Here is a 57,671-nt window from a genome sequence, read left to right as displayed (position 1 = left end):
GAGGAAGAAGCGCTTCTTCTTGCAAGGTCATAATAAAATCAGACCTTCATCAATTCTGCTTCTTTCGCTGCAAGACGTTTATCAACTTCTGCAACATATTTATCCGTAATTTTTTGAATATCATCTGATGCACGGCGATCATCATCTTCAGAAATTTCTTTTTCTTTCAATAATGCTTTGAGATCACCCAATACATCACGACGAATATTACGAATTGCAACTTTGGCATTTTCAGCTTCAGCACGCGCAACTTTTTGCATATCACGGCGGGTTTCTTCTGTTAACGCAGCCATTGGTACACGGATTGCATCAGCAGTGATAGGATTTAATCCCAAACCTGCTTCACGAATCGCTTTATCAATCGCAGCAACCATCGAACGCTCAAATGGTTGAACCAACAAGGTACGCGAATCTTCAAGCCCGATATTTGCGACTTGATTCAATGGAACATCAGAGCCGTAGTAAGAAACCATCACACCATTTAAAATAGATGGGTGCGCACGACCTGTACGAACTTTGGCAAAGCCCAACTCTAAAGAGTCAAGCGATTTCTGCATACGCTGTTCGCTATCTTGTTTGAGATCGTTAATCATATGATCTTCCTTACTTATTCATTAGGTATTACAAAATATTTAGACATTAGTATAAAGAGCTTTATGACTCACGTACATTAATTCGTGACGTGAGTACCTTCTTTTTCGCCCATTACAACAGAAAGTAATGCACCAGATTTGTTCATATCAAAAACTTGTAGTGGCACATTGTGATCACGACATAAACAAATCGCGGTCAGATCCATCACACCAAGCTTTTCATCAAGCACTTGGTCAAAAGTTAAATTGTCATATTTAACCGCATCATCATATTTGCTTGGATCTTTATTATAAACACCATCTACTTTGGTCGCTTTCAAGATCAGGTTCGCCTCAATCTCAATACCACGTAAACATGCTGCTGTATCTGTGGTAAAGAATGGATTCCCTGTACCCGCAACAAATACACACACTTCACCTTGGCTCAAGTGACGGATCGCATCACGGCTTGAATATGGCTCAACCACTGTACCAATTGACAATGCTGACATTAAACGCGTTTTGATATTACGGCGCACCAACGCGTCACGCATTGCTAAGCCATTCATTACCGTTGCCAACATACCCATTTGGTCACCTGTTACACGACCAACTAGGCCATCTTTCTGTAACTGGCTGCCGCGGTACAAGTTACCACCACCAACAACAATACCCACCTGCACACCCAAACCAACCAAGTGCGCAATTGAAAGTGACATTTGATCTAAAACTTGGGCATCAATACCCATATCTTTATTGCCTGCTAAAGCTTCACCCGAAAGCTTTAGCAAAATTCGTGCATAACGTGGATTTTTAGAAGCTGACATACTTTTACTCCAAACCGACCAATCTCAAATTTCTTAAATTTAATTCAACATCAAGCAGATTTAATCTGAATTAACTTTGCAAATAAATCGTATTCATCTGCATCGGTAATTTCGACTTCAAGCAGATCACCTGCTTTAATCACACTCTTATCAATATCTTCAACAAAAACATTGCCATCAATTTCTGGCGCATCTGCATATGAACGTGCAACTGCAACAGGGAATTCATCTTCCAAGCCATCCACAAGCACTGTCATTTTCTGACCGATACGCTTTTGTAATTTTGCCGCAGAAATCGCTTGCTGAACTTCCATGAAGCGCTCATAGCGATCTTGCTTAATTTCTTCTGGTACATGATCAGGTAAATCATTCGCAGTTGCACCTTCTACAGGCGAATACGTAAAGCAACCCACTCGATCAAGCTGAGCTTCTTTCAGCCATTCCAATAAAATCTGGAAGTCTTCTTCTGTTTCACCAGGGAAACCAACAACAAATGTTGAACGAATCACCAATTCAGGGCATTTTTCACGCCACAATTTAAGGCGCTCTAATGTGTTTTCGCTATGAGCTGGTCGCTTCATCAATTTTAAGATGCGCGGACTGGCGTGCTGAAAAGGAATATCTAAATAAGGCAGGATTTTACCTTGAGCCATCAAATCAATGGCAGCATCTACATGCGGGTATGGATAAACATAATGCAAACGCACCCAAATCCCAAGCTGACCAAGCGCTTCGCACATGTCATAGAATTTGGTTTTAACTGGCTGACCGTTCCAGAAATCTAACTTGTACTTGGTATCCACACCATATGCTGAGGTATCCTGAGAAATCACCAAGACCTCTTTTACACCCGCACGTTTAAGCGCAGCTGCTTCATCCAACACCTTACCTACAGGGCGAGACACGAGATCTCCGCGCATACTTGGGATAATGCAGAATGTACAGCGGTGATTACAGCCTTCTGAAATTTTTAAATAGGCATAATGCTTCGGCGTTAAACGAACACCTTGCTCTGGAACTAAATCAATAAATGGGTTGTGTTTTGGTGGTGCAGGCACATATTCATGTACTGCTTCCATCACATCTTGATAAGCTGCCGCCCCTGTTACTTTAAGCACATTGGGGTGCATTTGGCGAATTTTGTCTTCATCTTTACCTAAGCAACCGGTAACGATCACTCGTCCGTTTTCGCTCATGGCTTCGCCAATGGCATCTAAAGACTCTTGCACTGCAGATTCAATAAAACCACAGGTGTTAACAACAACCAAATCTGCACCGTCATAATCTGATGCAACCTGATAACCTTCAGTCTTTAACTGAGTTAAAATTCGTTCAGAATCTACCAATGCCTTAGGACAACCTAAAGATACAAAACCGACTTTGGGGGTCTTCATGAATCTGCGCTCCACTTGAATCGGCGTATTGTATGACTTTTCTTTGTCTACGCATAGCAGCAAAGCCATCTCTTTGTGTAATGCACCAAAATACGACCAAAATTTTAAACAAAATCTAACAACGCACCAATTTGAAGCATAATAAAATATTGAAATAAGCAGATGTATGTGAAAAATACCGTATAAATCGATTCTTTCAGATTTAAGTGATTGAAATTTAGTTAATACAAAGTTGGCTTGTATTTTGCATAAAGTACATTTTAGAAGTTAATGGCTCTTCATTAAAATTTATATTTATTGCGCCATTTTAAAACAGGACGATTCACAAATGGATCAACAGAACACTATCGACTATCGACTCTTAGTAGATAATCTGACAACTGCCATTTTATTGGTCGATAGTAAGCTTAATATTTTTTATTTAAATTCTGCTTGTGAAGCATTATTTGATATCAGCTTGTTACGCGCATCAGGTCAGCCGGTATTAAATTTGCTGCATGCACATGATGATACCTTCAATACGCAAGAAGCTTTATTAAATACCTTAGAAAGTGGTCAACACTATACGCGTCGTGAAGCAGTGATCAATGTGAATTTTAAACCCATTCATGTCGACTACACCGCTTCACAGCTCAATGCTGGTAAAAGTTATCACCCTTTACTCTTAATCGAACTTAATCCAATTGATCGGATGTTGAAAATCTCTAAGGAAGAAAACCTCGTTCAGCAACACCAAGTAGCCAGACAATTGGTCCGTGGTGTGGCACATGAAATTAAAAATCCTTTGGCGGGTATTCGTGGTGCAACTCAATTACTGGCACGCAGTTTAGGTGATGATAGCTATCGTGAGTTTACTGACATCATTATTAGCGAAGTTGATCGACTCACCAATTTGGCAGATACCATGCTTGGTTCTCGTCAGTTGCCAAGTTATGAACTCAGCAATGTGCATGAGCCCTTAGAGCGTGTTCGGTCACTTATTGCAAACCAAACCAAGAAAAAAATCAAGATTACCCGTGATTATGACTTGTCTTTACCCGATGTCATGGCTGATCGCGACCAACTGATTCAGGTCATGCTCAACATTAGTGTCAATGCAGTACAAGCCATGACCGAAAATAAAGAATTCTTTACCGATTCAGAGCCTGAACTGGTTTTAAGAACCCGAATACAACGCCTTGTTACGATTAACGGTGTATTAAATCGTTCAGCTGTCCGTATCGATATCGAAGACAATGGTCCTGGCGTTCCAGAAAGCATTCTCGAATCAGTTTTCTATCCCCTCGTTACAGGTCGTGCCAAAGGCACAGGACTGGGTCTCAGTATTGCTCAAAATATTATGCATCAACATAACGGAATGATTGAGTGTCAATCAGTTCCAGGAAAAACCGTATTTAGCCTATATCTACCTTGGGAGTTAAACCATGTCACGAAATAAAATTTGGGTAATTGATGACGATCGTGCCATGCGTTGGGTACTTGAAAAAACCTTCAAAGAAGAAGGTTTTGATGTCACCAACTTTGAAGAAGCACAAACTGCATTGGAACGCCTACATGACGATGCACCCGATGTGATTTTAACCGACATCCGCATGCCAGGGATTGATGGTCTAACCTTCTTATCTAAGGTGAAGAACACACATCCTGACCTGCCTGTGATTATCATGACCGCGCACTCCGATTTAGAGTCTGCTGTATCAAGCTATCAAACAGGTGCTTTTGAATATTTACCTAAACCCTTTGATATTGATGAAGCCTTGGCACTAGTCAATCGTGCCATCTTGCATATCAATAAATTGCAACAACAAGAAGCAACCAAAACAGCCTCACCACTACAATCAACCGAAATTATCGGCGAATCCCCTGCAATGCAGGAAGTTTTCCGAGCAATCGGTCGTTTATCACAATCCCATATTACAGTATTGATTAATGGTGAATCAGGTACAGGTAAAGAGTTGGTTGCTCACGCCTTACACAAACACTCACCACGTCGTGCCAAGCCATTTATTGCATTGAATATGGCAGCCATTCCAAAAGACTTAATCGAAACTGAGTTATTTGGACATGAAAAAGGTGCATTTACAGGAGCAAACACTCAACATCAAGGCCGTTTTGAACAAGCCAATGGCGGTACTTTGTTTCTTGACGAAATTGGTGACATGCCATTTGAAACACAAACACGCTTACTTCGTGTTTTAGCAGATGGTGAATTCTACCGCGTCGGCGGACATATCCCAGTCAAGGTCGATGTACGTATCGTCGCTGCAACCCACCAAGATTTGGAAAAGCTGGTCAATGAAGGACGTTTCCGTGAAGACTTGTATCATCGTCTGAACGTGATTCGTATTCACATTCCAAAGCTGTCACATCGTAGCGAAGATATTCCAATGCTGGCGCAGCATTTCTTGGCTCGTGCAGGCAAGGAATTGGGTGTCAGCCCTAAAATCTTGCGTACCGAAACCACAGACTATATGCAACAACTGCCTTGGCCTGGTAATGTTCGTCAACTAGAAAATACCTGCCGCTGGTTAACAGTCATGATCACGGGGCGTGAAGTTTATCCAGAAGACTTACCGGCTGAACTTAAGCAAGCGTCTGTACATAAAACTAATGACGCACAAGCTGCATCAAATACCAGTCCTGCTTTGGTTGAACGTATTGCTGTACACCATTGGGATGAATTATTGGGTCAATGGGCAATTCAAAAGTTGAAAAATGGCGAAATGAAGATATTGGATATTGCTACACCCATGTTTGAACGCACTTTGATTAATGCTGCTTTACAACAAACCCGCGGTCGTAAACGCCATGCTGCCGAACTTTTAGGTTGGGGACGCAACACGCTCACCCGCAAGCTCAAAGAACTCGGTATGGACTCGACCGATGACGAGGAAGACGAAGAAGTTCGCTCTGCTTAATGAGCAGTCATAAAAAAGCGAATCCAAGTGATTCGCTTTTTTACTAAAATTGAGATGTTTTGAAACACACATCAATGTGATTGCCATACAAGAGATATGGTTTTTGTTATACTAAGGAGAACCCCATTACTCCAAAGTAGATAATGACTGATATTTGCTATCCAAGCTGCGCCAAACCTCAAACTCGTCGTGGAGAAGAACGTCGTTTTGCCCTATTACTGTGCGCAACCGATTTGTTTTTAGAGAAAGGTTATGAAGCCGTGTCTTTGGATGACATCGTCAATCATGCAGGTGGTTCAAAAACATCCATCTATAAATACTTTGGTAATAAAGAAGGACTTTTTACCGCCATTTGTGATTACCGCAGGGAAGTGTTTTTCAAAGGTGTCTGTTTCCCGTATATTCCAGAAAAAAGTAATTTAAGAGACTACCTCACACAAACCCTACACCGCTTTTATCAACATATCATCCAGCCAGAAAACATTGCTTTTATGCGCATGTTTACCGAACAAACGCAGAAAGATGTCCAGCTTGCACATTACTTTTATGATCAATGTGCCCTTAACATTCAAAATACCATTGCCTTTGCATTAGAGCATGCTCACACCAAGGGAGAAATTTTTTGCGCCCAACCTAAGTTCTCCGCCATGATGTATTTCGGAACTTTGAGAGATGTTGAGTGGCGTAATCTAATGGGTTTAGACCTCTCTGAAAATGATGCAGAAATTATTGATTATATTAACTATTCCGTAGATTTATTTTTAAAAGCTCATCAAAAGGTCTAATTCTTTTGCATTTTCCCGAGCGTATAGTATAGTAGTCAATTCTTTTTTATTCACCACTCATCAAACAGCAATTAATTATTGTTTTTATTCAATAATTATTGTGGGAGTAGCTATGGCGCTTCGGCATTTCCTAACTTTACGTGACCTATCCTCATTAGAACTGCAACGCATTTTAGATCGTGCACAAGAACTTAAACGCATGCAACATAGCAATACGCTATACCAACCTTTTGCGGGTAAAGTTTTGGGAATGATTTTTGAGAAGTCGAGTACACGTACACGTATTTCTTTTGAAGCAGGTATTTGCCAGTTTGGTGGTAGTGCAATTTTTCTTTCACCACGCGATACGCAGCTAGGTCGTGGTGAACCGATTGAAGATTCTGCACGTGTGATTTCGAGCATGCTAGATATCGTCATGATCCGTACTTTCGGTCATGATATTGTAGAGCGTTTTGCATCTTACTCTACCGTTCCAGTGATTAATGGTTTGACTGATGATCACCATCCCTGCCAATTGCTTGCAGACTTGCAAACCTTCCAAGAGCATCGTGGCAGCATCGAAGGTAAAACAGTAGCTTGGATTGGTGATGGCAATAATATGTGTAATTCATATATTGAAGCCGCACACATGATGGGTTTTAAACTGAAAATCGCATCACCTGAAGGCTATGAACCTCAAGCAAGATTCTTAGCTGAATTTGCCGACTGCGTAGAAGTTTTTAATAAAGCTGAAGATGCAGCTGTGAATGCCGATCTGATTGTGACCGATGTCTGGGCAAGTATGGGACAAGAAGAAGAACAGAAACTCCGCGAAAAAGCTTTTTCCGATTTCCAAGTCAATGAAAAACTCATGGACTTGGCGCATCCTGATTGCTTATTTATGCACTGCTTACCTGCTCATCGTGGTGAAGAGATTTCAGAACATATGTTGGATCATAAAAATGCGGTCGTGTGGGATGAAGCAGAAAACCGCTTACATGCTCAGAAAGCATTGATGGAATTCTTACTCAACGAGAATCTTAAAAAAGATTGAGTTGAATAAAAACAGCATCATTTGATGCTGTTTTTATTTGTGCGCTTTAAATTGAACACTGAAATAAAAACACTTATAGTAAGACAAGCCCTTTAGAATAAGTTTCTCACGATGTGAGAACTTCACTCAATACACAGCGGACGTTATGACTTCACTTGAACAAGCCTTATCTCAAATACCAAATTTTGCTTTGGTGCATGAGCATCTGTTTAGCTCTGCTCAACCGACTGCTGAGCAATTACAACACATTAAAGAATATGGTTGCAGCACAGTGATTAATCTTGCAACCAGCCAATCTGATCATCATTTGGCCAAGCAAGACCAGATCTGTTTAGATTTGGGGCTAAACTATATCCATATCCCAATTGGTTGGGATGTGCCTTGTTCTGAGCAATGCCTGTTTGTTTTAGATCTGATCGATCATCTAGTCCAAAACGAGATCATTTGGCTACACTGCGATGACAATATGCGTGTCAGCAGCTTAATGTACCTCTATCGTCAATTCTATATGAATATTGATCTACCAACAGCCCAAGAGCTATTGCACCAAATTTGGGAACCCAATGAAACATGGACTGGCTTAATTCATAGCATTACTTTACAACTGCAAGGTCGTAAAGCAACGCAAGAACTCGAACAATCATTGATCAACAGCAATCATTTCGCTTGATGTGAGACCAACACAGTTGCGGTCGCCAAAATCCCTTCTTGGCGACCAGTAAAACCAAGCTTTTCAGTGGTTGTGGCTTTAATACTAATTTGAGTTACATCAACATCCAATACATCGGCAATACTTTGACGCATCTCTAAGTTATGTTTTGCCAACTTAGGGCGCTCACAAGCGACGGTAATATCAGCATTATTGAGTTGATAACCACGATCTAAAATCAATTGATAGACATGTTTAAGTAACAGGCGGCTGTCAGCACCTTTGTACTCTGGATCTGTATCTGGAAAATGCTGTCCAATATCACCCAGTGCCAAAGCGCCCAATAACGCATCACTTAAGGCATGTAACACCACATCACCATCTGAATGTGCCTTTAAACCGTGTGTATGCGGGATTCGAATACCAGCTAAGGTAACAAACTCACCTTCTTCAAATGCATGTACATCAATCCCTTGTCCAATACGAATTTGAGCAACCATATGATTTTCCTTTTACAATATACCGAACAAATCTTGTATTCAGGCTTTCTATTTCGCTATAGTACGTTGAGCAAATTAGACTGAAAGTATAAGTGATTATGCTGTTTAACACTGTAAGAAATCAATTAAAGAAAGCTGGTTACATCATCACATTGAGTTGTTTTTGCTCAACATTTGCCTATGCAGAAGCAATTGACTGCAGCAGCAATGATTTAAACGCTAAAAAAATCTGCTCTAAACAATATCAAGAGCAGCGTTTAAAGCTGAATGCCAAGTTTCTAACTGCCTATTTAGTAACAGATGCCCCACTACAGTTATTACATGACACCCAAAGCGTGTGGCTGAATCAGGTACAACAGTGCAAAAGTAAAAACTGCTATCAGCAGCAATTTGATGCGCGTTTGGACGATTTGAATTTTTACACCTCGATGAACCAAACATTGACACAGCATTATCTAAAATATGAACAAGGTAAGTTAGCCTCACAACCCGTTCATCTACAAATTCACCAACTGGATAAAGACAAACTTAAAATTGAAGGGACTGCTTATCGCAATCCGAATAACCGCTTAGAAACCCAAACACTTTCGTTACTGGCCTACAGTACGCCAGAGCAAAGAAATCAAATCATTGATAATGAAAAAAAATGCCAATATCAATTTGACTTCCAGAAAGCATTATTAATTATTAAATCCAAGCAGAAAGACTGTGACAGATTTACAGGGGTTTATCGTTTATACGATTAATCAAGATAAGAAAAAAGCCGATGTTCTAACATCGGCTTTTTGATTTAGTTTGGGTATTTTTGTGCAATTTCTTGGCTAATCAATACTGCTGTAGCAGCTGACAAAGTCCAACCTAAATGCCCATGTCCTGTATTATAAAACACCCGTGGTTGTTTGCCTTGTCGAACGACAGGTAACATATTCGGCATCATTGGTCGTAGGCCTGCCCAAGGTACAACATGCTCGGTGGAGATATCAAAGTTCTGATTAACCCAGTTAATCAACGGTTGAATACGGTCTGCACGAATATCACGATTATATCCATTAAATTCGGCTGTTCCTGCAATACGTAAACGATCTGCACCCAAGCGAGAAGTCACAATTTTTGCGCTTTCATCCAATAAACTTACCCAGGGTGCATTGTTTACACTACGTTCATCTTTAAGCTGCACAGTAATGGAATAGCCTTTTACAGGATACACATTCACATTATCCCCCAACATATCAGCGAGTTGATAGCTTCCTACACCACCACAAACCAAAACCAGATCAGCAATAATTTCAGTGATTCCGTCCGCGCTTGGATTGACATTTTCTGAGCTGTTTTTACAGTGAATGATCGCTTTATCATGGGTAAATTTAATATCCACCACATCCAGACCAAAACAGTATTTCACCCCGTATTGCTGTGTTCTTTCAGCCAATCCAACAGAAAATTTATGGATATCACCTGTCGCATCGCCCGCAGTATAATAGCCACCATAGTAGTCACCTGTTAATGTCGGCTCAATTGCTTTCATTTCTGCGGGTGTAATTGCATTTCGCTCTAACTTACCCTCAACCAAAACATCATTCACTTGCTTAGCAATTTGATAGTCTTCTTTGGTGTGGTACATATGTAAAATGCCACGTTTTTCCAGATCAAAAGCAATACTTTCTTTTTCCGCCACCTCAAACAAACGTTGTCTTGCCAATAGTGCTAAACGTACTGTTTCAATCGTATTGGCTTTATAGTTTTTAATATGGGTCAAAAACTCAACCAACCAACGATACTTATGTAGGCTAAATGAAGGGTTGAGCAATAATGGTGCATCTTTTTTACTCATCCATTTGATGCCTTTCAGCACCGTTGCTTTTTGGTTCCAAACCTCAGCATTACAGGCAGACAATTGCCCACCATTGGCAAAAGATGTTTCCATCGCCGGAAAAAGATGACGGTCAATTACGGTCACCTCATAGCCGAGTTTAATCAATTCATACGCAGACGTTACACCTGTAATCCCCGCACCAATTACAACTACATGTGGCATAGCAAACTCCTAGAAATGCATAACATTTCTTAATGCATAGCCCCATCTGTCATGGTACCTGAGAGTTTCGGCAGATGATTACCAATTAATCATTAAGCCTTCCCCTTCGGTGAGTGTTAATCGTAGAAGAAAAAAGTTGTTGTATATTTCTACAAGTTGAGCACTGCTCTCCAGATTGTATTTCTATTATTACAGTCCTTCTGCCTGAGAGTTTCCGGGGTCGTTGCTCCTTCGGCGAGTTCATTGAAGAACTTCTCTCCCGCAATAATATTTATATCCTTATAAGCAATATATATGCCGCATAAAAATACAGACACTAAATTCTTGTAATTGTTTGTAGACGAAGATTTGTTCTATTTGACTCAGGGTTAATATCATAAAAAAAGCAGGCTAAAAGCCTGCTTTAATGCTTAAAACTTGCATTGCAAAATTTGATCTGAAAAATGTCCTTTCCAAAGCTCACGCAATGTTGGCAAATAGAATTTTTCTCCAATCATCACCAGTTCTGCATCAATCAGCGCATGAATCTCATGCATCAATACATAATCCAATGCAATCATGGACAACTGTGGCTGTTCTTGTGCAATCTGTTTCCGTTTTAGTTGCGCTTTTTTCACCAACTCATTGGCAAAATTTTTGTCTTTATAAGTCGTTATCGCACTTAAACGCAGCTCAATGATACCCCAACCTTCTAATAATTTTTTGAAAATTTCAAAGTCTTTAGACGTTGCTTCCCAAGTCACATTTTCCAAGTTATTGTCTTCGGGCAAAACGGGCAATAATAGATCGGCAGTACTTGGAAAAATTTTCTTTAAATTCAACAGAAACTTAACAGGATTTTCGTTTGGAAGATCAGAAAATTGGATGTTGGTTTTGGTATCTGTTAAATAGATATTGAGCATTAAAAAATCCTGAAATAAGACACTGTTTTGTATATTTAATTCAAATTTCGCAAAAACACGAAACACAAATAAAATTAAAACAGAATGGAATGATCATTTTAACAATTATCACGATTTATTCAATGTCGGTTACTGCAATAGGTTTATTCACAAGCAGACAAAGAGGTTGAAAACCTTCATGACCCTCATTGGCCTATTCATAAATCAAACGTTTTACTTTTGATACATCCTAAGCTTAATCAACATAGTAGGCTTGACGTTAAGCAGATCATTAAAAATCAAGCCTCATCAACGACAAACTCAGCCCCATCAAAATAAGAAAACAGATCAGTTCTCCCACTGATGATGGTTAAAACTGATTAGAGTTCTATCAACCATCTACACCTTTGTGCAATCCATCAAAAAAACCATAACATTTCAGTTATGGTTTTTTTGATTAACATTTTAATACTGGGCCAGTATCAGACATAGAGCCAATTTCCCTTACAATATTAAGAATAAGTGATATCAATCTATGTTTACCACAAGCTTCAGTTAAAACATCATTTAAATAAAGCGCAGGGAAAATTTTACCCCCACAGTTTAATTAGGATTAATAACGTAAAAATACAAAATAAGTGTCGCTAGCAGAACGCTGGCTAAAGTTAGATAAAAACCCACTGTATTGAAGCTCTTTACAAATTTAACAATATTCATACCACCCCCAAATTACGCAGCAATTATCACAAAAAACAAGGGCAATGAGAACTACTTGTCGATAAAATATCATTTTTTGCTGACCGCTTGTTCTATTTTATAGCTTTATAGAATTTCAAGTCATAAATTATTCAAGTGAAATATACTCTAGTTTGAGTTTGGTAACGATATTAGCAATTTACTTAGCAGTACCGACGAGATACTGCTTGATAACGTGCGGAAAATTTTCTCAAGGTTATTTAAATAAAGATAACAGACCCTAATCGAAATAATTAGGCTTTTAATATGGAAATGACATTCTATATGAACTAGTTACTCTGTTCTTCTCATAATCAACTGTTGAATAAGAAATGAAAACCACTAAAAAGTCGTCATATAATTCAATCTCCGAAGAAGCAGGAATATAAGCTGTTTTATCAATTAAGAATGTTCCAATATGATCAGATGTTTTATTGATTAATGCGACGACATCTTCTTCTTTGAGTACTTTAACTGCATCGCGCTCAGGTTTAATTTTTACATCAATTTTTCTCTCTCTATTTTGCCCGTCTTTGACCGATACCCTGATCGTTTCACTCACCTGTTTTTCTATAACATTTTTTAGTTTACTTTGATTTAGACTTTGCTGATTACTCGTACTACAAGCAACGAGACAACCCATCAAGCAACAAAATATAAACATCTTAGACATGGTGTACGACTAACCCTATTATGAAGCACATCATTGTAACGCTTGAACTGAATAAGTTTCAAATTTAGTCATTTACAGCAATCATCAGATGCCCCCATAGAACCAGACATAAAAAAATCCCTCTATTAAAGAAGGATTTTATTCAGCTATCTGGCTTATTTGCTATTTGGAGAAACCATATTTTCGGGCTTCACCACTTCATCAAATTGCGCTTCAGTCACCAGACCAAGTTCAACCGCAACCTGTTTTAAGGTTTTATTTTCCTTATAGGCAGTTTTAGCAACTTTGGCTGAGTTTTCATAACCAATCACGGGATTAAGTGCAGTCACCAGCATTAATGAGTTATGTAAGAAATAATCAATTTTCTCACGATTCGGTTCTATACCTACCGCGCAATGATCATTAAAACTATTGCATGCATCACCCAACAACTGAATCGATTGCAGCAAGTTATAAGCAATCACAGGCATAAAGACATTGAGCTCAAAATTACCTGAAGCACCTGCCACATTAATAGTGGTGTCATTACCTAAGACTTGAGCGACGACCATCGTCATCGCTTCGCTTTGCGTTGGATTCACTTTACCCGGCATGATGCTTGAACCAGGTTCATTCTCTGGAATACGAATTTCACCGAAACCACAGCGAGGGCCACTTGCTAACCAACGAATATCATTAGCAATTTTATTTAAGCTTGCCGCTAGTGTTTTTAATGCACCTGATGCAAAGACAGCTGCATCACGTCCTGCCAAAGCTTCAAATTTATTTGGTGCAGTAACGAATGGTAAGCCAGTAAGTTCGGCCAATTGTTCAGCTGCTTTTACGGCATAATCTGGATGGGCATTCAGACCTGTCCCTACCGCTGTTCCACCCAAAGGTAGTTCATATAAGCCTGCAAGTGCTTGCTGCAAACGTTTCAAGCCATGTTCTAGTTGAGACACATAACCACTAAACTCTTGACCTAAAGTCAAAGGCGTTGCGTCCTGCAAATGTGTACGACCAATTTTAACGATATCATCAAATTCTTCTGACTTACGCTGTAAAGTTGCTTTTAGCTGCTCTACCGCAGGAATGAGTAACTCATTGATTTGAATACTGGCTGCTACATGAATTGCTGTCGGGAATGAGTCATTGGTCGATTGCGCACGGTTAACATGATCATTCGGATGGACTGGTTTCTGCGCCCCCAAAACTTGACCTAATTTCTGATTAGCAATATTGGCAATCACTTCATTACAGTTCATGTTACTTTGTGTGCCCGAACCCGTTTGCCAAACCACCAATGGAAATTGAGAATCCCATTGCCCTGCAATCACTTCTTCAGCAGCGCCAACAATATACTGACTCAAATCCTCAGGCAGTTGTTTTAACTCAGCATTGGTGATTGCAGCAGCTTTCTTCACAAGCCCCATTGCGCGAATCATGGCACGCGGTAAGCGTTCCTGGCCAATCTTAAAGTTCTGTAAACTTCGTTGCGTTTGCGCACCCCATAAGGCCTCATTCGGCACTTCGATTTCGCCCATGGTATCGTGTTCAATTCGCATTTGCATAAACAACCTCTGCTCTATTTGGTTAAAGTTCTCACGGGCTGAAGCAAAGTGATGCTTTGGCTAGTTGCCGTTATCCTAATCAAAGCAGTTATAATTGTAAATAATAATCATTATCTTAATTACCCTTTAAGGTATTTAAATAAAATCGCCATTCATCTTCAATCATCTGGACTAGAGTACGTTTTGGTGACCAGTTTAAGTTCGTTGCTGCTTTTTCTATTGTTGCTCCTAATTTAGCGAGCTCTTGATGCTGAAATACCGCAGGCTGAACATTGACTTGGGTTTGCGTCACTTTTGCAATTTCATCTAATAAGCTTTGAATCGAGGTCAGTTGCGTATGCGCAATATTGAATGACTCTAAACAATTGTTCTGCGACTTCAACCAATTCAATGTCATTAAAATTGCATCACATGCATCTAATACATGTAGAAAACTCCGTTCAACCGTACCATCTGCTGTAACTGCCTGATTTTGCAACTCGATGTACTCTCGTTGCATTGCAGCAACTTGCAAGGCTAAAGGCACAATATTCTTAGGTAATTGCGTAACAAACTCACCCAACACACCATGCTCAAATGCCCCTACGATATTCGATAATCGCAAGTTCACAATGCGCCATTCAGGATCAACTTTATAGGTATCAGCAATAATATCCTCAACAATTTGTTGTGATCGAACATAAGGATTAGGATAGCTGTAGTTAAATTCAGTCAGTTCAGATAATTTTTCATCTGATTGACCATATACCGCCAAACTCGAGAGATTGATTAATTGTCTCACCCCCATCCGCTGCATGGCTCTTAAGAGACTCATAATACTACTGACATTATCATTATAATATTCAAGCGGTTTTAAAGTGGATTCTTCTAAGGACTTAAAGCTGGCAGTATGAATCACCGTATCAATTGAATATTGTTCAAAAACTTTATTTAGTGCTGGGGTATTTCGTACATCCAACTTTGCAAATGGAATATACATGCCTGAAATATATTCGAGACGTTCTAAGGTTTGCAAGGTTGAATTGGCTAAGTTATCAACAATAACGATCTCTTGCCCATGCGCCAACAGACTCAAAGCAATATGAGAACCGATAAAGCCTAAACCACCTGTCACCAAAATCATTGTATACTTACCTTCCTTTAAATCTGTCCATCATCATTTTGCCAACTACGACCATAGTGAATATTCAATGAGTACACTACTGCTAATCACTTCTGCGCCTACATCAATCATGGCTTGGCATGCTTTTGGCTTAGCTCAAGCGCTTCAAAATAAGCATGAAGAATTGCTTGTCTTCTTTTACCAAGATGGTGTTCAGGTTGCGAATGACTTACAGTGGTTTCCTGATGATCAACGCAATCTAAAACATGAATGGCAAAAGCTTGGCATTCGACTCCCTGTCTGTGTCAGCGCCGCCCTTGCTCGGGGAATCACTGATGCGGACAATGCAAAACGTCATTCACTCCAACATCACAACTTAGCCAAAGGCTTTGAACTGGTTGGGCTCGGAGAGCTTGCTGACGCAGTACAAAGCTGTTCTCGTTTAATTCAATTTTAATTAAAGTTCTTTACTAGAGTGTTGCTTTGAAAAGGTAAATTGTGTGAAATCTGTACTCGTCATCCTAACGCAACCTAACTTAACAAGTTTGCAAGTCAATGAAAGCTTGTCCGCTACTATGGTTTTAGCAACCTTTGGTATTTCTGTCAAAGTATTATTAAAGTGTGCAGCAATTAGCTTATTAGACAATAAATTAGAATTCGATCAACTTAAACATGAGTTCAAAATTGCAGCCAACATGGTCGAAAGTTTTGAGTTTTATGATTTAACCCCAATTCTGATTGAATCTAAAAATCAAGAACTTAACATCGTTAAAAATACGGATCAGGAGATCGAATTTATTGATCTTACTCCTGAATTTACCCAGTCTTTTGATCATATATTGTACTGGTAAGGTGTCTCATTATGGAACAAACAACGCTCTTTTTAGTCCAATCTGCGGCAGATCAGGTGTGGTCTGATTTAGTAAAAATGGCACAATCTGATGACTTTATCGTACTAATGGGTGAAGCAGCCATTAAAGTGAACAGCTCAATAATAACTGCCTATCCAAACATTTATTGTTTAAGTAATGAACACAACCTGATTATTGAAGAATTAAGCGCGCAAATTCTGGCGATTGACTATGCTCAATTTGCTGACCTTAGCTTAAAATTCAAACGTTGTATTTCTTTGAAATAAGTTCTCTTCAATTCCTTTTAATTTTTTTAGGCTATTTTATGCAGTTAGAATTAGACCAAGACGGCCATTTAGTAGATTACAGTATCTGGAATCAACAGGTTGCTCAGGAGTTGGCAAAATCCTTAGATTTACAATTAACTGATTGGCACTTTGAAGTTCTTTATGCAGTTAGGCAGTTTTATCAGCAATTTGGCCATTCACCAGCAACACGTCCATTGATAAAATTTTTAATGAAAACGATTAGTCCTGAGATTGATAATGCTGTGCTACAGCAAAGATTTAATACAGGTTTAGTTGCCCGTCATTTAAGTCGGTTAGCGGGCATACCAAAACCTGCAAATTGCTTATAATTTTTTCCAGTTAAGCAAATTTTTTGGCACAAGCAACACAGGCGATTACCGCAACCGTGACCGCGAACATGGCTGCACTGACTTGTTCATGCAATAAAACCGCAGCAATGACCAAACCAAAAATGGGTTGCAACAACTGTAACTGCCCTACTGTTGCTATCCCGCCTTGTGCCAAACCCTTATACCAAAAGAAAAAACCAATCAACATACTAAACAATGACACATAGACTAGACCCAGTTTTGCCGACATCGAGATTTGTGCAAAACTTGCTGGCATATACAAAAATGAAATGAGCAGCATGATAGGTAAGGTAATAATCAATGCCCAGCAGATCACCTGCCAACCACCCAAATGCTTCGAGAGCTTCCCCCCCTCGGCATAACCAAAGCCACAGAGTATGATTGCCAACAGCATAAAAAGATCACCATAGTTAAATGCCCAACTTCCTGTTTGAATCAGCATATAACCAAAAACTAGTGCAGCACCTAAAACGGCAAACAACCAAAACACTAGATTCGGTCTTTCTCCACCTCTTAACACACCAAAAATGGCGGTTGCCAAAGGTAATAAACCAACGAAAACAATAGTATGTGCAGCACTAACATATTGAAGCGCTAAAGCAGTAAATAATGGAAAGCCAATCACGACCCCTATCGCAACATAAAATAGTGGTAGCCAATCTTTGCGCTCTGGTAATTGCTGGCGTGATAGTAAAATCAAAGCCAAACCAAGCAGCCCTGCAATAGCCGCACGTGCAGCCGTTAAGAAGGTAGGACTGAAATCCATAACTGCAACACGTGTTGCAGGCAATGAACCTGCGAAAATAATCACCCCGATCAGACCATTCATCCAACCACGACTTAAAGTTTTCATTTATTTTCTCCAAAGCTATATGGAGAATTTAAACTGTGATATGGTTTAAGCACCATACACAGTACAGTACAATTCCAAATAACTGTATTGGTTTATTTACCCATACAGTTATGGATGTATTGTTATGAAAAGTACTAAAATTGAATTTGTGATCCAGCATATTCATGAACAAATAAAAGCCCGCTCTTTACTTCCTGGCTCGCGCCTCCCCTCAGTCCGTGCTTTAGCTGGCTTGCTGCATTTATCTGTTTCAACGATTGTTGAGGCCTATGAACGTCTTGCTTCTCAAGGCATTATTGAAGCAAAGACAGGTTCAGGCTTTTTCGTCGCAGGCCCACTTGCACCTCTATCCATCTCGGAAATTCATCCAAAAATTGATCGAAGTATTGATCCACTTTGGATTTCAAGACAAGCCCTCGAAGCCAAACAAGGTGTTTTAAAACCGGGTTGCGGTTGGTTACCTGATGACTGGATGCCCCATGAAAATATCCGTAAAGCCATTCGTAAGGTATCTAAAGCTCCTGCTAGCATTCTGACTGATTATTCAACCCCACTCGGTCTGGCACCTTTACGTGAATTGCTCTCACGCAGAATCTTGAGCAAAGGTATCGAAGCACGTCCCAGCCAAATCCTATTAACTGATTCTGGCACGCAGGCAATTGATTTAATTTGTCGTTATTTCCTTAAACCGAATGATGTGGTGCTGGTTGATGATCCTTGTTATTTCAACTTTCATGCGCTGCTTAAAGTACACCAAATCCAAATTATTGGTGTGCCTTATACGCCGACTGGACCAGATCTGGAAGCGTTCTCCCAAGCCATAAAAAACTATAATCCACGCCTCTACATTACCAATTCTGGCATTCATAATCCGACTGGCGCTGTGCTCACTGCATCAACGGCTTATCAGGTTTTAAAACTGGTTGAACAGTCCAATTTGATTGTCATTGAAGATGATATCTTCGCAGATCTAGAACGACATAGTGCTCCGCGTCTTGCAGCTTTGGATGGCTTGTCGCGTGTGATTCATATTGGCAGTTTTTCTAAAACGCTGTCTGGTTCTGTTCGTACGGGTTATATCGCAACCCAATCAGAATGGATTGAGGACCTAGCCGATATAAAAATTGCCACCTGTTTTGGGGGGAATAACCTGTCCTCGGAAATTTTATATGCTGCATTGACTGATGGTAATTATCGTAAATATCTAGAGGAATTGAAAGTTCGCTTGGCCAAAGCGATGGATACAACCGTAAAACAACTTGAGAAACTCGGCATCAAAACATGGATTAAACCATCCGCCGGTATTTTTTTATGGTGTGAGTTGCCTGAACATTTCGATAGCGCACGTATCGCGCAGAATTGCTTAGAACACGGTGTGATTCTAGCCCCAGGAAATGCATTTAGCCAAAATCAAAACTTTAAGAATTTTATTCGTTTTAATGTGGCGCAATCACTTGAAGCTAAGATCTTTGAGGTCCTATCCCATGCTATTCAGCATGAAATAGAACGACAAAGGGTATAAACAAATCATGCTGTTTTTTGCTTTTGTTCGATAAAGGCAAAATAGCCTGGACCTGCCGCTACACGTACATCTTTGGCCTGAATCGGTTGATCACATTCCGAACACACCACTTTGGGGTTAATTTTCCGACCACAGCTTTTATGGGTGAACTCAACAGGTTTACCTAGCCCCATATCCATCCATTTATCGGCCCATTGCACCATTGAAAGAATAATCGGATATAGGTCTAAACCTTTGTCCGTCAGTTGATATTCAAACCGCTCCTGACGATCAACATAAGGCACTTTGGTTAAAATATCATGTTCAACTAAACGCTTTAAACGCTCAGAAAGTACATGACGTGTCAGTCCCAAACTCCGCTGAAAATCATCAAAGCGGCGTATACCCATAAATGCATTTCTTAAGATGAGCATTGTCCAACGATCACCCAACACTGAGAGCGTCCTCGCCACTGAACACGGCTGGTCGCCAATTTCGTCCCATTTCATTATTATCACCTAATCATTTTTTTAAAGTTTTATTTAAAAGACTTCTATGTCTTGAACCGTCATGTTTAGAAACTAAACAATATAAAATATACACTAAACCACCTTATCCATCAGATGCAATATTGGCACTTGGCTAAAAGTACCAATATTCAGTCATTTTACATAAATTCATCAAAACAATTTAGTTATGAATGAATAACCCAGAAAGGAGCTGTCCTGCTTCCAGTTGGGTATTGGCGGGAATACGCACCAGACTATTTGCTTGCATGAGGTTACTCAGCATATGCGATTGTTGTTTCGCCAAGCTTTGGAACTTGAGTTGCCCTTGATCAAAATAAGCCTGCATTCTTAAAAAACGTTCACGCGCATCCGATTTTAAATCATGTGTCAGCACACCGCTCAACCATTGCAAGGGCTGGCGTTGGTTTTGCAAGGCATCTAGCAAGGCTTTGCCATAGACCTGCATACACACATACACGGCAGCAGGATTGCCAGGTAAACCCAATAAATAGCAACTCTGGGCTTGCTGTGTGTACTCGGCAAAGAACAGTGGTTTACCTGGTTTTTGCTTCACTTTCCAGAAGATTTGCTCAAAACCTGTTTCAAATGCACATGGGCGAACAAAATCATAATCACCAACAGAAACACCACCTGTGGTAATGATCAAATCATATTGCTGTTTTAGCCGCTCAAAACATTGCGTCACCTCCGCGGCTGTATCTGCAATGTGCAAGATTTCTGCATCTATGCCATAGTCTTGCAACCAAGCTTTCAATAGCGGCCCATTGGCATCAAAAACTTTCCCTGCCTGCAAATCTTCTGGCGTTTCCGCAACCTCATCCCCAGTAATGACCACAGCTACTTTAGGTGCTTGGAAAACATCGATACTTTGTACACCTGCCATACTGAGTGCTGCGAGTGCGCCAATATTGATGCGCTGCCCAATATCTGCCAGTTGCTGACCTCGTTGTACTTCTTCACCCACAAAACGGATATCCGCTTTCGCTGAAATATGTTCAGTCAATCGAATCGTTTGATTAGCTTCAACGGCGACGATTTCTTGTCGTGCAACATGCGTTGTTCCCTCAGGGGTTTTCCCACCTGTGAAAATACGAATTGCTTGCCCATCTTTAAGCTGATGCTCAGATTCACTGCCTGCCTTAATTTCACCTATCACGTCATATAGCGTGCCCTGAAGATTCTCAACAGAACTATTCAAGGCATAACCATCCACCGCACTTTGCGAAAAACTTGGCAGATCGACATTGGAATTGATCGCTTTGGCTAAATAACGATTCAGTCCATCGGTTAAAGGCAGCGTCTCAACTTTTAAAGCTTTAGGTTGGGTTTGCACCAATGCTAATGCTTCATCAATAGTGATCAGACCTTTTTCAGCACCACATCCTGACATTATTCATAACCTCCCGGATGGGGTAGATCACGACAGACATCAAAAATATGCACCAGTGCAGGCAAAATTGCCGCCATGGATTCACTTGCGCCGCCGCGGCTTCCCGGTAAGGTCACTACCAATGAACGGTCTATAAAACCTGCAACACCGCGAGACATCGCCGCATAGGGTGTTCGTTTTTGCCCAAATGAGCGTGCTGCCTCCATTAAGCCATCGAGTTTGCGCTCCAATAGTGGCTCTAGGGTATCCACGGTAATATCGCGCTTGCCAATGCCTGTTCCACCCACCGTCATAATACAAGCATAAGATTTGGTCAGTTCTAGGACTAAATCTTTAAGCTGATCAGCTTCATCAGGCAAGATTTGATAATGAATCGGATCAAAACCTGCTTCGGTTAAGGTTTCAACAACAGACTTACCCGCAGTATCTGGTTTACGCCCTGCTGCAACCGTATCTGACAGTACAATTACTGCCGCTGAGACAGGTTGACGTAACGTACGTTTAAAATGTGATTTACCGCCTTTTTTCTTGAGCAATTTACATTGATCCAAACACAGTTCTTCGGGCTCACAATGTGGCTTAAGCATGTCATACAACGTTAAACCGGCTAGGCTTGCAGCGGTTAACGCTTCCATTTCCACGCCTGTTGGGCCAATGGTCTCAACTGTGGTCAGAATCACCACATGATCATCATATAGGTCATAATCAACATCGGCGCGGTAGATCGGTAATGGATGGCAGAGTGGAATCAGCTCGTCCGTACGTTTAGCCGCTAAAATCCCTGCAATACGAGCTGTTTTTAAGGCATCGCCTTTTTCAGTATTGCCATCTCGGAGCAACTGAATGCAATGCGCGGGTGCATGTAAAATCGCTTGTGCTTCTGCAACACGATAACTCTCGGGTTTCATCCCAACATTTTTCATTTTAACGTCCTAAACCCTTATTCGTGTATCTGCTCATGGCTACAATTTTCATCGTGGTGTGCATGTTGATGCGTCTTGACTGGAGTATTCGGTTCGACTGTATCTTTACGAATACAGCAGCCTTCGACATATTGACTGGTTCCATCCATAAAAAATTCTTCTTTCCAGATCGGCACTTCATGTTTGACCCGCTCCACGGCCTCTTCACAGGCTTGAAAAGCTTCACGGCGATGTGCTGCGTAGGCTATGGCAATAATCGCAGTTTCACTGACATCCAAATAGCCAATCCGATGCATCACCCGAACATAAGAGACTTGATATTTCTCTTGGATTTGCTGTTCGATCTCACGAATCATTTTCTCTGCAACAGGTGTATATGAGGTATATTTTAAGGCTTTAACCGCTTTACCTTCATGATGGTTACGTACTGTACCAATAAATATATCAATGCCACCGCATTCAGGAAACGACTGAATTGGATCAAAGCTGTCTAGGCTTAAAGCCTGATCTTGCACTCTAGCAAATTCACGCATGTTTACCCCCCCGCCACTGGCGACAACAACACCAAGGTACAAGAAGTTTCTAAAGCGGTTTGCCGTGTAATGATATCTTCGCCTATCGCACAGGCACATTTTTCCATGGCATGATTTGCCTCAGGATAAAGTGTCACAATATGTGCCAATACATCTTTGACCATTCGGTCTGTTGCAAACTCAAATGCCAGCGGCTTTGGTAATAATCTTTCGATTGCCCCAAACGCTTCTATTTTAATCTCAATGGTTTGCATAGATTCTCCAGACCACTTTTATTTAACCACCCAACATATGCATGCTGATTTTACGTGCTTGTTGATGCTGTAGTGCATGATAGCCTTTGGCCTTATGCCAAATATAAGGCTTAATTTTTTGATCAAGCTGTTGTAATGCGTGCTGTTTAATATCCAGATTGGACTGCTTAACGGCTTCTAAGTCAGCTTTGATATTAAGCCCCTGCTGTGCAAACAGACAATTATACAGTTCACCCTGAGCCGTTAAGCGAATACGATCACAGTCACCACAAAAAGAATGCGTGATGGTTGATATAATGCCCAACTGATATTGACCATCCAATTGGTAGATCCGTGCAGGTTCATGCTGCTGTTGCAAGACTTGAATGTCATAATAAGGTTTGAGCTGCGCTAAAATTTCAGCCTCGCTCACCACCGCTTGATTGCTCCAATGCTGATCGCCATCCAGCGGCATAAACTCAATAAAACGTAATGGGATATTGTGCTGCTTTGCCCACTTTACCATTGGCAAAATCTGGTCATGGTTTTGACTTTGCATCAAAACACAATTAATTTTGAACGGAAGACCTGCCTTTTTTGCTGCTTCAATACCATTCAATACAGGGCTAAGCTCTTTTTTAGTCAATTGCTTAAATTGAATTGGATCAAGACTATCCAGACTGATATTCAGATCATCCAAGCCTGCTTGCTTCAATTGTTCCACATACTTCGCTAAATAATGGCCATTGGTGGTCATTGAAATGCGTTTGAGTCCCAAAGCCCGAAATGCCTGCAAATCCCGAATAAAGTGCACCACACCTTGTCGCATAAGAGGTTCCCCCCCTGTAATACGAATATTTTCAATCCCTTGTTGAACCATATATTTGCAAAAAACCAATAAGGTTTCAAAACTAAGTAAATCGTGTTTTTTCATCCATTGCGGGTGCTCAGGCATACAATAAACGCATTTGAAATTACAGCGATCCGTCACCGAAATCCGTAACTTACGCTTAGTGCGACCATACTGATCTTGCAAGATCGGTAAGCTCGTTTCAGGTCTCTCATGCTTCATCATACGCACTCATTTTGTGAATCTTTTTACTGGGTTTAGCACAGCTTCTGTGCATCCTTGTTTTGCTCATCACAGTGAATTATTTTTTTAAAGCAATAATTATTCCAATCACACAGCAACTTTATGATGATGTTGCTTATTTAATTGAATTAGTCACACTTTCAATCTACAAATAAAAATAGCGCCTGTCAGCATATTTTTGTTCAGTTTATATTGCACCAATTTCAAACATAATTTAAACAACATGAAAGAATTTGGTGCATTTAAGCAAAAATATCAATAGGCTAAAGGTCTAAGCGGTGAACCGCTCTAAACGTACAGGCACATATTTATGATAGGGTGTCTTAGATAACGGATCACAATGCTGAGCAGAAGTAAGACGATTCAGTTGTGGCCCAATCGGTTCCCCACCTCGATAGCGTAATCCATATCCATGCGGCAACGACACCACGCCTTTGCGCATTCCCTCATCAAGTTCGACCGTGACCTGAATCTTGCCATGCTCAGAAATACAGTGCAGCATCTGTCCTGTTTCGACACCGAAAGTCTGAGCATCTTCAGGATTGATCCTTAAACGCCCTTCTGCATCGACTTTACGCCAAGCAGGATCACGATAAATTTGATTGGCGTTATAACTGCGACGTTCGCCTGCCAATAGAATAAAAGGATAATCTGTGGTTAAAGTCATTGAACCTTGTTTCAGTTGGGCCAGCTCAATGAACATTTCAGGAATTGCCAAACGAATTTTTTTGTCTTTATAGGCGATCAATTCCCAAACATCAGCATAGTCATGTTGGGATAACACCACACCTGAGCGTTGCTGCAAAATGTTCTGGAATAACTTAACGCCTAGGTTTAAACGATTGCCGACATAGCCTGCTTGCTTAACCGCTTGGTAATGTTGAGCTGCATATTGCATACATAAAGGTAATAATAAGGCAGTTGATGCGGCATCATTCGGCAACGTTTTGCCTAAAGTGCGATATACAATTGACGCGGCATAGGGAATTAACTTTTTATTTTTCGCAAAACTGACACCAAGCGCACCGAAATAGGCAAGATAAGCCGTATTGGCTGAATCTTTTTCTGCAATTTTGCTCAATATCGGAAACTGTAGAGGGATCACTTGCATGGCTTCGAGCAGACGGGTATAGATTTCCGCTTCAGGTAGACTGTTACCTTGAGCCTTAAATAAGGGGTGACGTAAATGAAAGCCATTCTTCGGAAATTCCAGATTAAATCCTGTAAATTCCCACTTTTCAAATTGGCTATGTGCAGGCAACACATAATGCGCCATCCGCGCTGTTTCAGTCATGGCCACATCGACCACCACTAAAAGCTCTAAGGACTGAAAAGCCTGTTCATAGGCAGCCGTATCTGGGTAGGTCAATAAAGGATTACAGCTATCTACAAACACCGCACGAACTCGCTTTTCCCCTGCTTTTAGAATCTCATCAGGCAAAATATTCGGAGGAAAGAAGCCTGAAATCGGGAACATTTTATGATGTACAGTACGGCGATATTTAGGATTACGTTCATCAGTATTGCTTAGAATTGGAATAAACATGGTATGCAGATTATTGCCGCCTTGTTGACCAAAATTTCCTGTGAGTAAATATAAAAGCTTTTCCAAATAACCATTTAAAGTGGTATTTAAGGTGTGTTGAATACCAAGATCAATCCGGACACAAGCACGTTGCGCTTTAGCAAAATCACGGACAATCTGATAAACCAGCTCCACAGAAACATCAGCTTTTTGGATATACTCTTCAATTGGAACCGCCAAGAAAGCTTGTTTGACCTGATCAAAGCCATGCGTATGCTGCTGAATAAATTGTTGATCATACAGTCCTTCTTGCAGCATGATTGCGATCATGGCCGACATCAGATAAGCATCGGTTCCTGGTTTTAATTGCACATGGATATCAGCTTGTTTAGCGGTTTCAGTTACGCGTGGATCAAACACCACCATGGTCCGATTCGGATCTTTTTTAATATGTTTTAAAGTGTCTCGTGCATTTGGAATCCCATGTGCCTGAAAAGGATTAGTGCCAATAAACAGCACATAATCCGCATGTTCAACGTCTTCGGTGGTATGACAAGCCTGACTGCCGAACAAACGACCATTCACCCAGAAATCACCTGTTTTTTCCTGCGCCAAAGAATTGTAGGAATAGAAACTTTTCATGGCATAAAGCAACTGACGACCATATGCAGCACCTAAATGATTACCCTGACCGCCACCACCTACAGATGCAAAGGCAGTTCCACCATGACTATTCCGAATCTGTACCAACTGCTCAGCAATTTCCTGAATGGCTTGTTCCCAGCCAATCTCTTTAAACGAACCATCTGCCTGACGTTTTAACGGCGAAGTTAAACGATCAGCATGTTGTTGGTAATGCTGCAAACGTGCGGCCTTTTGGCAGATATAGCCTTGCGAGAAAGGATGATCATCATCCCCTTTAATTTTCTTAAACTGGTTATCTTCAATTTCTACACTGAGCCCACAATTGCGTGAACACAAAATACAAGCCGTTACATCCTGTCTTGCTACTGTTAGCGTCGTCATTGGTCTCACCTTATTATTTATGAATATTGTCCCATTAAACAGATTTGCCCTGCTGAACCAACAACGCGGAGATACTTTTGTTCCTGCTCGGTACAAGTTTCAACTTGGTTATGTTCAGAAGGAAGTTTGACAGGTTTTAGAAATCGGACATCAATTTGCTGAATCGGTTGTGGCAGTAATTCAAAACTACGTGCAAACACCCCAAAGCCATGCAGCACTTTTTGACCAAAGTTTGACAGTTTGGCTAATGGTGTAATCCAATGAATCGGATTAAAGTCACCTGTGAGTAAGGCAAATTTCAAACCATCATCTGAACGAGTCGACCATTCGCCTAGTGTCTGCCAAAGCTTAGTGTCGCTCGTTTCCGAGCGTTTGGTTTTTTCAAAATGAGGCAGGATAAAAGCCATATGTAGTACTGCTTCTACCAGTTCAGGTTCAGCAATCGTACCTGTGGTAATTTGAACTGAAACACGTGCCAAACCATTACGTTCATCCACCTGTGCGATCTTAGCTTGAATCATGAGTTTTTCAGTTCGTGGAATCATGCCATGAATTTTCAGGCTGACGCCCTGATTGATCACTTTGCTTAATGGGTAGTGAGTTTGAAGCAATAATCGTGTTGCAAAGGACAGTCCCCATTGTGACACCATATGTGACGGGATTGAGTCTTGATACTTACCAGGCTCAGCACCACTCCATTGGATGTAATGCTCAATCAAATCTTGACTCGGCGCATCAATCACCTCATTGATCGGTGCTAATGACTGCCAGTCAACTGAAGCAGCCTTTGTTTTTTTAAGACTACGTAAGCCTATTTTTCCAAGCCCTGCCAAAGTTGCCTGATGTTCAAATAAAAATTGCAATGGAATCTGCTGGTAACGAATCGCAAACATATGAAACTCCTGTTCCTTTTATTTTTCTCACTGTTCAAACCATATTTGGGTTAATTCTAGTCCTGATTAGATATGCCTGATATGGTCAAAAGTTAATTAAGTTCCAAAATAGAACTCATTTCAACAAAGGTCAAGTGCACTCATCATAAATATAAAAATGAAATGTTAAGATTTAATAAGGCTTGTAAACTTTGATAAAAGAAACACTGTTGAAGAGGTGAACTCAATTTATAAAACAGCGCATTTAGAGTTCTTTCCTTCTTCTACCTAAAAAATACAAATAAAACCAATCAGAACAGAGTCCTCACTCAAGTTAACAGCTTTTTAAAAGATGATTGAAATTATCATTTTAAGTTTAAAGGACACTAACAATGAGCAATAAATCGAACCATTATCCCGCCTCTGCTCCAGCACAACATCAACAGCACCAACCAGGTAACCAAGAAGCTTGCATCCTGAACCTGAAATTATTAAGCGTACACATCAAGGGAGTAACAAACTCAAAGCTAAAGTTTCCCTGATTAGTGGAGGAGATATCGGTATAGGACGCTCTATAGCCGTACTCTTTGCTCGAGAAGGTGCGGAGATTGCTATTATTTATCTAGAAGAAGACCAAGATGCTGAAAAAACCAAACAACTCGTAGAACAACAAGGCCAACACTGTTTATTATTAAAATATGATCTGAGTGATCCAACATCCTCTCAGAAGTGTGCGCAAGAAACTGTTAAAGTTTTTGGAAAGATCAATATTTTGATCAATAATGCTGGTGTGCAGTTTCAGCAAAAAGAAATTGTGAATATCAGTACAGAGCAGCTCGAAAAGACCTTTCAAACGAATATCTACTCCATTTTCCATTTAACCAAAGCTGTGCTTCCCCATTTAAAGGAAGGAGACAGTATTATTAATACCACCAGTATTACTAGTTATCATGGCCATGATGAATTAATTGATTACGCAAGTACAAAAGGTGCAATCACAACATTTACCCGTAGTTTATCCAATAATCTCATGAAGCAAAAAAAGGGAATTCGTGTCAATGGGGTCGCCCCTGGCCCAATTTGGACGCCTTTAATTCCAAGTAGTTTTGATGCTAAAACTGTAGCTAAATTTGGTCAAGACACACCAATGGGAAGAATGGGACAACCGAGTGAAGTTGCGCCCGCATATTTATTTTTAGCTTCCGATGATGCTAGTTACATCACAGGACAAGTTATTCATGTCAATGGCGGTGAAATCGTCAATGGGTAAGCAAATAAAAACTGGTTAAGACGATGAATTTTTTAAATAAGGAAATAATAACTCTACATATTTCTGGGTACTCCACAACCCTATGCTTTTATGATGAGCTTCAGGTGACAAGAATGGAATTAACTTACATAACTTCAAAGCAAAATTATCGGTTTGATTCACTTTTTGCTGTAAATTTTCCAGTTCACCATCTGAAATATAGCTAAATAGAAAGTCATGCAAAGGCTGATCTTTATTGTTTTTGTGATGATAAGGAGCAACCGTTGCCGAGTACTTATCGCCAGCAATCCAATCATGAATAATCTGTCTCTCTGCGGGAGTAAAAACACCATACATCTTTCCATTTTCATGACTTATCATTCGCCAAAATATACTTTCTTCAGGATCAAGATTAAATTTAATCCATTTTTTCTCAACCAGTTGCTGAATAAAATGACCAATTTCCTGCGGATTTGCTAACCACTGATTAATCGACTTACATCCTATCAATTGCTTCTCGTTATGCACTAATTGGCCGATCGTTGCTTTGCGTTTTAAAATTTTATGAACGAAGCTTTCAAGATCAAGATTTTGAATAATGTATGCGGATAAAATTCCATGTTGATTTAAAGCATAGCCACGTTTCACTTTATCCATAAAAACTGCTTTATCTTTATATTTTTTATATACATTTGCCAATACCTTTATAGACTTATGTGCATGACCATTGGCTAGATTATCAATCGTAATATGCAAGTTAAAATATTTGGCATCAACCCCCAACTCTTTGAGCTCATAATTGGTAATTAAAAGATGTAAAGGGAGTTGTTCGTAACCTAAATTAAAGCCAATGATCTCTGGAATGAATTCAGGTGGTGCATATCCTAAAGCCAACTGAATGGCGGCGTGATGGTAATATTCATCATGCAGAAAAAATTCAAAATCATCTAAACCTAGATTACGGAGCAAATCATCATAGATACATACATGATTCGATTTTGTCTGCCCTAGCCCCAACTCTTCCAAGTAAATCACAATAAGATCATGAAAAGTCGGATCATTCCAATAATTGACTATGCTATATAACCAAGCACCATCTACTTTTTTAGTAGGCGCTACTTTCACTAAGAACTCAAATGCTTGTCCTATATTTTTAAAATACTGACGTTCTGCTCCAGACTTCCGCTGAGATAAATATTCATGATAGCTTTGACAGACTTTCCTATTTTCAGATTGATACCAATCTTTTATTTCCTCAATATTATTAGGTATATATGATTTTTTTAAGTTCACAGTTTCTAATTCATGAGTTAATAAATTAATAGCTCTCTTCTCTTTTTCAAAATTAGATATATCTCCATCCAGAAAAAAACTAACTAACTCGTAATAATTTTTATAGTCATCCTGTAATAAATCAAGCAATCTCTTTTTTACAACGACTGTCATTTTCATTCTCCGAATCGAAAATATAAGATCACATTACGTTGTTCACCCCTGACTCCTACTTTAATTTTGTTAATTCAGGTTAATATTGCAACAATAGCTTTTAAAATATGTTCCATATCAACACTCTGTAATTATCGAATTTTTACATTCTCATATTTTGAATTATTTATTTAAAATTAATCATAAAATATATAAAATTAAGCCAAATAAAAACTTTATGTTGCAACATGTAATCCACATATAAAGTTATATTAATAGTGTTTTTAATTAAAAAATAAAAATTAGATAAGCTCTTAAAAACACAGCGCTTACCAAATTCAACCACATTACATTTAAATATTATGCAACAGCTTCCCACTATTTTAAATAAATTTTTATGTTTTAATTAAACCATCTGATTTACTCAGATAATATCTAAAACCAAATGAGGTGTACGATCATGAGTAATACAAATAATCAACGCAATGAAGAGCGTAACAATCCGCAGCAACAACAGCAAAACCAAAACAATGACAACCGTCAACAGCAGCAACAACAGCAAAATGACAATCGTCAGCAACAAGGATCTCATCAAAAAGATTCTAATGGCCAAGGATCAAACCAAAATAATCAACAGAAGTAATTCTTAATTGTTTTCGATCTATAAAAATTTAGGAGAATAAAATAAATATTCTCCTAAATTTTATCTAAGCAGGAAAGTTTGCTGGAGAATTATCATGACAAATCAAAACTTATCTAATCAACAGAATCAAGGTTCACGTGTGAGTATTGACCCAAATGATCATTGGCGTTCTAGTTATTTGACACGTCCTTATTACCAAGAAGCTCAACTCGACACTCCAGATCTGGATTATGATCGAGATTTTTCAAAAGCCTATGAATTAGGTAGTCGTGCTCGTTCTGAACATGATCGTAGTACGCAATTTGAAGATGTTGAGGGTAAGCTTAAAGCGTCTTGGGAAGAGCTAAAAGCTGAATCCAGATTAAAATGGGAACATGCCAAGCAAGCCATCAAAGATGCTTGGGACCAAATATAGAATTGATCATTCGATAAAAAAATGAGCTTATTTAAAACATAGGCTCATTTTTGTTTTGCAGCATTTAATTACTTATTATAAAAAGAGAAAAACCATGAATATCATCAACATTTTTCTTTATGACACCAGTTGGGATCTAGTACTAGAGATCATTATTCGGTGTTTTGTCATGTTTCTTTTGATTCTGATTTTTTTAAAGCTCTCAGGTAAACGCGGCATTCGTCAATTATCTATCTTTGAAGTCGCGATTATTCTGAGTCTAGGAAGCGCTGCAGGAGATCCGATGTTTATAGATGATGCACCGATTGCCCAAGCTTTTGTGGTGATGTGTACCATTATTATTTTATATCGTCTGATCACTTGGGCCATGATGAAAAGTAAGAAGTTTGAAATACTCTTAGAAGGAAAACCTTTATGCATCGTAGAAAATGGCGTAATGGTGATTCAAGATATGCAAAAAGAGAAATATTCACATGATGAATTTTTTGCTGAAATGCGTCAACAAAGTGTAGAACACTTAGGTCAAGTCAAAGTTGCCTTACTGGAAACAGATGGTTGTTTAAGTCTCTTATTTTATACAGAAGATGAAACTAAATGGGGACTGCCCTTATTTCCTCAAGATTATAAAAAGACTGATTATCTGGATGCTGAACTTTTTTATTCTTGTATGTATTGTGGAATGACACAACGTTTATTAAACCTAGACCATGAATGTGTTCGCTGTAAATGTAAAGATTGGGCCAAATCCTTACAAACACGCCATATCAACTAAACTCATTGAAATGGATATTACACTTCAAGCTTAACAATCATTGATTCTAAAAATTTTGCCAGTTCGTGGATGGATAAATGTCAAATCGTCATTCAACTGAATGACCTTATCTCTTATCACAACTTTAAATATTGGTGACCATTCGGCTACAATGCTGTTATCGAAGGCAGCAGATAAACCCTTCTCATAAATCTGCTCAACGATAATTTTATCCCCCATTTCACTACTCGCATCAACGTTCTTTAACATATATTGCTTTACCATTTCCAAACTCCTTCAATATAAATTAGTAAGTTTTGAGTAAAATTAATATATTAAACAGACTGCTTATCTTTGAAATATGAAATAATTGCTTCACCATTATTTTTTGATCTATTCACAATATTGCCTACATCATCATAATGATAGTCTGGCACAATCACTTTACTGTTTAAATTAGATGATTTTTTACTCTTGGAAATCGTTACTTTCTCTATAAAGCTGGCAAGCCATAACATATATTCGGTTTTATTTTTACTTTTCGGTAAAATACTTATATCCAAAATAAAAGGTAAATCCTTAGAGTTCATCAATAAGTCTTCAAAATTTATATAATTATAACGCATCTTAAAATCTGTATTCTTTATTTCAATCCGCAACTCAATCATTAAATTGTTTAGATCTTCTAAAGGTTCATCTATAAATCCCTTTGACTCTTTAACATTTATATATATTTTTTCAGCTAATTTTAAATATTGAGGCATGAAATTATTCCTTTAATTTTTCTATTATGCGATTTTGCTCTATTTAAAGTAATCAATTGTTAATATTGTTTAGACTTATGCTACTAAAATAAAAAATCGTATACATAAAAATTACACGATACGTGCCAAAAACATCATTAATAAAAAATAACGTATACGACATCACATAAAAACAAAATTTAACCTCCCATCTGCTTCTCCTAAAGCTCCTGAAAAAGCTGAAGTTATTTTTCAAACTTCAACCTTTTCCTATAGATTTATTTTATTTAGTATTTACAGCTAAGGGGTGTGCTGTGTGGTAGCGCTACCAGTATGCGCTTCTGATGTGCCATCTTCATTTGTTACAGGCACTGATGCATCATGCTGCATATCATCATGCAATTGACTGCTGTTCGTGGCTGGTTCTGTTTCCATCGAATGAGGTGTGGTTGTTTCCTGTCGAAGGGCTGAATTATCTGTGGTTTTGTTCTTTTCACATGCTGCAAGTGTGAAAACAAAACTTAATGCAATACTTTTCACAAGTAAATTTTTCATTTTCATTACCTCTCGCTAGTTAAAGAGTTTATAAAATAGATGTAAAATTATTCACTATCAAAACTATTATTTGATGCTATTTCCGCACTATTTAGATTATCACTACTGAGTTGCATTTATTTATGTTTCATTAATATGTGGTGATATTAAAAAAGCTTATGACCAAGCTTCTTTAATCTACTTCAGGCAGCCTAAGTAGAACCCTTTTTCCCTTTTACTGCATTACTCAGGTTAATATCTTCATCTCTTTTCCCACCTGATAATTTAGCCTTATCTTTATGAGATTTATAGTAGCAACCTAAAGCAACACCTGTTCCTAAAGTAATGATCGTTTTTAACATGTGACACCTCTTGATATATTGCAAAAACTTTATACTGACAAATTTAGATGTAACTTTCCCTGCTATTTATTTTAACTTTCTTAAATAATGAAATTTTATGTAATTAAATTAAAAACTTAAATACAACAAAAAAAGAGCAACCTCCTTAAAAATAAGAACTTATATTTTCAAATACAATATTCTGCAAACATCTAGAAACAAGTTTAATTTGAATAGAAAAAGCATCTATCACTCATAAAATTAAAAATTAATATGCATGAAGAAACAACCTATAATTAAAGCTATTTTTATTTTATCGGTTGTTCCAGTCACTTTTATCAAGTTCAAATCTAAAGACTCCTACGCACAGTCAGATAGCAGCTAAATGTGGGAAGTAAATTTACTTTCTGTTTATTTCTATTTATCAGAAGAATCACTCTATAAAAATGCTCTTATTTATTACTTACTAACTCATTCAGAATACCAGTTTAGGCATTTTCATTTATAGCAATATGAAACAACAACCCGCATCACTTGCATAAAAAACCCCATTCCATTCGGAATAGGGTTTAAAAGAATTTTATCTAAATTTCAGGCTATTTCGGCTGCTGTCTATTTCGATTCCATGCATCACGAGACGCATGTCTTGCCTCATCCCATGATAAGCGGGATTCAGCTTTTGCCTGTTCCCAATTAGTTCTCAACTCGGGTTCAACTTCTTCAAATGCCACATCTGGATCGTAACCATAGCGTTTTTCATAACCCACCCGATAGGCATTACGATAATCCCGATCATAATCTAGATTCGGATATTTGCTATTTGCCTCATTATAGTACGTTTGATTTAAATAGTTTTCACGCCAGTACGCATCCTCTACAGTAGGATCAATTGCTTCACCCACTGCATTTCCAGCTAATCCGCCTACAACGGCACCTACAGCACCACCGACTAGAGCACCCAGTGGACCACCAGCACTACCGACAGCAGCTCCTGTCGCAGCGCCACCTACGGCACCGACTCCAGTACCCACTGGATGGGAACCAGGTTCACCTGTAATCGGGTCAGCATTTAAATCTTTCTTCACCTCATCTGGTGCATTTTTAATACGTTCACGATCATAATCATCTTGGTTTATCATGTTTATTCTCCTTTAAGAAAGTCATTCACTCAAAACATAATTCTCAACTGGAATTTGAATAAATGAATTACTTGTACTTTCACCATAAGTGAGTTATTTGTTAAAATCAGTGATAAGAATTTTTTTTAAGTTAATGTCTATAGTTTCTAGTAAATAGAGAAACATATTGAAATAAAATTAAAAATGCAATTATAGGTATAGAAAAACCCTCAGGATGAGGGTTAAATTATTTAATTAAATCTGACTATTTAAACTAGGCTGTCTTTTTCTTTATTTAAATATTTTATATATTCTGCATGGTATTTTTGTGCCAACTCTTTTTTCTGTTTCTCTGGCAAAATTTTTCCTGCTTGTTGAAAAAAATGATGCTCTTCTTCTTCCAAGTGATGATGAACGACATGTGAAAGTTTTTTCGCAATTGCCAACCATCCAGAATTACTAAACTCTGTTTGGGTGAGTTGCTCTAACAACTCATCCATTTCATGATGCTCAGATAAAGCATGACGCGTGATATTTAAGCCAGCGTCTGTCATCATCAAAGGGATATATAAAAATCGGTCTTCAGCCACCGCATGGGCAAACAATTCATTTTTTAGCAATTCAAAAAGTTCTCTTCGTTCTTCACTATCACCAGATGTTTTGATCAATTTTTCGGAGAACGCTCTTTGTTTTTCATGGCTTTCACGCAAAGCCTCAAATATCGTCCATGCTTTTTCATTTTTTGGCATCGCTTACACCTTTATTTGAAAGAAATTTTTCTATTAATTTAAATAACTCACGATATAAATTCTTAAAATTATTTGAGTTTTAAATACCTTTCACTTCTTCAGCAAAATCATCACTTCTGAAATATGAAACGATTCTTTCTCCACTGTGTTCATTTCGAATATCAAGAATGACATTGGGATCACTTTGGAACGTAAATTCAGGAGGAATATCTTTATGCAGCGGTGGCAAACGTTTCACGCCACCTTCTGTAATTTTTTCAATAAAGCCAGCAAGCCATAACACAAATTCATCCTTGTGTTTAAAGCTAGGAATGAGACTAATATCTAAACTGATTCGGCCATCTCTTACAGGTTCTTTAAAGCCATCAACAAATTCTATGTAGTTGTAGATCAGCTTAAGATCTGTATCAATCAGCTCTTTACGGATTTGCTTGATAATCAAATTTAGACAGTCTTGTTTATCAATCATAAATTGATCATTTTGCTGAAATTTCCTATAAATATTGTCAGCAATTTTAAGATATTGAGGCATGGTTATGTTCCCCTAAAGCTAGGTACTTAGTTTTATTATGAAATGAAAATTATTCCTGTTTGTAATAATTCACTCCAAACTTGTAAAGAGTATGAGCATTATGCAACTTTTTAACATTTCGAAATAATCAACTGTATTGCCCATCACTAGTTTGATAAAAGCATTATTCTTCATATTACAACAGCTAATAGTCTTAACAATTTAACCAATAAATTTAATTAAATCTTACATTTAATACGTTTTACTAAAAGAACACTGATTACTTTAAGAATTAGACCAAATGGCTTATGAAAATGATGTTCAAACACTTGCTGATATTGCACAAGCATTTCGTGCAGCTTTAGATCAGGTCACACAGGGTTTTATTACGGGGACGTTTAGTAAATTTCCAAAAGAATGTGGAGCCGATGCTTGTGATCTGTTGCAATACTATTTGCTCAATGTCCACTACATTAAATCCGATTATCGTGTTGGCAAAGTCCAAATGTCTGCGCAAACACCAGAAATTGCACACTGCTATTTAGTCGTGAATGGAATCATTCTCGATATCACCGCCGATCAGTTTCACAAGGAATGGTTTCCTAAAGTCATTGTATGTGAAAGTAGTGAATATCCACTGATTCCTTATTTTAAATATGTTCGAAGTAAGTCTGGTCAAACTCTGCTTCCATTAAATGATTATTTGCAATCTATCTATGGGCAAGTGATAAAAATTTTACAGGCTAAAGTGTGAGAAACAGTACATCCACGTGCTAAATTGCTTTAGGCTGTACTCCGTTAAGTATTCACTTTCTTTAAATTTTTTGAGTACGCTTATGCAGTCAGAACAGATCCAACAACTTGCAGCAGAATATCCGATCGTTAAAGACCTGATTGAGCTCAAAGAGACAGTTTGGTTTAACCCTAATTTCACCACGCTAGATGAAGGTTTACCTTATGTTGGGCTTAATCAATCGGATATTGATGATGCCCGGGACCGCTTAGCACGTTTTGCACCTTACTTGATGGCTGTCTTTCCTGAAACGCTTGCAATTCAAGGTATTATCGAATCTGAGCTAATTGATATCCCAAATATGCAGCGGTCTCTTGAAACGTACTTTGAGCAAAAAATTGCAGGCAAACTCTGGCTGAAAAAAGACAGTCATCTGCCAATTTCGGGATCAATTAAGGCACGAGGTGGTATTTATGAAGTGCTTTTCCGAGCCGAGCAGCTTGCACTAGAAGCCAATCTGCTTACTCTTGACGATGATTACGCCAAACTGAACAGCCCAGAATTTAGAAATTTTTTCAGTCAATACAGCATTGCAGTTGGCTCTACAGGTAATCTTGGCCTTTCGATTGGCATCATGAGCGCAAAGTTAGGCTTTGATGTGACGGTACATATGTCAGCTGATGCCCGCCAATGGAAAAAGGACAAGTTACGTTCACATGGTGTAAATGTTATCGAATATGATCAAGATTATGGTGTGGCAGTTGAACAAGGCCGAAAAGCAGCATTAGAAAATCCAAATTGTTTTTTTATTGATGATGAAAATTCCAAAACATTATTCTTAGGCTATGCCGTTGCGGGTGAACGTTTAAAGAAACAACTGGATCAACATCATATTATTGTGGATCAAGCACATCCTTTATTTGTCTATTTACCTTGTGGTGTCGGTGGTGGGCCTGGTGGTGTTGCATTTGGTCTCAAAATGGCCTTTGGCGATCACGTGCATTGTATCTTTGCCGAACCCACTCATTCACCCTGTATGTTACTCGGTGTAGCCACTGGTTTACATGATGAAATTTCAGTTCAGGATATCGGTATTGACAATATTACGGCGGCAGACGGTCTTGCAGTAGGACGTGCTTCTGGCTTTGTTGGTCGTGCCATGCAACGATTATTAGATGGTTTTTATACATTAGATGATCAAACCATGTATCGCTTGCTCGGGATGCTCAACCAGTCTGAAAACCTAAAACTTGAGCCTTCTGCGCTTGCAGGTATGCTAGGGCCGATTTTAGTCAACCAACATCAAGCTTATATCGATTTGCATCAATTTACTGAACAGCAGTTACAGCATGCCAATCATATTGTATGGGCAACTGGAGGTGGGATGGTTCCTACAGAAGAAATGCAAAACTATCTGGCGAAAGCATAAACCTATCTCAATCTGAGCGATGAACAGAGAAGTTACACTTCTCTGTTTTCGCTTAAATCAAACTAGTTTCTCTTTTGATATTGACTAGATCATCAATTTTAATTGTTTAACGAAATGATGCATATTGGTCGCCCATGTGCTCATATCCCGATGCGCAATCAGATAGGTATTGATCTGCGCTGTAGCTGAGTCGATGGGATGAATATTCACACTCTGGGCAAAATGGGATTGCTGGACATAACTCATCGGCAGGATGGCAAGACCAACATCCAAACTAACACAGCTAATAATGCCATCTAAGCTGCCCATTTCAATCACATTGGCCGCAGGCAAATAATGAGCAGATAAGAACTGATCAATAGCTTTACGATAACTGCAGCCTTGCTTAAAAGCAATAAACTTCTTTTGCGTTAAATATTCGTTTGAGAGCTGTTGCGGTGCATGTTTTGAGGAAATTAGTACCAGTTGCTCCGTCCAGACATGCAAATTGAACAATCCTGCAATTGGCTCGTGATTCGCGACAAATGCACAGTCCAATTTAGATGCTGTGACTAAATCAATTAAGTCTCGGCTTGGTGCAGTGCTGAGCGCAAACGGAAAGTTTGACGCATGCTGTTGTAAATTGCGAAATAAAGAGGGTAGCCGAACTGCTGCCGTGGTTTCCATACTCCCGATTTCCAAAGGCAAATTGGCGGCAAGATGATGATTGGAAAAACTATCCAAGAGCTCTTTTTGTAGATGCAGCATTTTTTCAGCATAACCATACAGCTGCTGCCCAGCTCTGGTGGGTTGAATTGGGTTCTGCCGATGAAGCAATTCGACATTCAATTCTGTTTCCAGTTTTTTGATATGACTGGTGACATTCGATTGCACCGTATAAAGCGTTTTTGCCGCCTCAGAGAAACTCCCTAACTTCACCACCATCATAAAAATTTCTAAAGACTTAATCTGCATTGCCATCACTATTAGAGATAGTTGGTATCAATTCAAATCATTTTACATGATTAATATCTCTTGTTTAAATCTTATTGAATTTTTCAAGATGTAAAAATGATTCAAAATGAGCACTTCTAAACTTCTATTTTTGATCTGTATTTTAAGTTGCTTTAGCTATGGGCTTTATATACTTGACTACAAATTTCTTGCTAAAGCACAACCTCTAGAGCACATGCGTCATAGTGACTAATTGTTGGAGTAAACAGGCCATGACTGAGCTAGCAAAAAACAGCAATAGCGCTCTACAAGCTGCAATCAGTGCAGCGCTGATTATGGCGATTGGTATGGGTTTCGGTCGCTTTGCTTTTACAGCAGTTTACCCACATATGATTGATGAAGGCATTATCAATTTACCTCAGGCCAGTTTGGCAGCTTCTGCAAACTATGCGGGCTATTTGTTTGGTGCCATATTCGCGATCAAGATTAAATCACAGCAAAGCTATCTCAGTAGTATTTTTGCTACAATGGGCACCGCACTTTGTCTGATTCTGCTCAGTTGTATTCATACGATTAGCCTAATCATCGTGATTCGTGGCTTGGCTGGGGTTTTTAGTGCTTTTGCTATGGTGTCTGCCTCATTATGGCTGCTTGAACAACAGAAACAAGTACATCAAGCCCCTGTTTTATATGCAGGGGTTGGCCTCGGAATTGCACTCTCTGCCGAGCTTTTGGTTTTTGGAACACATCTGGGTTGGCATAGCAAAATACTGTGGTTATTACTTGGCCTATCCAGTCTACTGCTTGGTTTTATCGCAATATTTGGTTTATCTCGTGCTCAACCTAATCCTGTTTCAGCTCAGCAAATATTGAGCACAACAAGTAAAATGCCCCACACATACGCTCTGATTATGATTTATGCCTTGGCAGGCTTTGGCTATATTATCACGGCAACTTATTTACCTTTGCTAGTCAAACAGGCCTTACCGAATATTGATGCTGCACAGATCTGGGCAATCTTTGGTTTTGGGGCGATCCCTTCCTGTTTTTTTTGGCATTATCTCCATGACAGACTTGGGACTCGAATCGCTTTATCTTCTAATCTGGGAGTACAGGCTGTCGGCGTTGTATTACCCATCATATTGCCAACCGCTTTGGGTTATCTGTTGAGTGCATTACTGGTGGGTGGAACCTTTATGGGAACGGTGACCATTGCCATGCCAGTGGCGCAGCGTATCGCTCGCCAAGCACAAAGTAATTTAATTGCCTTAATGACCGTCGTCTATGGCTTGGGGCAGATCATCGGTCCAATGCTATCAAATGTATTATTTTCTATTTATCACACGCTCAACAGTTCCTTGCTGGCTGCATGTTCTGCTTTATTAATTGCCACAGCGATCAGCCTAAAAGCGACGTAATTGAATGAGATAAGTTATGCACAGATTAATCTGAAAACATCTGCTTAAAGGCTTTCATCTGCTTGTATTGCTGTAACTCATCCAAGGAGTTAATGCTGTGACAAAACAGACTTTGCTTTTGAAAATGTACCACTTGGGCATTGAGTTGCTTGAAACAGTCTCGTAGGCTTAAACGATCTTCAGCAATCGCGTGCGTCAACACAGGCAAACTCTCTCGCTTTAGCAAACAAAATGGATATAAAGCATCTCCATTGATATTGACATAAGCCACTTGTGACTGCGGCTGCTTTTGCAAAGCACGATGCAGTTTGAGCACAACCTGATTGGGAATATAAGTCACATCACAGGGAATGAATAAAGCATAGTTGGCTTGCAAATGTGACCATGCACTTTTCATCCCCATCAACGGACCAAGGAAACCATTTTGGTCATCTATATAACACTGAATATCAGGTTCAATTTGTTTGTAAATCGAACGATCACGATGGCTATTTACCCAAAGCTGTTGTACCCCAGTCTTAAAATATTCGCAGATTTTTAACAGTTGAATCTGATCATCAAACTGTTGCAACAGCTTGTTCATACCATTCATACGACGCGCTTGCCCTCCCGCCAAGATCACCAGATCTGTAGCGGGATATTCGGTATTCATGCTTCTGCCTCCAATTGACAGGTTTTAATCAGACCACGAATTTCAGGTAAACAAGAACCACAATTGCCACCTGCTTTTAAACATGCCGTGACCTGCTTTTCATGCGTGATATTTTGCGTTTTAATGGCTTCGATAATCTTATTTTTACCCACTTTAAAACAACTACAGACCAATGGTCCATCGTTATTTGCAGCAGACATCGGCATCCCAGCCAGCAAAGCTTTACGATGCAATGCACTCAAACGCTCACGTTTAAACAGACTCGCCACCCAATCCCGATCTGGCAATAAATCCGTAGGTGCAATATAAAAACTGGCAATCAGAATCCCGTCTTTTAAGATCACACTATGACTGAGCTGCGATGAAATATCCTCCAGACTTAACCATTCATAAGTTTCATCCACAAAAGGCAGGAAGCTTTTCAGATTCTTTTGGGTCTCATCGATACTGTGACGATCAGCAATTTCATAACGGATGGCTTTTGCAGTTTTGATCTTGGTCCACCACGCACAACGTTGTAAAGATGCTTTGATCTGATGTTCAAAGCCTTCACGGACATAGAGCACGCCTTGCCAAGTGGTATGGAATGGTTGAATGGCCACAGGGGTATGTTTAAACTCAGGTTCGCCTGAAATCGCATCCACCACAGGATTGACCACTTTACCAATCCGCGCATCAGAAGCGACCTGCTCAGTCCAGTGAATTGGTGCAAAGATTTGGCCACGGCGCACCCCTTGCGCCAAGGTCACACGTAACACACAGCGGCCCCATTCCGAGCGGACTTCAACCAAAGCTTTATCACGAATACCAAATTTTAAAGCATCATTCGGGTGGATTTCGCAAAATGGTTCAGCACGATGTGTGGTGAGGTTTGCCGATAAACCGGTACGGGTCATGGTATGCCATTGATCACGAATCCGCCCCGTATTCAATACCAATGGATAATCTTCAGAGATCGCATGCACTGGATCGATGGCAACAGTGGGAATCAGTTTGGCTTTTTTATTTTGATGGCTAAAACGCCCCCGATCAAACAGCTGTTCAACCGCAACACTTTGCCCTTTCTCCCAGACTGGCCATTGGATTGGGCGCAGATGGTTATATTCATCAAGACTTAGACTCATTAAACCTTTTAAATTGAAATAACGGAAATTTTCAACTTGGTCTCGTTGGTCAACACTGGCATTTTGATAAGCCGATAAAGCCGCATGTTCATTAAAAATGTCACAGGCATTGCTAAACTCAAAACCAGTAAAACCGAGTTTTTTTGCAACTTCTGCCACCGCCCACCAATCCGCTTTGGCTTGCTTTGGCGGATTTAAAAAAGCACGTTGTCGTGAGATACGGCGTTCAGAATTAGTGACTGTACCATCTTTTTCCCCCCAACCCAGCGCAGGTAACAATACATCTGCATAAGTCGTGGTATCGGTATCTGCACAAATATCTGAAACCACGACAAACTCGCATTTTTCCAATGCACGTTTGACCTGATCTGCATCGGGTAAGCTCACCACAGGATTGGTTGCCATAATCCAGATCGCTTTGATTTTGCCACTTTCCACAGCTTGGAATAAATCCACTGCTTTTAAGCCTGCATTTTTGGCGATCACAGGACTGTTCCAAAAACTTTGCACCAGATGTTGGTGCGAAGGATTATCTAAATCTAAATGTGCTGCCAGCATATTGGCCAATCCACCGACCTCACGACCGCCCATGGCATTGGGTTGACCCGTCATTGAAAATGGCGCTGCACCTAATTTACCAATTTTTCCAGTGAGTAAATGGCAGTTAATAATGCTATTGGCTTTATTCACCCCTTGAGAGGATTGATTAACCCCCATCGAAAATAAGGTGATCACCTTTTCTGTTTGCGCAAATTTATCAAAAAACAGCTGTAATTTTTCTGCAGAAATTCCGGTACGTTTCACTAAAGCATTAACATCTTGCTCACTTTCACTCGCTGCTAATAAAGCCTCCAAGCCCTCAGTGTAAGTCTCTACAAAATGATGGTCGGTGTAATCATGATGGTAAAGATACTGAAACAGGCCATTGAATAAAGCCACATCCTGACCAGGTAAAATCGGTAAATGTAAATCTGCCTGCTCGCAGGTACTGGTAAAACGAGGGTCGACCACCACCACAAACAAATCTGGATTCTTGCTCTTTGCTTGCATAATCCGTTGATACAGCACGGGATGACACCATGCGGTGTTGGAACCAACCAGAACCACCATGTCAGTATGTTCAAAATCCTCATAGCTGGCTGGAACAATATCTTCACCAAAAGCCCGTTTATGCGCTGCAACCGCAGATGACATACATAGGCGTGAATTGGTATCAATATTAGCGGTGCCTAAGTAGCCTTTAACAAACTTGTTCACCACATAATAATCTTCAGTCAATAACTGGCCTGAAACATAGAAAGCAACACTGTCTGCTCCATACTGGTCAATACAGGCTTGAAACTGATCTGCAATTTTCTCAATCGCCTGATCCCATGTCTTCACTTGACGATGGTTTTTACGACCAAACATCGGATGCAAGACACGAGTTTCCAAACCTAGGGTATCTGCTAAGTTACTACCCTTGATACAGAGTCGTCCAAAGTTGGAAGGATGATTCATATCACCAGCGACTTGTACCGTCGTGCCATGCGTTTTATGTTGGACACTGACATCCACACCACAGCCCACGCCACAATAGGGACATGTTGTTTTTGTTATGATTGTTTCTGCTTGATCGGAGCGACTGTGTTCTAAATTTTGAATACTGTTCATGACTGCCCCTTTTACCTAGTTAATCCGCTGAACTTTACACTCAACTAAAAAAATCATTCTGAGTTCTTCTCCAGTTTCAGCTTATGGATAAACTTTCTAAAACTAGATTTTCTCATCACACACTATCGTGATAGGCGGCATGGATGCCGTCTTGTAGAGCTGCGGTAGCAAGGATGTACCATCAGCTCTACAAAGGATTTTTGTTACTTTTCATCCTTGAAAAGTAAGGCAATGCCTTTACAAAAATTATCTGCTCATACATTACATATGCGGCAATGCCATTCATCCTTAACCTATTCTTCTCGAATGGGGTCAGCTTTCACCCTGCCTTTTTCATTGCAAAATCCTTACCAAATAACAGCTTGTTTCTAAATGTTGAAACGGGTGTTTGATCTGCAATTAACTCGGCATACCACATGCCATCCTCCGTATCACCAAACAGAACCGCACCAATCACTTTGTCTTTTTGGATAATGATACGTTTATAAATTTGACGCTTATCATCATTGAGAATGATGTCTTCATAATCTTCTTTCGGTTCAAAATTCCCAGCAGAGAATACGTCGACACCGCTGACTTTTAACTGCGTTGGTACCGTCGGTGATTTAAAGGTTAAGCTGCCATGTTCAGCCAAATGTGTTGCACAGATGAATGCTTGTCCCCATAACGGCTCAACTAGACCAAAGGTTTGATTACGATGTTCGATGCATTCGCCCACAGCATAGATACTTGGATCAAAGGTTTGCATAGTATCATTCACCAAGATGCCTCGGTTACAACGCAGTCCAGCACTTTGCGCTAAAGCAATATTCGGACGAATCCCAACAGCAAAAATCACCAAATCAGCATCCAACACAGTTCCATCTTTAAGTCGGACTTGACTGACGTGTCCCTCTTCGCCAATCAATGCTTCGGTATTGGCTTCCGTAATGATATTGATACCCTTTTGCTCAATACTATGGCGCAACATGCGGCTGGCACGACCATCCAACTGACGCTCCATAATACGATCCATCAGGTGTAGAACCGTCACATTCATACCACGTTGTTTCAAGCCATAGGCCGCTTCCAGACCCAACAAACCACCACCAATCACCACCGCATTCTTTTTGGTTTCGCAATATTTGATCATGGTGTTGACATCATAAATATCACGGAAGCTAATCACGCCTTTTAAATCCACACCTTGCACAGGTGGAATAAACGGCGATGAACCAGTTGCAATGATCAAACGATCATAATCAACGCTTTCGCCTTTCTCGGTATGTACCACTTTACGAGTACGATCAATTTTGATCGCAGGATCATCCGCAATAAATTGAATCCCTTTGTCGCGATACCATGCATGTGGATGCAGCATGATGTCATCAATGGTTTTTTCACCTGAAAGCACTGGCGATAGCATAATCCGGTTGTAATTGCCCCAAGGTTCCTCACCAATCACCGTCACATCATAGCGATCTGGCGCCATATCCAGTAAATCTTCTAGGCAACGCATCCCCGCTAGACCATTGCCAATCAGCACCAGTTTCAGCTTTTCTTGAGCGGCACCATTGTTGGTAATATAAGTCTTTTGCGGAACAGACCCGACCCAAACACGACCATTTTCAATTTTGGTTGGGAAAACCAAGAGCTTTTGATCTTTATCTTCCAAACAACGGCCCGTCGCTAAGCTGAAATGTTGCTTGTAAATCGGCGATGCAATCACACGCTCACCTTGTAAATCACCAATGATGCCGCGACACATCACATTGGCTTGGCTGAACGGATCCTTATTGCTGAGTGCATAAATTCGCTTTTCATGCCCGACACGGAACAGTGCAACCGATTGACCTTCAATTAGTGCGCCTACGCCTGTGTTTGGTGTGATGTCATCCAACGCACATACCTCAACCCATTGATTTTCTGGCAGCATATCGATATTTTTTAAACTGGTCATTTGAGTTCTCCTTATGCTTCAACCATTGGGATACGATCGACTGAACGTTCAGCGTCATTCAAAGGACGAATCTGATCACGTACTTGGGTAAACTGAATATGTGGATCAGCTTGCTGTTCTGCACTGGCATTGATATAGGTTTGGAAACGTTTACGAATCTCAGGATCTTCAACCGCAGTACGCCATTCATCTTGATAAGTCCCAATCACATGACTCATACGACTTTCGAGTTCTTCGGCAAGTCCTAGCGAATCATCGACAATCACTGATTTGAGATAATCCAAACCGCCTTCCATATTGTCACGCCATACGCTGGTACGTTGTAAACGATCTGCGGTTTGAATATAGAACATAAAGAAACGGTCGATATAACGAATCAATGTTTCGGTATCAAGATCTGACGCCAATAGCTCGGCATGGCGTGGTTTCATACCGCCATTTCCACAGACATATAAGTTCCAGCCTTTCTCGGTGGCAATCACCCCAACATCTTTACCTTGGGCTTCGGCACATTCACGGGTACAACCCGACACCGCCATTTTCAATTTATGTGGTGAACGTAAGCCTTTATAGCGATTCTCAAGTTCAATCGCCAAGCCAACAGAATCATCAACACCATAACGACACCATGTACTACCGACACAAGATTTCACGGTACGTAAGGATTTACCGTACGCATGGCCAGATTCAAAACCTGCTGCGTTGAGTTCTTCCCAAATAAATGGTAACTGATGGATTTGTGCACCAAATAAGTCAACCCGTTGTCCACCGGTAATTTTGGTATATAGGTTATATTTTTTGGCAATTTGACCAACAGCGATTAAGCCATCAGGTGTGACTTCCCCGCCTGCCATACGCGGCACAACCGAGTAAGAACCATCTTTTTGAATATTGCCCAAGTAGTAATCATTACTGTCTTGTAGACCCGCATGGCTTGGTTCCAGTACAAAATCATTCCAGCACGATGCCAAAATATTAGCCGCCATTGGCTTACAAATATCACAGCCTAAACCATGACCATGTTGATGAATCAAATCATCAAAAGTCTTGATTTCATTGACACGAACCAAGTGATAAATCTCTTGGCGTGAGTATGGGAAGTGTTCACAAACATGGTTATTGACCGTTACGCCTTGGCGTTGTAGCTCAGACTTCAACACTTGTGTGACTAAAGGTGCACAACCACCACAGGCTGTCGCTGCTTTGGTACATTTTTTCAAAGCACCCAAAGAGGTTGAGCCGTCACAAATCGCTTGGCAAATATCGGCTTTAGACACGTTGTTACATGAACAAATGGTGGCACTATCAGGCAATAAATCGACACCACTGCCACCTGCTTTAGCGCCCGAATCGGCAAAGCCGGGCATGATCAAACTTTCAGGCGTTTCTGGTAGTGCCAGCCCATTCAGCATCATTTGTAGTAGGTCATTGTATTCTTTGGCATCACCGACCAAGACTGCACCGAGCAACTTGGTTTTATCTGCATCGACCACGATCTTTTTATAGACCAAGCTATCTTCATCGGCATAGAAATAGCTGAGTGAGTTTGGTGTCATGCCATGCGCATCACCGACAGAGGCAACATCAACCCCCATCAATTTCAACTTGGTGCTCATATCTGCACCCGCAAAACAATGGGTTTCTTCGGCCAGGATATGTTTTGCGGCAATGCGTGCCATGTCATAACCTGGTGCGACCAGACCATAGATTTTGTTATCCCACAGCGCACATTCACCAATCGCATAGATATGTTGATCTGAGGTTTGGCAATAATCATTGATTTTAATCCCGCCACGCTCACCCAATGCCAATCCACTGAGTCGTGCCAATTCATCACGTGGGCGAATCCCTGCCGAGAATAAAATAATGTCTGTTTCCAGCTCGCTGCCATCCGCAAACTTCATGACATGGGTTGCACTATCACCCGCTTCAATACATTGTGTCGCTTTTTGGGTATGAACTTTGACCCCAAGATTTTCAATTTTACGGCGTAATACTTTACCGCCAAGATCATCAATTTGTACTGCCATCAAACGCGGAGCAAACTCCACTACATGCGTTTCCAGATTTAAATCACGCAGTGCTTTAGCCGCTTCAAGACCCAATAAGCCACCACCAATCACCACACCTGTTTTAGCATTTAAACTTGCAGCACGAATAGCGTCTAAATCCTCAATGGTACGATAGACAAAACAGTTTTCACGATCATTACCTGAGATCGGTGGAACAAAGGCATAAGAACCTGTAGCTAAGACCAGTTTGTCATAATGAATCACATCACCGAAATTGGTGGTCACTGTTTGCTCAGCTGCATTAATTTCCACCGCTTTGGTGTTTAGTCTGAGGTCAATACCATGTGCATCAGCGAAATCAAAACGTGCTAAGGATAAATCTTTGGCTGTTTTACCAGAGAAATATTCAGTCAAATGGACACGGTCATAGGCAATACGTGGTTCTTCAGCAAGGATGGTAATTTCTAGTTCATCATCAGCTTTCTCTAAGATGGCTTCGATGAATTTATGCCCCACCATACCGTGACCAATCATCACTAATTTCATTGTGTTTCTCCTCAAATCTAATCTTTGATTAAGCTGCGCTACTTTGTTCTGAACGACGTTCCAATACCGCCTGTTCAAACAGCTGTTGTTCTTTTTGTTTATGCTCTACCGAAAACCGAATGAGCATTACTGAGCTTGCAGCAATCACCACCAAGCCACCTAAAACCATTAAACAGGTTTGAAAATCGACCATTCCTTTTAGCAAGAATCCTGCTGCCACTGCACCGACATTGCCACCTGCACCAATAATGCCTGCCACGCCACCCAGCGCTTCACGATCAATAAATGGAACCAAAGCATAGGTTGCACCACACGCCATATGGGTGAACAACGCGAAGATGGTCATACTAAGAATTGCAAGGACTGCACTATTCATATGCGCGAATAGCATCAGGAATAGCCCTTCTCCCAAGATCAACAAAAACAAGATTTTGGTGCGTCCGTCCAACCCTTTTTTTAGCGCGACTTTGTCTGAAACAATACCGCCAAGCGCACGGGCAAACAGTGCCAGCAAACCAAAAACCCCAGCTGCCAGTCCTGCTTCTTTTAAGCCAAAGTTGAAGTGCTCGACGTAATACATCGCAATGATGTTGTGCATGAAGATCTCAATGCCGAAACATGCTGCATAAGAGCAGAATAGAATCCAGACCCGATAATTACGCGCCGCGTGCAGTAGGATTGCCATGCCACCTTTTTTATCGCTTCCCACCACCACACCTTGCGCGCGCAGTTCTTTAAAATCGCCTTGTGGACAGTCTTGGGTCAGCTTCCAATAAAGCACACCAACGATCACCATCATCACACCGGGCACAAGTAATGCAATTCTCAAGCCCATGGCTTGTTCAACACCGAACATCACTAAGGCCGCTAACAGTAAAGGCATCAAGGCTTGTGTCGCACCACCACCTGCGTTACCCCAACCCGCTGAAGCGGCATTCGCAGTTCCAACAACATTAGAGGCAAACATGACGCTGGTATGGTATTGCGTAATCACAAAGCTGGCGCCAATTGCGCCAATCAATAAGCGGAAGAACAGAAAAGACTCATAACTGTTTGCTGCAGCAACACCAAATACGGGAATACTTCCAAGCAGGAGTAAAGCGGTGTAAGTTTTACGTGGGCCGTATTTGTCACACAATGGGCCAACGATCAAACGAACCACAATCGTGATTGCGACAGCAGCAATGTTAATATTGGCAATCTGATCTTTGGTGAGATGAAACTCACCCGCAATCACGGGCATTAAAGGTGCACAAGCAAACCAAGCAAAGAAACACACGAAGAAAGCAAGCCAACTCATGTGGAATGCGCGCATCGCAGGTGCAGAAAAGTTGAATAACTTAATTGATGTGGCTTTTTTCGCCGATAAATCTAAAGACATTGCCATCTCCCATACTGAACGTATCTTGTGTTGTTGACACATCACGCTGTATCAACAAACCGATCAGATCGGACATCGTTGGCCGTCTTACAATTTTGCAAGTCATCTTTGACTCAGAAAATAAATAGCAATTGCTGTGCCAAGTATGAGAATCAACTTACAAAAAACTATTAACCATTGTTTTATATCATATTTATATATTTTTAATTTATTAAGAAATATCATCAAGCGAGTTCTATCTGATACATTCAGTGCAACGCCCTGTTTTAAATCACAATCTGCACTGCTTCAAAACAACTCCTTTTACGCACCCAAACAGTGCAATCCTTATTCTGAAATAGATAAATCCATTTTCTCCATTTCTTCTCTTCCTTCATAACGGTACAATAAAGCGCATAAACAATACGCCAATGGAGCGATTGCACCGAATAAGAAATCAAAACACGTTGACTGGCACTAATTTTGCTTCAAAAACAATACGCACAGCACTTTATATCTGTGCACAACCCATCGTTTGACCTAAATACTATGCCGAAACTCAAGATCGCACTTATTGATGACGACCAGGCTCGGGCTGAATACATAAAAAACTGTTTAATTGAACATGACTTTGATGTAGTTGCTTGTTTTACCCTCGATCATCTCAATATTTTTAAACTCGAACATCTTCAAGCGGACGTCATTCTGCTTGATATGGATCATCCTCATCGTGATGTGATTGAAAGTTGTGTCAGCAACTTTGACCTACCAACAGTCTTGTTTACCAAGAACACTGATAAAGACACCATTAAACAAGCCATTGATGCAGGGATTACCGCCTATATCGTCGATGGCATTGATCCCAGTCGCTTACACACCATTTTAGACATTTCGATTGAGCAATATAAAAAGCATAAAAAGCTAGAATGTGACCTCAAAGATGCCAAAACCAAACTTGCAGACCGTAAAGATGTTGAAAAAGCCAAAGTATTGCTGATGCAACTGCATGGCTTAAGTGAAGATACGGCCTTTCAATTACTCAGAAAAAATGCCATGAGCCATCGTATGACCATTGGAGAAATGGCTCGACGTTTACTGGATGCCCAACAGCTTTTAAATAATCAACTAAAGGATGAATAGATGAGCCATTTAGTCGAATTAAAGAAAGTAGAAAAAACTGAATTACAACTTGGCTATATTCCATTACTTGATTGTGTTGCATTACTCTGGGCTAAACAGCGTGGTTTTTTTGAAGAGGTCGGCTTAAATGTCAATTTAGTCAAAGAAGCATCTTGGGCCAGCCTACGTGATCGTTTAGCTTTTGGCTTACTCGATGCCGCGCATTGCCTGTCTGCCATGCTGCCAGCAGCAGCGGTCGGAACAGATCAAATCGGGATTCCACTGCAAACCCCGTTAGTGCTCAGTGAAAACCGTGCCTTTATCAGCTTAAGTCAAAAGCTCTGTTATGCACTGGATATTCAGAAACAAGATTCTGCGGAAAGTTCAGCCAAGAAACTGACGGATTATATTCACCAGCACCAAAACGTCTCTTTAGCACATGTATTCCAACACTCGATTCATCACTATTGTCTGCGAGAATGGTTAGCTTTGGCCGATCCTAAACTGGCGCAATCCATTCAAATGAAAACCCTGCCGCCTCCTTACATGGTTGAAGCGATCAGTAACCATCTCATAGATGGATTTTGTGTCGGAGAACCGTGGAATACTCAGGCCGAGTTACAAGGTTTAAGCCACCTCGTCTGTTCGAGTCAGCACATTATTCCCAATGTTGCAGATAAAGTCTTAGCGGTCACGCAGGAATGGGCGCAACAACACCCAGATACCTTGATTGCCTTAACCAGCGCGATCATGAAAGCCCAACATGAATTGCGACTGCTGGATGATTTCAGTCCAGTATGGCAACTTCTGATTGAATTTGATATGATTCAATTCGATTGCTCGCCAGAAGTCCATGTTGAAAAATACTTCACCATCCAAAATATCATTCGGAATTTTGTACAAGCTAGTGCCGAACCTAAAGCACAAGATTTTGAATGGCTGTTTCAACAAATGCAGAAATGGAATGGCTTCGCACTCGATGAAACGACTTATCGTGATCAGGCACAAAACTGTTTACTCGCTGAAACCTTTCAAGCAGCTTCGCTCCTGTCATAAAAGCAAAACTAAAAAAAAGCTGTCTTGACATAGCAAGACAGCTTTGAAAGACCCATAAGAGACTGCCCCAATCAAAAGCAAGCTCTTAAGTAGTGTTATCTTATTCAAAGCATGGATATCTTTTTCGGACAATTTTATGTCATTAACTGCCATCTCAAATGTGAAATTTCATCATTTCTGCCAACTGAATCATGCATATAAACGTTCAATCCATAATCACCAGAGTCAATACCATTCAAGGCAATATTTCATTTGCTTTTCTCTGGTTGTATAGTCGCTAACAGTGGATCTGCAGATTTTTTCAACTTTAAGTGGAACATCTGCAAAAAAATTATTAATACATGAAAAAACAATATGTTATTATTTTAAAGTCAGAAGATTTTTCTTATTTAGATACACAGTAACCTGTTTTTTTGCTGATATTTAAGTCAGGTCAATCGATATAAATCTAAATCATTTGACTGCTGAGTTACACAATTCCCATGAACGAAATGGGGCAATTCAGTTTAAAATGTTTAAAAATTAAATTACGCTGAATTTTGTCATATTTTAACATTGCCAATTCCTTGCAAAGTTTTCATTATATGCAGCATGCTTGGCATGCAAATTTCTTCATCGATTAAAACAAATTATAAAAAAATTGCAGAATTTTGTGCCATAATAAGCAAACTTTGCAGACATCTTGCAAAAAACTTTTGCAGATTTAGAATTGGAGCAGGCTGAATGAGCTCAACCATTTTGGTGATTCACGGACCGAATTTGAACTTGCTAGGAAAGCGCGAACCAGAGGTTTATGGTTATCTCACTTTGGATGATATTAACCAGCAACTCACTGCTCAAGCTCAACACGCATCACTTACACTTAATTCTTTTCAGAGTAACTGGGAAGGTGCGATTATCGATCGCATTCATCAAGCACAAACCGAGGGTGTGAAATTTATTATCATCAACCCTGCTGCATTGACCCACACATCTGTTGCTTTACGCGATGCCCTACTTGGTGTCGCCATCCCATTTATTGAGGTTCATTTGTCAAATGTTCACGCCCGTGAATCATTCCGTCATCACTCATATTTATCAGATAAAGCCATTGGCGTAATTTGTGGCTTAGGTGCAAAGGGTTATTCCTTTGCTCTCGATTACGCTATCGAAAAAATTCAATCTTCTAACTAATTTTAAACACATTAGGAATGCTCACTCATGGATATCCGTAAAATCAAGAAACTCATCGATTTGATGATTGAATCTGACTTACAAGCGATTGAAGTTAAGGAAGGTGACCAATCCATCTCATTAACTCGTCCTACCCCTGTTTATGCAGCAGCGCCAGTTGCAGCAGCGCCAACCGCTTCTGCTCCAGCGCCAGCAGCAAAAACCCCTCGTGGTGCTGTTGAAACGTCTCCAATGGTTGGTGTGTTCTATGCAGCACCAAGTCCAGGCGAAGCGCCATTCGTAAATGTAGGTCAAACAGTTTCTGCGGGTGAAACATTGGGGATCATCGAAGCGATGAAAATCATGAACCCGATTGAAGCGACTAAGAGCGGTGTCATTGAAGAAATTTTAGTGAAAAATGGTGAAGTGATCCAATTCGGTCAACCACTTTTCCGCTACCGTGCCTAATTAGTCTGGGGATTCCTATGTTGCAAAAAGTATTAATTGCAAACCGTGGTGAAATCGCTTTACGAATTACTCGGGCTTGTAAAACTCTTGGCATTAAAACAGTGGGTATCTATTCAGATGCCGATAAAGATTTAATGCACTTACGCTTCGTTGATGAAGCAGTATGTATCGGACCGGGCGCAAGTAGTGAAAGCTATTTAAATATTCCTGCAATTATTACTGCTGCGGAAATTACTGGTGCGGATGCCATCCACCCTGGTTATGGCTTTTTATCTGAAAATGCTGAATTCGCTGAAATTGTAGAAAGCTCTGGCTTTATCTTCATTGGCCCACGTCCTGAACATATTCGCCTGATGGGGAATAAGGTTTCTGCGATTATCGCCATGAAAAAGTCAGGTGTACCCACTGTACCAGGTTGCGACCATGCAGTAACCATTCACAATGCGCTTGCTGAAGCCAAAGAAATTGGCTTCCCATTGATCGTCAAAGCTGCTTCTGGTGGTGGTGGTCGTGGAATGCGTATCGTAGAGCGTGTTGATACCCTGCTTGAATCTGTTCAAGCGGCACAACGTGATGCTGAAATGTGGTTCGGTGATGATACAGTTTATATGGAACGTTTCTTACAGAAGCCGCGCCATGTCGAAGTACAAGTTCTCGGTGATGGCAATGGTCATGCAATCCATTTATATGATCGCGACTGCTCTTTGCAACGACGTCACCAGAAAGTGCTAGAAGAAGCACCTGCTCCAAACTTACCAGAACAGGCACGTGCAGATATTCTTGAAGCCTGTGTCAATGCATGTAAGTTAATGCAATATCGTGGTGCTGGAACATTCGAGTTTTTATTTGAAGATGGTGAATTCTTCTTTATCGAGATGAATACTCGTGTTCAGGTGGAACATCCGGTCACTGAGATGGTGACTGGTGTTGATATTATTGAACAGCAACTTCGTATTGCAGCTGGTTTAGGTCTAGAACTTGAACAAGAGCAAATCGAAGTTAAAGGTCATGCGATTGAATGCCGTATCAATGCTGAAGATCCAACCACCTTCTTGCCATCCCCAGGGAAAATTGAAAGTTTCTATGCACCTGGTGGCGCAGGAATCCGTTTGGACTCACATATTTATCAAGGCTATAACATTCCGCCTTACTACGATTCAATGATTGCAAAATTAATTGCGCATGGTAAAGATCGTGAAACCTCTTTGGCTCGTATGCGCCAAGCTTTAGATGAAATGATTCTAACCGGTATTAAGACCAATGTTCCATTGCATAAAGATCTGATCTTGAAGGATAAAAACTTCTGTGAACAGGCAATGGATATTCATTATCTTGAAAAACATTTGCTGAAACAGCTTGAACAACAAGCTGAAAAAGCCTAAATAAAAAAAGCCTCTTATTGAAGAGGCTTTTTTTATAACGCAATCAATTTAAGGTAAAACACGGCGTAGCGTTGCAAAGCATTTATCGCCTTTTTCACTGGCACAAAAATCGATGGTCGAATCATTCGCCCACTTCACGAAATATTGAGAAACCTCACCTGTTTGGTCTTGCTTTTGACCCGAACAGTCCATTTCATTATTGTCATATTTGATTTGTAAAATCAGTGCAGGTAATCGCTCTTTATGATCTTCGGATGGCTGATAGTCATATAAGCCATAAGACCATTCTTGTCCACTTTTAACTACAACATCGCTTGCGCCACGGAAATTATAGTACTCGACACATTTTTTATTGTTCGGAATTTCCATTCCCCACAAGCCCATGATTTCTGGACGAGTAGTGACACGAATTGCATTCGCTTTGGCGATCTGCTGCGGTGTTATTGCCGATTTGTCATTTACGACCGTCTCTGCCATAGTCCATGTTGAGCAAGCCCATAATAATCCAATAATATAAATATTTTTCATAGATTTAATTAAGTCGTCATCCTAACGGTGCATAGGCCTAAATTAGCATATTTTTGGATAAAAACATGCATTCATAACCATATAAACACAATATTTTTACCATATCATTTAATTGCTTAGTTTGGCATTTTTTCAGGTATGCTATTTTTCAACTTGTATGTAACTTTTTACTTTATAAAGATTTAGCTTTAGGGATAAAAGCCATGAAATTTTCAGAATATATACAGTACGATGGTCTTGGATTAGCCCAGTTGGTCAAAAACAAAGAGGTTCATCCTTCCGAGTTGCTTGAAATTGCATTGGAACGGAGCAATCAGGTCAATCCGAAACTGAATGCCATCATTATCCCAATGTACGAACAAGCCAAACAACGCGCGCAACAAAACCTGACAGGTACATTTGCAGGTGTTCCATTTTTAGTTAAAGACCTATTTCAAGAATATCAAGGTGTGCCCACCTCTTATGGCAGTCAAGCACTCAAAAAAATCAATTACACACCAGACTTTAATGCAGAAATTGTCAATCGTTGGGAGCAAGCTGGAATTGTTAGCTTTGGTCGCACCAACACCCCCGAATTTGGTATTAAAGGGATTACAGAACCAGATGCTTGGGGTGCATGCCACAATCCATGGAATTTAAAACATAATAGCGGTGGTTCTTCAGGTGGTGCAGCGTCTGCCGTTGCAGCTGGGTTAGTACCAATTGCAGGTGCTGGCGATGGTGGTGGCTCAATTCGTATCCCAGCCTCTTATTGTGGTTTATTTGGATTAAAGCCAAGTCGTGGACGTACACCGTGGGGACCACAATTTAGTGAAGCCATGCACGGCGCTGCTATGCAACATGTACTCAGCAAAACCGTGCGAGATAGTGCAGCCATGCTGGATGCAGTGCAAGGTCCTGAACAAACTTCATTATTTCGAATTGAAGCGCCTGAACAAAAATATTTAGATGTTATTCAGCAAGCCCCTAAGAAACTCCGCATTGCTTTCAATACCCAATCACCTATTGGCAGCAAGATTTCTAAAGACGCCATCCAAGCCGTGCAACGAACAGCGAAGTTGTTGGAATCATTGGGTCATATTGTGGTTGAAGATCGTCCGCAAATTGATGGGTTGGAACTGGCAAAAGATTTCGTCACCACATGGTTCAGTCAGTTCTCCTATATGCAGAAACAAATCAAACAAATGGCAGACGCGACTGATCGTGATTTTGAACTCGATTCAATTGCTTTGGCCGCTTTTGGAGCGAAGACCACGGCAACAGAATATATTCATACCTTAAATAATTGGGGGCTATACAGTACCCAGATGAATATTTTCTTTGAAAATTATGACTTATACCTCACCCCAACCACAGCTTCTGTCGCACCCAAAAATGGTGAAATCGCCACACCCGCTTGGCAAAAACCCATTCTAAAAGGCTTGTTAAAAGTTGGTAAAGCGCATTATCTGGCGCAAGGTAAACTGGTTGAGAAAATGGTGCAGGACAATTTAAGTTGGGTACCTTTTACCCAGCTCGCCAATGTAACAGGCCTACCTGCCATGTCAGTCCCTTTGTTCTGGAATAAACACGGTATGCCACTTGGTAGCCAGTTTATTGCACCTTTTGGACGTGAAGACCGCTTGTTGCAACTTGCTGCTCAACTAGAACAAGCACAACCGTGGCTGCCACAATATAAGAATATCCAAATCTAGCTTAACTTTTGGCTGCTGTTTCCACTTGATTCGGCAGCCATAGCACTAGTAATAAACCAAACAAAACCACCACACTGGCACAGTAGAAAATGGTCGCACCTGAAAAGATTTGCCAATAGTGCCCTGCCAATAAACTTCCAGATGCCACCCCTAAGCCCCACATGGTGCTATACAAAGCCTGTCCTCGGCCTTGCTGCTCGGGTGTAAAGTTTTGGAAAATCACTTTCATCGCAATCAAGTGGAATAGACCAAAGCTAAAGGCATGCAAACATTGAGCAAGCAATTGCCCAATATAATTGCTTTCCAAGATACCGACCAAGAACCAACGTAGACTGGTCAAAACAAGGCAAAC

General features: G+C 40.2%; 58 protein-coding genes, 1 pseudogene and 1 riboswitch (2 of these 60 cut by a window edge). Of the genes and pseudogenes, 24 read left to right on the top strand and 35 right to left on the bottom strand.

The annotated features are described in order from the left end of the window. From uppS to rimO, 4 genes are all read right to left on the bottom strand, one after another. Nucleotides 1–31: the 5' end (the start) of a polyprenyl diphosphate synthase gene (uppS, locus tag F957_RS14375; RefSeq protein WP_016540273.1), read on the bottom strand. Its footprint begins 719 nt before the window's first position; only the first 31 of its 750 coding nucleotides appear in the window; its start codon is at nucleotides 29–31; its stop codon lies beyond the left edge, outside the window. Nucleotides 32–38: 7 nt separating this feature from the next. Beyond that, complete coding sequence (gene frr / locus F957_RS14380) at nucleotides 39–593, bottom strand: ribosome recycling factor (protein WP_004653307.1); 555 nt, start codon at nucleotides 591–593, stop codon at nucleotides 39–41. Between the two features lie 77 nt (nucleotides 594–670). Further along, nucleotides 671–1,399 carry a UMP kinase gene (gene pyrH / locus F957_RS14385; RefSeq protein ID WP_004772000.1) on the bottom strand — a complete coding sequence of 243 codons (729 nt, stop codon included), beginning with the start codon at nucleotides 1,397–1,399 and terminating at the stop codon, nucleotides 671–673. A 50-nt stretch (nucleotides 1,400–1,449) separates the two neighbouring features. Further along, a complete protein-coding gene (gene rimO, locus F957_RS14390; RefSeq protein ID WP_005270747.1) occupies nucleotides 1,450–2,793 on the bottom strand; it encodes a 30S ribosomal protein S12 methylthiotransferase RimO in 1,344 nt (447 codons plus the stop codon). Between the two features lie 328 nt (nucleotides 2,794–3,121). On the opposite strand from rimO, the gene glnL reads away from it, so the two are divergent. The 5 genes from glnL (at nucleotide 3,122) to F957_RS14415 (ending at nucleotide 8,199) form a co-directional block, all read left to right on the top strand. Then, nucleotides 3,122–4,231: a nitrogen regulation protein NR(II) gene (gene glnL, locus F957_RS14395; protein ID WP_016540275.1), complete on the top strand. Its 1,110-nt coding sequence runs from the start codon at nucleotides 3,122–3,124 to the stop codon at nucleotides 4,229–4,231. Beyond that, complete coding sequence (gene glnG, locus F957_RS14400) at nucleotides 4,218–5,711, top strand: nitrogen regulation protein NR(I) (RefSeq protein WP_016540276.1); 1,494 nt, start codon at nucleotides 4,218–4,220, stop codon at nucleotides 5,709–5,711. Before glnL ends, glnG begins: the two co-directional genes overlap by 14 nt. Nucleotides 5,712–5,854: 143 nt before the next feature. Further along, a complete protein-coding gene (locus F957_RS14405; protein ID WP_016540277.1) occupies nucleotides 5,855–6,496 on the top strand; it encodes a TetR/AcrR family transcriptional regulator in 642 nt (213 codons plus the stop codon). Nucleotides 6,497–6,608: 112 nt separating this feature from the next. After that, the gene (gene argF, locus F957_RS14410; RefSeq protein ID WP_016540278.1) at nucleotides 6,609–7,529 is read left to right on the top strand and encodes an ornithine carbamoyltransferase; all 921 of its coding nucleotides are present in this window, start codon (nucleotides 6,609–6,611) and stop codon (nucleotides 7,527–7,529) included. 145 nt (nucleotides 7,530–7,674) lie between these two features. Further along, nucleotides 7,675–8,199, top strand: coding sequence for a protein tyrosine phosphatase family protein (locus F957_RS14415; protein WP_016540279.1), 525 nt, complete (start codon nucleotides 7,675–7,677; stop codon nucleotides 8,197–8,199). On the opposite strand, the gene ispF is transcribed toward F957_RS14415, so the two are convergent. Beyond that, nucleotides 8,187–8,678: a 2-C-methyl-D-erythritol 2,4-cyclodiphosphate synthase gene (gene ispF / locus F957_RS14420; RefSeq protein WP_016540280.1), complete on the bottom strand. Its 492-nt coding sequence runs from the start codon at nucleotides 8,676–8,678 to the stop codon at nucleotides 8,187–8,189. The genes F957_RS14415 and ispF overlap by 13 nt on opposite strands. Nucleotides 8,679–8,776: 98 nt before the next feature. Here ispF and F957_RS14425 point away from each other — a divergent pair, with 98 nt between their 5' ends. Next, the gene (locus tag F957_RS14425) at nucleotides 8,777–9,424 is read left to right on the top strand and encodes an A1S_1983 family putative colistin resistance protein (RefSeq protein ID WP_016540281.1); all 648 of its coding nucleotides are present in this window, start codon (nucleotides 8,777–8,779) and stop codon (nucleotides 9,422–9,424) included. 44 nt (nucleotides 9,425–9,468) lie between these two features. On the opposite strand, the gene F957_RS14430 is transcribed toward F957_RS14425, so the two are convergent. From F957_RS14430 to F957_RS14450, 5 genes are all read right to left on the bottom strand, one after another. Continuing rightward, complete coding sequence (locus F957_RS14430) at nucleotides 9,469–10,713, bottom strand: D-amino acid dehydrogenase (RefSeq protein WP_016540282.1); 1,245 nt, start codon at nucleotides 10,711–10,713, stop codon at nucleotides 9,469–9,471. 182 nt (nucleotides 10,714–10,895) lie between these two features. Next, a riboswitch (glycine riboswitch) is annotated at nucleotides 10,896–10,985 on the bottom strand. Nucleotides 10,986–11,123: 138 nt separating this feature from the next. After that, nucleotides 11,124–11,615: a hypothetical protein gene (locus tag F957_RS14435; protein ID WP_016540283.1), complete on the bottom strand. Its 492-nt coding sequence runs from the start codon at nucleotides 11,613–11,615 to the stop codon at nucleotides 11,124–11,126. 976 nt (nucleotides 11,616–12,591) lie between these two features. Next, a complete protein-coding gene (locus F957_RS14440) occupies nucleotides 12,592–13,002 on the bottom strand; it encodes a hypothetical protein (RefSeq protein ID WP_032860391.1) in 411 nt (136 codons plus the stop codon). Nucleotides 13,003–13,157: 155 nt separating this feature from the next. Continuing rightward, a complete protein-coding gene (fumC, locus tag F957_RS14445; protein WP_016540284.1) occupies nucleotides 13,158–14,552 on the bottom strand; it encodes a class II fumarate hydratase in 1,395 nt (464 codons plus the stop codon). A 115-nt stretch (nucleotides 14,553–14,667) separates the two neighbouring features. Next, complete coding sequence (locus F957_RS14450; RefSeq protein WP_016540285.1) at nucleotides 14,668–15,675, bottom strand: SDR family NAD(P)-dependent oxidoreductase; 1,008 nt, start codon at nucleotides 15,673–15,675, stop codon at nucleotides 14,668–14,670. 67 nt (nucleotides 15,676–15,742) lie between these two features. Between F957_RS14450 and tusD the strand changes: the two genes are divergently transcribed. From tusD to F957_RS14470, 4 genes are read left to right on the top strand one after another with little or no spacing between them, the layout of a single operon-like run. Next, nucleotides 15,743–16,111: a sulfurtransferase complex subunit TusD gene (tusD, locus tag F957_RS14455; RefSeq protein WP_016660232.1), complete on the top strand. Its 369-nt coding sequence runs from the start codon at nucleotides 15,743–15,745 to the stop codon at nucleotides 16,109–16,111. A gap of 43 nt (nucleotides 16,112–16,154) precedes the next feature. Continuing rightward, complete coding sequence (locus F957_RS14460) at nucleotides 16,155–16,505, top strand: hypothetical protein (RefSeq protein ID WP_016660231.1); 351 nt, start codon at nucleotides 16,155–16,157, stop codon at nucleotides 16,503–16,505. An 11-nt stretch (nucleotides 16,506–16,516) separates the two neighbouring features. Then, complete coding sequence (locus tag F957_RS14465; protein ID WP_016540288.1) at nucleotides 16,517–16,792, top strand: hypothetical protein; 276 nt, start codon at nucleotides 16,517–16,519, stop codon at nucleotides 16,790–16,792. Nucleotides 16,793–16,830: 38 nt separating this feature from the next. After that, complete coding sequence (locus tag F957_RS14470; protein WP_016540289.1) at nucleotides 16,831–17,142, top strand: TusE/DsrC/DsvC family sulfur relay protein; 312 nt, start codon at nucleotides 16,831–16,833, stop codon at nucleotides 17,140–17,142. A 10-nt stretch (nucleotides 17,143–17,152) separates the two neighbouring features. On the opposite strand, the gene F957_RS14475 is transcribed toward F957_RS14470, so the two are convergent. Continuing rightward, nucleotides 17,153–18,016 (bottom strand): DMT family transporter, encoded by an 864-nt coding sequence (locus F957_RS14475; protein ID WP_016540290.1) that lies wholly within the window; start codon nucleotides 18,014–18,016, stop codon nucleotides 17,153–17,155. A 124-nt stretch (nucleotides 18,017–18,140) separates the two neighbouring features. Between F957_RS14475 and F957_RS14480 the strand changes: the two genes are divergently transcribed. Then, nucleotides 18,141–19,538, top strand: a complete 1,398-nt coding sequence (locus F957_RS14480; protein WP_016540291.1) for an aminotransferase-like domain-containing protein — start codon at nucleotides 18,141–18,143, stop codon at nucleotides 19,536–19,538. A gap of 5 nt (nucleotides 19,539–19,543) precedes the next feature. Here F957_RS14480 and F957_RS14485 read toward each other — a convergent pair whose 3' ends face one another. From F957_RS14485 to F957_RS14520, 8 genes are all read right to left on the bottom strand, one after another. Further along, entirely contained in the window at nucleotides 19,544–20,026 is a 483-nt protein-coding gene (locus tag F957_RS14485) for a winged helix-turn-helix transcriptional regulator (RefSeq protein ID WP_016540292.1), read from the bottom strand. A gap of 181 nt (nucleotides 20,027–20,207) precedes the next feature. Then, a complete protein-coding gene (locus tag F957_RS14490) occupies nucleotides 20,208–21,437 on the bottom strand; it encodes a molybdopterin molybdotransferase MoeA (RefSeq protein ID WP_016540293.1) in 1,230 nt (409 codons plus the stop codon). Then, nucleotides 21,437–22,360, bottom strand: a complete 924-nt coding sequence (moaCB, locus tag F957_RS14495; protein ID WP_016540294.1) for a bifunctional molybdenum cofactor biosynthesis protein MoaC/MoaB — start codon at nucleotides 22,358–22,360, stop codon at nucleotides 21,437–21,439. Before moaCB ends, F957_RS14490 begins: the two co-directional genes overlap by 1 nt. Nucleotides 22,361–22,377: 17 nt before the next feature. Then, on the bottom strand, nucleotides 22,378–22,893 hold the full coding sequence (locus F957_RS14500) for a molybdenum cofactor biosynthesis protein MoaE (RefSeq protein WP_016540295.1): 516 nt from the start codon (nucleotides 22,891–22,893) through the stop codon (nucleotides 22,378–22,380). 2 nt (nucleotides 22,894–22,895) lie between these two features. Continuing rightward, complete coding sequence (locus tag F957_RS14505; protein WP_016540296.1) at nucleotides 22,896–23,147, bottom strand: MoaD/ThiS family protein; 252 nt, start codon at nucleotides 23,145–23,147, stop codon at nucleotides 22,896–22,898. A 22-nt stretch (nucleotides 23,148–23,169) separates the two neighbouring features. Further along, nucleotides 23,170–24,201, bottom strand: a complete 1,032-nt coding sequence (gene moaA / locus F957_RS14510; protein WP_016540297.1) for a GTP 3',8-cyclase MoaA — start codon at nucleotides 24,199–24,201, stop codon at nucleotides 23,170–23,172. Between the two features lie 289 nt (nucleotides 24,202–24,490). After that, nucleotides 24,491–26,770, bottom strand: a complete 2,280-nt coding sequence (locus F957_RS14515) for a molybdopterin-dependent oxidoreductase (RefSeq protein ID WP_016540299.1) — start codon at nucleotides 26,768–26,770, stop codon at nucleotides 24,491–24,493. Nucleotides 26,771–26,787: 17 nt separating this feature from the next. Continuing rightward, the gene (locus F957_RS14520; RefSeq protein WP_016540300.1) at nucleotides 26,788–27,663 is read right to left on the bottom strand and encodes a MaoC/PaaZ C-terminal domain-containing protein; all 876 of its coding nucleotides are present in this window, start codon (nucleotides 27,661–27,663) and stop codon (nucleotides 26,788–26,790) included. A 371-nt stretch (nucleotides 27,664–28,034) separates the two neighbouring features. Here F957_RS14520 and F957_RS14525 point away from each other — a divergent pair. Continuing rightward, nucleotides 28,035–28,912 (top strand): annotated as a pseudogene (locus F957_RS14525) (SDR family oxidoreductase). A 15-nt stretch (nucleotides 28,913–28,927) separates the two neighbouring features. On the opposite strand, the gene F957_RS14530 reads toward F957_RS14525, so the two are convergent. Further along, nucleotides 28,928–30,337, bottom strand: coding sequence for an iron-containing redox enzyme family protein (locus tag F957_RS14530; RefSeq protein WP_016540302.1), 1,410 nt, complete (start codon nucleotides 30,335–30,337; stop codon nucleotides 28,928–28,930). 439 nt (nucleotides 30,338–30,776) lie between these two features. Between F957_RS14530 and F957_RS14535 the strand changes: the two genes are divergently transcribed. The 3 genes from F957_RS14535 to F957_RS14545 all read left to right on the top strand — a co-directional run bounded on the left by F957_RS14535 (nucleotide 30,777) and on the right by F957_RS14545 (nucleotide 32,146). After that, the gene (locus F957_RS14535; protein WP_016540303.1) at nucleotides 30,777–30,959 is read left to right on the top strand and encodes a hypothetical protein; all 183 of its coding nucleotides are present in this window, start codon (nucleotides 30,777–30,779) and stop codon (nucleotides 30,957–30,959) included. Between the two features lie 94 nt (nucleotides 30,960–31,053). Then, nucleotides 31,054–31,374 carry a hypothetical protein gene (locus tag F957_RS14540; RefSeq protein ID WP_016540304.1) on the top strand — a complete coding sequence of 107 codons (321 nt, stop codon included), beginning with the start codon at nucleotides 31,054–31,056 and terminating at the stop codon, nucleotides 31,372–31,374. A gap of 94 nt (nucleotides 31,375–31,468) precedes the next feature. Further along, nucleotides 31,469–32,146 (top strand): DUF421 domain-containing protein, encoded by a 678-nt coding sequence (locus tag F957_RS14545; protein ID WP_016660230.1) that lies wholly within the window; start codon nucleotides 31,469–31,471, stop codon nucleotides 32,144–32,146. Between the two features lie 30 nt (nucleotides 32,147–32,176). Here F957_RS14545 and F957_RS14550 read toward each other — a convergent pair whose 3' ends face one another. The 7 genes from F957_RS14550 to F957_RS14575 form a co-directional block, all read right to left on the bottom strand. After that, the gene (locus F957_RS14550; RefSeq protein ID WP_016540306.1) at nucleotides 32,177–32,410 is read right to left on the bottom strand and encodes a hypothetical protein; all 234 of its coding nucleotides are present in this window, start codon (nucleotides 32,408–32,410) and stop codon (nucleotides 32,177–32,179) included. Between the two features lie 50 nt (nucleotides 32,411–32,460). Beyond that, nucleotides 32,461–32,889, bottom strand: coding sequence for a hypothetical protein (locus tag F957_RS14555; RefSeq protein WP_016540307.1), 429 nt, complete (start codon nucleotides 32,887–32,889; stop codon nucleotides 32,461–32,463). Between the two features lie 279 nt (nucleotides 32,890–33,168). Beyond that, complete coding sequence (locus tag F957_RS14560; RefSeq protein WP_016540308.1) at nucleotides 33,169–33,423, bottom strand: hypothetical protein; 255 nt, start codon at nucleotides 33,421–33,423, stop codon at nucleotides 33,169–33,171. Nucleotides 33,424–33,614: 191 nt separating this feature from the next. Further along, nucleotides 33,615–33,764: a hypothetical protein gene (locus F957_RS21600; protein ID WP_016540309.1), complete on the bottom strand. Its 150-nt coding sequence runs from the start codon at nucleotides 33,762–33,764 to the stop codon at nucleotides 33,615–33,617. 575 nt (nucleotides 33,765–34,339) lie between these two features. After that, nucleotides 34,340–34,882: a glycine zipper domain-containing protein gene (locus tag F957_RS14565; protein WP_016540310.1), complete on the bottom strand. Its 543-nt coding sequence runs from the start codon at nucleotides 34,880–34,882 to the stop codon at nucleotides 34,340–34,342. 248 nt (nucleotides 34,883–35,130) lie between these two features. Further along, on the bottom strand, nucleotides 35,131–35,610 hold the full coding sequence (locus tag F957_RS14570) for a hemerythrin domain-containing protein (RefSeq protein ID WP_016540311.1): 480 nt from the start codon (nucleotides 35,608–35,610) through the stop codon (nucleotides 35,131–35,133). Nucleotides 35,611–35,689: 79 nt separating this feature from the next. After that, a complete protein-coding gene (locus tag F957_RS14575) occupies nucleotides 35,690–36,142 on the bottom strand; it encodes a hypothetical protein (RefSeq protein ID WP_016540312.1) in 453 nt (150 codons plus the stop codon). A gap of 280 nt (nucleotides 36,143–36,422) precedes the next feature. Between F957_RS14575 and F957_RS14580 the strand changes: the two genes are divergently transcribed. Further along, the gene (locus tag F957_RS14580) at nucleotides 36,423–36,875 is read left to right on the top strand and encodes a hypothetical protein (RefSeq protein ID WP_016540313.1); all 453 of its coding nucleotides are present in this window, start codon (nucleotides 36,423–36,425) and stop codon (nucleotides 36,873–36,875) included. An 82-nt stretch (nucleotides 36,876–36,957) separates the two neighbouring features. Continuing rightward, complete coding sequence (locus F957_RS14585) at nucleotides 36,958–38,283, top strand: D-serine ammonia-lyase (protein ID WP_016540314.1); 1,326 nt, start codon at nucleotides 36,958–36,960, stop codon at nucleotides 38,281–38,283. Between the two features lie 84 nt (nucleotides 38,284–38,367). On the opposite strand, the gene F957_RS14590 is transcribed toward F957_RS14585, so the two are convergent. Beyond that, a complete protein-coding gene (locus F957_RS14590) occupies nucleotides 38,368–39,243 on the bottom strand; it encodes a LysR family transcriptional regulator (RefSeq protein WP_016540315.1) in 876 nt (291 codons plus the stop codon). 245 nt (nucleotides 39,244–39,488) lie between these two features. Between F957_RS14590 and F957_RS14595 the strand changes: the two genes are divergently transcribed. Then, the gene (locus F957_RS14595; RefSeq protein WP_016540316.1) at nucleotides 39,489–40,634 is read left to right on the top strand and encodes a YbfB/YjiJ family MFS transporter; all 1,146 of its coding nucleotides are present in this window, start codon (nucleotides 39,489–39,491) and stop codon (nucleotides 40,632–40,634) included. Between the two features lie 25 nt (nucleotides 40,635–40,659). Here the strand turns inward: F957_RS14595 and mobA are convergent, their stop codons facing one another. The 5 genes from mobA to F957_RS14620 form a co-directional block, all read right to left on the bottom strand. Continuing rightward, on the bottom strand, nucleotides 40,660–41,286 hold the full coding sequence (mobA, locus tag F957_RS14600; protein ID WP_016540317.1) for a molybdenum cofactor guanylyltransferase: 627 nt from the start codon (nucleotides 41,284–41,286) through the stop codon (nucleotides 40,660–40,662). Then, the gene (locus F957_RS14605; RefSeq protein WP_016540318.1) at nucleotides 41,283–44,063 is read right to left on the bottom strand and encodes a nitrate reductase; all 2,781 of its coding nucleotides are present in this window, start codon (nucleotides 44,061–44,063) and stop codon (nucleotides 41,283–41,285) included. The genes mobA and F957_RS14605 overlap by 4 nt, the downstream gene beginning before the upstream one ends. A gap of 319 nt (nucleotides 44,064–44,382) precedes the next feature. Next, nucleotides 44,383–46,002, bottom strand: a complete 1,620-nt coding sequence (gene nirD / locus F957_RS14610; protein WP_016540319.1) for a nitrite reductase small subunit NirD — start codon at nucleotides 46,000–46,002, stop codon at nucleotides 44,383–44,385. Between the two features lie 11 nt (nucleotides 46,003–46,013). Continuing rightward, the gene (gene nirB / locus F957_RS14615) at nucleotides 46,014–48,560 is read right to left on the bottom strand and encodes a nitrite reductase large subunit NirB (RefSeq protein WP_016540320.1); all 2,547 of its coding nucleotides are present in this window, start codon (nucleotides 48,558–48,560) and stop codon (nucleotides 46,014–46,016) included. A gap of 28 nt (nucleotides 48,561–48,588) precedes the next feature. Then, nucleotides 48,589–49,941 (bottom strand): MFS transporter, encoded by a 1,353-nt coding sequence (locus F957_RS14620; RefSeq protein WP_016540321.1) that lies wholly within the window; start codon nucleotides 49,939–49,941, stop codon nucleotides 48,589–48,591. A 528-nt stretch (nucleotides 49,942–50,469) separates the two neighbouring features. Here F957_RS14620 and F957_RS14625 point away from each other — a divergent pair. The 5 genes from F957_RS14625 (at nucleotide 50,470) to accC (ending at nucleotide 55,097) form a co-directional block, all read left to right on the top strand. Then, a complete protein-coding gene (locus F957_RS14625) occupies nucleotides 50,470–51,060 on the top strand; it encodes an ANTAR domain-containing response regulator (protein WP_016540322.1) in 591 nt (196 codons plus the stop codon). Next, nucleotides 51,061–52,095 (top strand): ABC transporter substrate-binding protein, encoded by a 1,035-nt coding sequence (locus F957_RS14630; RefSeq protein ID WP_016540323.1) that lies wholly within the window; start codon nucleotides 51,061–51,063, stop codon nucleotides 52,093–52,095. Nucleotides 52,096–52,818: 723 nt separating this feature from the next. Further along, on the top strand, nucleotides 52,819–53,268 hold the full coding sequence (gene aroQ / locus F957_RS14635) for a type II 3-dehydroquinate dehydratase (RefSeq protein WP_016540324.1): 450 nt from the start codon (nucleotides 52,819–52,821) through the stop codon (nucleotides 53,266–53,268). 27 nt (nucleotides 53,269–53,295) lie between these two features. After that, on the top strand, nucleotides 53,296–53,715 hold the full coding sequence (gene accB / locus F957_RS14640) for an acetyl-CoA carboxylase biotin carboxyl carrier protein (protein WP_016540325.1): 420 nt from the start codon (nucleotides 53,296–53,298) through the stop codon (nucleotides 53,713–53,715). A 17-nt stretch (nucleotides 53,716–53,732) separates the two neighbouring features. Next, the gene (accC, locus tag F957_RS14645) at nucleotides 53,733–55,097 is read left to right on the top strand and encodes an acetyl-CoA carboxylase biotin carboxylase subunit (RefSeq protein WP_016540326.1); all 1,365 of its coding nucleotides are present in this window, start codon (nucleotides 53,733–53,735) and stop codon (nucleotides 55,095–55,097) included. A gap of 48 nt (nucleotides 55,098–55,145) precedes the next feature. Here accC and F957_RS14650 read toward each other — a convergent pair whose 3' ends face one another. Beyond that, on the bottom strand, nucleotides 55,146–55,625 hold the full coding sequence (locus F957_RS14650) for a hypothetical protein (protein WP_016540327.1): 480 nt from the start codon (nucleotides 55,623–55,625) through the stop codon (nucleotides 55,146–55,148). 203 nt (nucleotides 55,626–55,828) lie between these two features. On the opposite strand from F957_RS14650, the gene F957_RS14655 reads away from it, so the two are divergent. Continuing rightward, on the top strand, nucleotides 55,829–57,319 hold the full coding sequence (locus F957_RS14655; protein WP_016540328.1) for an amidase: 1,491 nt from the start codon (nucleotides 55,829–55,831) through the stop codon (nucleotides 57,317–57,319). Nucleotide 57,320: 1 nt separating this feature from the next. Here the strand turns inward: F957_RS14655 and F957_RS14660 are convergent, their stop codons facing one another. Continuing rightward, nucleotides 57,321–57,671, bottom strand: partial view of an MFS transporter gene (locus F957_RS14660; RefSeq protein WP_081401614.1) — the end only. Its footprint extends 819 nt past the window's final position; only the last 351 of its 1,170 coding nucleotides appear in the window; the start codon falls outside the window, past its right edge; its stop codon occupies nucleotides 57,321–57,323.

The sequence above is a fragment of the Acinetobacter gyllenbergii CIP 110306 = MTCC 11365 genome, assembly GCF_000413855.1.
Taxonomy (GTDB): Bacteria; Pseudomonadota; Gammaproteobacteria; order Pseudomonadales; family Moraxellaceae; genus Acinetobacter; species Acinetobacter gyllenbergii.
This window is presented reverse-complemented; position numbering and strand designations above follow the sequence as displayed.

Coding starts and splice junctions, on each gene's coding strand:
- frr (WP_004653307.1), bottom strand. CDS start 593: ATGATTAACGATCTCAAACAAGATAGCGAACAGCGTATGCAGAAATCG.
- pyrH (WP_004772000.1), bottom strand. CDS start 1,399: ATGTCAGCTTCTAAAAATCCACGTTATGCACGAATTTTGCTAAAGCTT.
- rimO (WP_005270747.1), bottom strand. CDS start 2,793: ATGAAGACCCCCAAAGTCGGTTTTGTATCTTTAGGTTGTCCTAAGGCA.
- glnL (WP_016540275.1), top strand. CDS start 3,122: ATGGATCAACAGAACACTATCGACTATCGACTCTTAGTAGATAATCTG.
- glnG (WP_016540276.1), top strand. CDS start 4,218: ATGTCACGAAATAAAATTTGGGTAATTGATGACGATCGTGCCATGCGT.
- F957_RS14405 (WP_016540277.1), top strand. CDS start 5,855: ATGACTGATATTTGCTATCCAAGCTGCGCCAAACCTCAAACTCGTCGT.
- argF (WP_016540278.1), top strand. CDS start 6,609: ATGGCGCTTCGGCATTTCCTAACTTTACGTGACCTATCCTCATTAGAA.
- F957_RS14415 (WP_016540279.1), top strand. CDS start 7,675: ATGACTTCACTTGAACAAGCCTTATCTCAAATACCAAATTTTGCTTTG.
- ispF (WP_016540280.1), bottom strand. CDS start 8,678: ATGGTTGCTCAAATTCGTATTGGACAAGGGATTGATGTACATGCATTT.
- F957_RS14425 (WP_016540281.1), top strand. CDS start 8,777: ATGCTGTTTAACACTGTAAGAAATCAATTAAAGAAAGCTGGTTACATC.
- F957_RS14430 (WP_016540282.1), bottom strand. CDS start 10,713: ATGCCACATGTAGTTGTAATTGGTGCGGGGATTACAGGTGTAACGTCT.
- F957_RS14435 (WP_016540283.1), bottom strand. CDS start 11,615: ATGCTCAATATCTATTTAACAGATACCAAAACCAACATCCAATTTTCT.
- F957_RS14440 (WP_032860391.1), bottom strand. CDS start 13,002: ATGTCTAAGATGTTTATATTTTGTTGCTTGATGGGTTGTCTCGTTGCT.
- fumC (WP_016540284.1), bottom strand. CDS start 14,552: ATGCAAATGCGAATTGAACACGATACCATGGGCGAAATCGAAGTGCCG.
- F957_RS14450 (WP_016540285.1), bottom strand. CDS start 15,675: ATGATTTTGGTGACAGGTGGTTTAGGCTTTATCGGTTCTCATATTGCT.
- tusD (WP_016660232.1), top strand. CDS start 15,743: ATGAGTACACTACTGCTAATCACTTCTGCGCCTACATCAATCATGGCT.
- F957_RS14465 (WP_016540288.1), top strand. CDS start 16,517: ATGGAACAAACAACGCTCTTTTTAGTCCAATCTGCGGCAGATCAGGTG.
- F957_RS14470 (WP_016540289.1), top strand. CDS start 16,831: ATGCAGTTAGAATTAGACCAAGACGGCCATTTAGTAGATTACAGTATC.
- F957_RS14475 (WP_016540290.1), bottom strand. CDS start 18,016: ATGAAAACTTTAAGTCGTGGTTGGATGAATGGTCTGATCGGGGTGATT.
- F957_RS14480 (WP_016540291.1), top strand. CDS start 18,141: ATGAAAAGTACTAAAATTGAATTTGTGATCCAGCATATTCATGAACAA.
- F957_RS14485 (WP_016540292.1), bottom strand. CDS start 20,026: ATGAAATGGGACGAAATTGGCGACCAGCCGTGTTCAGTGGCGAGGACG.
- F957_RS14490 (WP_016540293.1), bottom strand. CDS start 21,437: ATGTCAGGATGTGGTGCTGAAAAAGGTCTGATCACTATTGATGAAGCA.
- moaCB (WP_016540294.1), bottom strand. CDS start 22,360: ATGAAAAATGTTGGGATGAAACCCGAGAGTTATCGTGTTGCAGAAGCA.
- F957_RS14500 (WP_016540295.1), bottom strand. CDS start 22,893: ATGCGTGAATTTGCTAGAGTGCAAGATCAGGCTTTAAGCCTAGACAGC.
- F957_RS14505 (WP_016540296.1), bottom strand. CDS start 23,147: ATGCAAACCATTGAGATTAAAATAGAAGCGTTTGGGGCAATCGAAAGA.
- moaA (WP_016540297.1), bottom strand. CDS start 24,201: ATGATGAAGCATGAGAGACCTGAAACGAGCTTACCGATCTTGCAAGAT.
- F957_RS14515 (WP_016540299.1), bottom strand. CDS start 26,770: ATGACGACGCTAACAGTAGCAAGACAGGATGTAACGGCTTGTATTTTG.
- F957_RS14520 (WP_016540300.1), bottom strand. CDS start 27,663: ATGTTTGCGATTCGTTACCAGCAGATTCCATTGCAATTTTTATTTGAA.
- F957_RS14530 (WP_016540302.1), bottom strand. CDS start 30,337: ATGACAGTCGTTGTAAAAAAGAGATTGCTTGATTTATTACAGGATGAC.
- F957_RS14535 (WP_016540303.1), top strand. CDS start 30,777: ATGAGTAATACAAATAATCAACGCAATGAAGAGCGTAACAATCCGCAG.
- F957_RS14540 (WP_016540304.1), top strand. CDS start 31,054: ATGACAAATCAAAACTTATCTAATCAACAGAATCAAGGTTCACGTGTG.
- F957_RS14545 (WP_016660230.1), top strand. CDS start 31,469: ATGAATATCATCAACATTTTTCTTTATGACACCAGTTGGGATCTAGTA.
- F957_RS14550 (WP_016540306.1), bottom strand. CDS start 32,410: ATGGTAAAGCAATATATGTTAAAGAACGTTGATGCGAGTAGTGAAATG.
- F957_RS14555 (WP_016540307.1), bottom strand. CDS start 32,889: ATGCCTCAATATTTAAAATTAGCTGAAAAAATATATATAAATGTTAAA.
- F957_RS14560 (WP_016540308.1), bottom strand. CDS start 33,423: ATGAAAAATTTACTTGTGAAAAGTATTGCATTAAGTTTTGTTTTCACA.
- F957_RS21600 (WP_016540309.1), bottom strand. CDS start 33,764: ATGTTAAAAACGATCATTACTTTAGGAACAGGTGTTGCTTTAGGTTGC.
- F957_RS14565 (WP_016540310.1), bottom strand. CDS start 34,882: ATGATAAACCAAGATGATTATGATCGTGAACGTATTAAAAATGCACCA.
- F957_RS14570 (WP_016540311.1), bottom strand. CDS start 35,610: ATGCCAAAAAATGAAAAAGCATGGACGATATTTGAGGCTTTGCGTGAA.
- F957_RS14575 (WP_016540312.1), bottom strand. CDS start 36,142: ATGCCTCAATATCTTAAAATTGCTGACAATATTTATAGGAAATTTCAG.
- F957_RS14580 (WP_016540313.1), top strand. CDS start 36,423: ATGGCTTATGAAAATGATGTTCAAACACTTGCTGATATTGCACAAGCA.
- F957_RS14585 (WP_016540314.1), top strand. CDS start 36,958: ATGCAGTCAGAACAGATCCAACAACTTGCAGCAGAATATCCGATCGTT.
- F957_RS14590 (WP_016540315.1), bottom strand. CDS start 39,243: ATGGCAATGCAGATTAAGTCTTTAGAAATTTTTATGATGGTGGTGAAG.
- F957_RS14595 (WP_016540316.1), top strand. CDS start 39,489: ATGACTGAGCTAGCAAAAAACAGCAATAGCGCTCTACAAGCTGCAATC.
- mobA (WP_016540317.1), bottom strand. CDS start 41,286: ATGAATACCGAATATCCCGCTACAGATCTGGTGATCTTGGCGGGAGGG.
- F957_RS14605 (WP_016540318.1), bottom strand. CDS start 44,063: ATGAACAGTATTCAAAATTTAGAACACAGTCGCTCCGATCAAGCAGAA.
- nirD (WP_016540319.1), bottom strand. CDS start 46,002: ATGACCAGTTTAAAAAATATCGATATGCTGCCAGAAAATCAATGGGTT.
- nirB (WP_016540320.1), bottom strand. CDS start 48,560: ATGAAATTAGTGATGATTGGTCACGGTATGGTGGGGCATAAATTCATC.
- F957_RS14620 (WP_016540321.1), bottom strand. CDS start 49,941: ATGTCTTTAGATTTATCGGCGAAAAAAGCCACATCAATTAAGTTATTC.
- F957_RS14625 (WP_016540322.1), top strand. CDS start 50,470: ATGCCGAAACTCAAGATCGCACTTATTGATGACGACCAGGCTCGGGCT.
- F957_RS14630 (WP_016540323.1), top strand. CDS start 51,061: ATGAGCCATTTAGTCGAATTAAAGAAAGTAGAAAAAACTGAATTACAA.
- aroQ (WP_016540324.1), top strand. CDS start 52,819: ATGAGCTCAACCATTTTGGTGATTCACGGACCGAATTTGAACTTGCTA.
- accB (WP_016540325.1), top strand. CDS start 53,296: ATGGATATCCGTAAAATCAAGAAACTCATCGATTTGATGATTGAATCT.
- accC (WP_016540326.1), top strand. CDS start 53,733: ATGTTGCAAAAAGTATTAATTGCAAACCGTGGTGAAATCGCTTTACGA.
- F957_RS14650 (WP_016540327.1), bottom strand. CDS start 55,625: ATGAAAAATATTTATATTATTGGATTATTATGGGCTTGCTCAACATGG.
- F957_RS14655 (WP_016540328.1), top strand. CDS start 55,829: ATGAAATTTTCAGAATATATACAGTACGATGGTCTTGGATTAGCCCAG.